Below are 49,640 nucleotides of genomic sequence, written 5' to 3'. Positions count from 1 at the left end.
AGTCTGTGCGGTATATTACTAATTGCAGCTTTATATACCGGATATCAATTTCGGCTTCGTAAGATTCATGAACGTAACCGCGCCCTTGAAAACCGCATTGCTGAGCGTACTCAGGAATTGCAGGAAAAAAACGAACAGCTTCGCGAATTGAATCAATTGAAAGACGAGTTTCTGAATATTGCAGCGCACGACCTCCGCAATCCGCTCAATTCGATTTTATGTACCAGCAAAGTCATTTTGGACGAAACCAAAAACCAAAATTACAAAGCTGACGAATATTTAGCGGATGATCTGGAACTCATGCACCGGGCATCTGAACACATGTTAATACTGATCAACAACCTGCTGGACATCGCCAAAATCGAGGCCGGCAAAGTTGAACTTCAGCTTGAAAACCGTGATATCATCAAACTCATTCGGGAACAAATCGAAGAAATACGAACTGTTGCCAAACAAAAAGAAATTAAAATTGAATTTAAACCAAGTTACAGCGAATTGCTTGTCAAAATTGATAAAGAAAAAATGTGGCAAGCCGTCAGCAACTTATTAAGCAACGCTGTAAAATTCACCGATCGTGGTGGTCAAGTTCAGATATCAGTTTTCGGCAGCCAAGAAGAAATTCAAATATCGGTTGAAGACAGCGGCCGTGGTATTCCAAACGAAAAGATCGATCAGGTATTCAATAAATTCAGCGACCTGAGCCGTGTCGGTACGAACGGCGAACGCGGCACGGGCTTAGGAATGGCGATTACAAAAAAAATTATCGAATTACACGGCGGGCGCATCTGGGTCGAAAGTGAAAATGGAAAAGGCACTCGCTTTACTTTCACGTTACATTCACAGGAAAATCATGCCTCTTAAAACAATCAGTAAACAACTGCTCAGTAAAATCCCTCAATTTGATCCTGAACACAAGACCAAAGTATTATGCGTGGATGATGAACCATCGATTTTAAGCGTTATTCAACGCGGATTAAGCGACGATTATGAAATTTTTACTGCGCCCGGCGGTACGGAAGGATTAAAAATTCTGGAAGCTCATCGGGATATTATTGTGATCCTGTCCGATCAAAAAATGCAGGATATGAACGGCACCGATTTTCTTGAGAAGTCTCAAAAAATCGTTCCCGATGCTATCCGGATCATGGTTAGCGCGTATTCGGATGTTAGCGTGATGATGGATGCCATCAACAAAGGTTTTATTTATAAATTTATCCTGAAACCTTTCGATCTTGAAACGTTGCGGATCAATATCAAACGGGCCGCCGAGCATTATTTTCATAAAAAAGCATTTGAAATTGCTTACCAGGAACTCGAAAAAGCCCAGAACCAATTGATACAGGCTGAGAAAATGACGACGTTGGGAAAACTCATGAGCGCCGTCGGCCATGAACTGGGTAATCCGATTTCGAACATGCATCAGGCTTCAATCCTGGCCAAACATGAGTGGGCTCTTTTAAAAGTTTTGTTTGATCGCACGTTGAAGGCCGGTTCTTTCGAAGATTTGCAACGTATAACAGAATGGATTCATCAAAATAATCTTGAATTTTCGATCACGGAATTTGAATCCATTTTAAATACTATTCACAATGCTTCAGATCTGGCCCGTGATATTATTCAGGATATCAGAGGATTTTCAAGGCTGGATGATGCAGAGTGGACAAGCGTCAATATAATTGATCAGATCGAACGCGCTATTAATCTGCTCAAAAATAAATATAAATACGCCGTTCATTTCCATCGCGATTATCAGCCTGTTGCAACCATCAAAGGTTTGGCGGGACCGTTGACACAAGTAATGCTCAACCTGATTTACAATGCCGCTCAATCGATAAAAGACCAAGGCAATATTTGGATCAAAACATGGAATGAAAACGGTTCAGTCAAGATTTCCATCAAAGACGACGGAAGCGGAATTTCCGCTGAAAATCTGCCACGGATTTTTGAGAGCGGTTTTACGACCAAGAGCGAAGAAGAAGGCACCGGGTTGGGATTAACGATTAGTTATGGCATTATCGAAAAGCATAGTGGAACGATCGACGTATGGAGCGTGATCGGTAAAGGCTCGGAGTTCGTAATTACGATACCAAAAGAAAAATAAAAATTTTCCCGGACGCTTATTCTTTTTCTATTTTCTGCCTCAGAAAAGTCGTCATGACGTGATCTAAAATCATCTGAATATCTTCGACTGGTCCGTATTCGCCTTTTCCAGTAACAATATGCAAAACTACTTTCGATTGTTCCTTCATTTTGCCTCCGTCGAAGCCAATTAGTCCAACAGTGATTGCTCCTACCGAATTGGCATATTCGAATGCCTTAACTACATTCGGTGAGTTACCACTGGCTGAAATTCCAATGACGATATCTCCCGATTGCAAAAGGTTTTCCAATTGCGCAACAAAAATATTGTCGTATCCTATATCATTGCCCAGCGCGGTTAGCGTCGCTACGTTGTCGGTTAAACTCACAGCTCGGATAAATTTTTTGCCTTTAACTTTGGTTCCGTTGCACAAATCATTGGCCCAATGTGATGAACATGCAGCGCTACCGCCATTGCCAATTAAATAAACCGTGCGGCCGTCATTCCGAGCCTGATATAATAAATCAATGATTTCAGCAATTTTATTCGCATCTAAATGAGATAATAATTCGGACAAATATTTCAAATACCGCCGTACATAATCTACGGCGGTGTTTGATTCGGCAAAATTTTTCTGTAGCTGGTTCATTCAACTCCTATTTAATGAATAACATTTTTTTGCTAAAAACCCGTTTGTCGACTTGTAATCGATAAAAATAAATGCCCGAACTTACCGTCTTGCCGGTGTGATCCTGTCCGCTCCATTTAATTGCCTTAAAACCCGGTTCCTGAATGGAATTGACCAACGTCACAACTTCCTGCCCTAACGCATTAAATATCGCAAGCTTAATTTTAGCCCGCGTAATTAATTCATATTTAATCGTTGTTTCAGGATTAAAGGGATTAGGATAATTTTGATGCAAGAAAACCTGAGTTGGAATTTTTGGATGTTCCGGATCAACTGGCATTGCATCAACCATTATGGTATTGCCATTAGAAGCGGTATATAAGCCTTGTCCGCTTGTATTACCGGCAACGATATTTGAAACAACCGGGCTTCCCCCTGTTTCATAATAAATCGTTGCTACCGGATGATAACCTGGAGCAATTGTTTCATCATTTAATGAATATACTAAAACACGTGTGCTATTAAACGCCAACTGCATTGTTGAAGCTGAAACGCCGAGCTTGACAGAGACGATCGTTGCGTTATGAATATCAAATTGAATACCTCCTAAATCAACCGTGCTGCCGGAATAAATCACCATTGAATCAATCGACGACGCAGAGAAGTAAGTTTTAAGTAATCCGCCTTCTCCAAGGCTCCATTCAATAATCGTATTCAGATCGAAAAGATTGACTTCACCGTCACCATCATGCTCAGGATAAACGTCTGCAATTTTTTCTTTATTTTCCAATGAAGGCTGCGTGAATACCGGCAGCCCGACGATAATTCGGGCTGTTTCTTGTACGTCCAATACATTCACGGATTGATCTAAGTTAACATCCCCTCGGATAGCGGTTATAACTTTTCCCGGTACAACATAAACGGATGCAGGTTGATTATTTGTTCCGCTTGCCAAAATATTGTCGATCAATACATCAACAGTATCAAAAAGTTGTGATGCAGCATTTACAGAATAATAAAGCCTGCCAATTACGCCATCTCCGGATTCAATAGTTTTTTGACTTGATGAAAATACAATTGCTTTTTGGATGTCCTTGTTAAAAAGGATCTCCATTTCACCGGCACGATTAAGCAATTTGATCGAATCGATTTTCACAACATTGGGATCACTCATTAAGTTAAATTGCAGACCGCTTACTAATTTCGAATTCTCAAGGCTCATTTCCAACACTCCGGTTTGCCCGGGAAATGTAAAATTTTGATTGAGCGCCAGCGTCACTTCCTCTGTTACTTCCTGGATGGTCAGAAATTGATCAACTGCGACGTTAGTTCTCTTGGTGACAATTCCGGACGGCCATTCAATAATCAAAGAATCGACAACGATCGCATCGCCAAGACCGAAATTACCACTCAAATTATTTTGGCTGCGGTTGCCTGACAACACTTGAAGTTCTTGTAGTTGCCATTTTTGAATCCCATTGATGGTCGCTTTGACTCTTAGTTTAGCGCCTATAGCGGATTTATTAGATATTACTCCGACACATTTTATTTGCAGCCAATGATTAGAATTCCCTGAATTTTGAAATAGAGAATTTGCAACATTGCCGATATTACTCAAGAATATATCAGCGTCCCCATCATCATCGTAGTCACCCCAAATACATCCATATGTTGAATAAATCTCTGTCGTAAGTGGTGAATCCGATATTTGTGTAAACGTATCGTTTCCGTCATTTCTATACAAATAATTGGCATTGGCGCTGTTGCCTCCTCCGGACAAAAATACATCCAAATCCCCGTCGTTATCAAAATCAGCCCATGCCGCACCTGCATAAGCTCCGTGTTCAGTAACAAGCGCCAAGCTTGTAATTTTTGTAAATGTACCATTTCCATTATTACGGTACAAACAATTTGCACTTAAATGATTGACAACAAATAAATCCAAAAAACCGTCGTTATTGTAATCGATCCAGTTACAACTCTCAGAATTATCTGAATCCGTCACAATGGCACCCGTAGTAATTCTCGTAAAAGAACCGTTACCGTTGTTATGAAACAGAAAGTTACTCCCATACCAATTTGTAACATATAAATCGTCATTACCGTCATTATCATAGTCTCCCCAACAGCCAAAACGTGAATTGCCGACAGTGGTCACAATATCTCCGGAAGTTACCTTCACAAAAGCTCCGTTACCCTGATTCTGATATAACGCATTAGCCTGTCCGTATTGATTGGCAACGAAAAGATCTAAATCGCCATCATTGTCATAATCGGACCAACTTCCGGCAACTGCATTCATTATATCATTTACAACCGGTCCTTCAGTTATTTTTGTAAAATTCGAATTACCGTCATTACGGTATAAAAAATTCTTTTGATTATAATTAGCAACAAACAAATCAAAATCACCGTCATTGTCATAGTCAGCCCATGAACCGGCTTGCGATTTTCCCCCATCATTGACGATTATTTTGTCAGTAATTTTAAAAAATATTCCGCCACCGTCATTGCGATACATGCGATTGTTTTCGGATGAACCTTCCGTTCCGCAGGCAACAAATAAATCCAGGTCGCCGTCATTGTCAAAATCACACCACGATGCGCCGAGTGAGCTTCCGCTGTCGGCAGCTATAATTCCTTCAACTTTTATGAATTGGCTACCGACTGCTTGTTTGAATTTCTGTGAATAACCAATATTTTGAAAAAATAATATTGAAAAAAGAATGTACAGAAACGTACATGTCGCTGGTAAATACCGTTCCACTTTCATATGCCCTCCCGTTTCAGAGTTAATGACCTACGTAAATGATTTTACTGCCTTGCGGCTCAAAAGAAAATATTACCTCTTGCAAAAAACCCAATGCCTGGCGAAGTTCTTTTTGCTTGTTAGGTTCTGCAAAAAGCAAAATAAACCCGCCTCCACCTGCGCCTAAAAGCTTGCCGCCCAATGCTCCATTCTGCAATGCTAATGCATAAATTTTGTCGACATCAACATTGCTTATGGTTTCCGTCAAACTACGCTTCAATTGCCACGAAGCATCAAGCAGCTTTCCGATTTCACTAATATCTCGATCCGAGGTTAAAATCGAGCTTATTTCAAAAGCATAATCCCGCATTTGTTTTAAAAAATTAAATTTATTTACAGTTTGTTTTTTTTGTTCGTTTAAAATAGATGAGGCCGCTCTGGTCTGCCCTGTATAAAACATCAGTAAATGGGAATTAAATATTTGTTTCCTATCCGTTGAACAAATTACAGGGTCGACAAAAACAGTTTCATCTGAATTAAAGCGAATATTCTGTAATCCACCGAAAGCGGCAATGTATTGATCTTGTTTTCCAATCGGTTCGCGAAGAACTTCAATCTCAAGCTCACAAGCTTCTTTTGCCAGACGTTCGGCTGATATAAATTCACCTTTATACGCGTATAAAGCATGTAATAATCCTACTGTAAAACTGCTGGACGACCCAAGACCAGCTTGAGATGGAATATCGGCGACCGATACAATTTCCAATGCCTCCTTTAATCCTACTTTTTTCAACGCTTCGCGAACGATCGGATGATGAATCTGTTCCACTGAATCAACAATTTCGGTCTTGGAGTAACTCACTCGAATTGTGTGGTCAAACCGCTTGTTGACGGTTATATACATATATTTATTAATGGCCGTGCTGGTTACAGCCCCAAAATCATGCTGATAAAATTCCCGCAAGTCCGTTCCCCCACCTGAAAAACTAATTCTAAAAGGAGTCCTTGAAATAATCATTACATTATCGGATGGTTAGTGATATAATTTTCAAAAACACTTAATCGTTGTATGTTACCAATATCATAAAAACGCTGATTGGTGATATACGCAAAGAGTTTACGCTGTTCAACCAAGCTTGGAAAAATCTCCTCTTCCAATGATTTTTTTTTCTTATCCGGAATTAAGTCACAGACATTCTTATTAAAAATAGAAATACCGGCATCTACATAATTCAGATCATGGTCGTTTGAATTCTTTTTATACTTCAAAATAGTGTCCTGTGCATCAACAGCAATGTTACTTGTTACGTCCGTATTTTCTCGATTGTCATATACAACAACCATCCCTGCCATGCTTGAGTAATTGAAACTATTCTCAAGATTTTTCAGATCAATAGGTAGGAAGGAATCCCCATAAATCAGCATAAATACTTCTTGTAGTAATGATTGAGCGCCTTTTAATGCCCCACCAGTCCCCAGTGGCTCATTTTCAATGGAATAGGAAATATTCAATCCAAGATCGTCTCCATCTTTAAAATAGTCTTGGATATAGTGCCCCAAATACCCAATCAGAATTAATACATCGGTATAACCGAATTTTTGAAGGTATTTTAATTGATAGTATAAATAAGGCTTTCCACCCACCACAACCATTGGTTTAGGAATTTCATAAGTAAGAGGCCTTAAACGGGTACCCATTCCTCCGGCCATAATTACAATCTGCATCTGTAATCTCACAATTGCATTAATAAATCCTTTACTGCCACTCGAACCGCTTCGTCAGATGAATATTGTGCTCGCCACCCAAGTTTAGCCAATTTATCAGGAGAAAGTCTCACTTGCGGAACGTCACCCTGCCATCCGCGTTCACCGCCGGTATATCTTACATTGACATTCTTCAGCCCCATTTCTTCAATTACAGTTTTAGCAATAGTCGTAACATCGGTTGCGCCATCACATGCCAAATGAAAATAATTAATGTATTCTTTAGAATTGCGATGTCCATATAACATACCGCTGACGCATTCTGAAACATGCAAATACGGCTTGGCCTGTTTACCATCACCCAATACTTCAAGTTCGGTTGGATTAGTACGAAGTTTTTTAATGAAATCAACAAGCGCTCCATGAGTTCCGTTTCGTCCAACTATATTTCCAAATCTGAATATCCATGCTTTCATTCCATAATTATGGCAAAAAGCGCTGAGCATTCCTTCGCATGCCAATTTACTGGCCCCGTATAAAGATATTGGAAACAGTGGGCCGTCGTCTTCATAGCTCGGTAGTTTCTTAGCCTCACCATAGACCGCTGAAGTCGAAGCAAAAATAATTTGAGATATAGTATTCAGGCGCATCGTTTCCAGCACATTGTAGGTGGCCAATGTTCCTTGTTTCAGATCAACGTCAGTGTATTTTGCGCCAAAACTTATATCAGAATTAGCCGCCAAATGAAAAACTGTTTCATGTCCCTTAATCGCTTTTTGCAATTGATCGCTGTCAAGCAAATCAGCCTTGATGAAGCAGAACTGCCGGCTGCCAAAAAACTCTTTGATGAATTCTTCTTTGCCCAGGCTTAAATTATCATACACCGTTACACTATGGCCGTCACTGAGTAAATTTTTTACTAAATTACTACCGATAAAGCCTGCACCACCTGTTATAAAAAATTTTTTCATTTCAAAAATTTAGAATATTGAGTAATGACTTCGATTATTTTATTAGTATGTTTATCAATATTAAAATCGTTCACGATCTTTGTACGAGCATTCTGACTCATTCGTTCTCTTTCATCTGTATGACGGATCAGATATTCTATTCTGTTAGCCAAGGTTTCTGAATCACGCTCATGTACTAAATACCCGTTGACTCCATCATCGATAACTTCAGGAATACCGCCCGTATAAGTTGAGATTGCCGGTAAACCGCACGCCATACATTCTTTGAATACTTGAGGAATGCCTTCCCGGAGTCCATTGCTGGATGCAATGACGGATGGCAAAACAAAAACTGAACTTAAATTAAATGCTTCGGGAATATCTTCACGGGCAATTCTTCCCATAAAAACAACTACGTTATCAAGTTTATTGTTCTTTACAATTTCTTTTAATCGGTTGACTTCAGGGCCAGTTCCGTACATGTGCAGAATAAATTCTAAACCACGGCTTTTAAGAATTTTACAGGCTTCAAATAAATACCTCAACCCTTTGTGCTCGACTAATAATGCAAGAGACATGATTACAAAAACATCCTTACGAGGCTTATTGGAAGGCGAGAAAAAATTTATGTCCGTACCGGTATGATTAACAATAATTTTGTCACGAATGGCTTCACCATAACAATCAATCAAGAATTCTTTATTGTATTTCGAGATCGAAAAAATTTTGTTTGCCGTAAATAATTTTTCTTTCCGAAAATTATTTTTTAAAAAAATGTCGGCGGCATGAACGGTCAAATAGTATTCAACTTCAGAAATCTTTGAAAAATAAAAAACATAAGTGGCGGCATAACTTGCAAAATGGCAGTGAACTGTTTTCAAACCTTTGGATTTCAGAAAAAAAGCAAGTTGTGGAAAAAAGAAAAAAACCTTCCAATCTCTGAACTTAAATTCCCGGGGAGCACCCATCCCTAGCGTTCTAAATACAAGAAAACAAAACAGCGCACACATTTTGTGTGGAAGTACTAACCAGAAATAAAGATGATTAGCGATTACTTTGGGATTGATTAAAGATTCATGCAAAAAAGTAGTCTCTTCTGCAATGAGCATTAAGTCTTCGCCCAAAAAATCTTTTGAAAGATTTGAAGCTTTTCGAGGGCGAATGCAAACTGGAATAACTTTTACACCTTTTTTCTGGAGATGATAAATCTCTTCCATCATCCAAACATATAAATCTTCAAAAAGATATACTACGGTCATGCTCGAGATACTTTGTTTAACTTGTATGAGTATATTTTCCTAAGGATAGGCCCTTTCAACGCCCACCATAACTTTCTCGCAATGAAATGGAGAACTCCTTCCTGCACGGGAATATTTATTCTGGGTTTTGATACTTTAAGAATCAATTCATCATAATCTTCCTTCTGGAAAATATCATTTGTAACATATCGTTGAATGTATAACCCGGCCTGTCGACATAAAGCGGCAAAATCATCAATGGTAACTTCTTCATCAACAATTTGTAAAGCATCCGGTTGGTGTTCTCGCAAATATGCCAATGATCGTGGATTTGGAATATTAATTATGATCACGGTTGAGGAATGACAATGACTCCGAACAATATTAAAAAGATGGGTATGATGTTCTTTCGGAATGTGCTCCATGAAATCGAATAGAGTAATCACATCAAATACTTTATTCAGATTGAGCGTTAAAACATCTTGCGCTAAAAAATTACCACCTTTGACAACCGCCTTCGCAAAACGAATATTATTCTCGGATAAATCAATACCAGTCACTTTCGCGCCACATTCAAGAATTTTTTTAGACGTAATTCCCGTTCCGCAGCCAAGCTCAAGAACTTCCATACCCGGACGTACAAATTCTCTAATAAGCTTGTGGATATGAATATAACGGCGATTATATGTCAATCGATCATAGAGAATATGTGATTCTGTAAATTGTTCGTAAAAGTCTTTGACTTTACTTTCAGTTCTGTGCTCGGCCATAAAAAAGCTAGGTTTTGATATTCAATATGGTGGTTTTACAGAAATTTAAAATATCGTGGATTCTTGAAATAATACCTAAAAAGCTAAAACGAATGAGTTTATGAATAACGACTACATGAATAAATGTGGCAACAATTGTAGAGAACAAAACAGCCAACGCAGCGCCTTTGGCTTGATAACTTGGTATCAATATAAAATAGAACAGCAAAGACAAGCCAATATATGCACTATTGATCATTAGTGCAATCTTCATTTTGTCAATTCCAACATAGTAACTCCCTGCAACCGACGTCCAAGGAACTATCAGCGCATGAAAACTGAAAATGTATAAAATAGAAATGCCTTCTTGATATTTCAGTCCAAACATTATCCCAAAAAGAACATCCGCAAAGAATAAATAAATGAAAAAAACCGGCAGCAAGGCAATTGAAGAAAAGCAAACAGCTTTTTCAAATACTTGCCTCAAAGTGATATAGTCCAGCTGAGTATGAAGTTTTGAAACGGTAGGAATTAACAATCCTTGTACAATTTGTGCAAAAACATCAAAAACACGATAAAATATCCTCGCGACATTATAGATATTGACTTGAAATGGTGTTGAAAAAAACGCAATTAAGTAATTATCTAAATATCCAAAAATAAAAAATGAACTGGTATTCGCAGTACCATAAGTCCCAAATGAGAGCATTTGTCTCCATTGGTCGACAGACTGGCGTAAACTAAATTTAAACGTATTCCATCCGTATACAACGCTCACAATTGTAGCAACGATAGACGATAAACCGATATTCATAAATACATCTTCCGCATTATACTCATATGAAACAAAAATCCATAAAAAAAGCCAGCTCAATGATATGACGGAAAATACTAAGTTAGTTAAGAAAATCTCTTTCAGGCGGTAAGTGGATTGAAATATATATTGGAAAATAAGCCTCAATGAAAAAGCGAGAAAAAACCATGGAATATACCATACTCGTTTTCCTAATCCGTCCAATTTAAACCACTGATCAATCCACGGCGTAGATGCCAGGCACATTATCGTTAATAGCAATGCGGCCAGCGAATACATAATAATACCAATCGAAATAAAAGAAGCGACATCTTTATTCCCTGCAGCATACTTCATCATCGGCTGTAAGGCAAAACTGCTGCATAAAGCAACAAGAAACATAAATAATGATTGATACACCAATACATAATAGGTGTATTCGGCTGTCGGCAAATGGCGGATCAGGATTAGATTAAATAATAAACCATACAGCGCAAACAGTCCTCTGTCGAGGGTTAGCCAAATACTTTTATCGATATGCGCACTGAATTTCATATAAACGTTTCATTTTAAAAAGCGCGTGAAAATAATCATTCAGGCGACAAAATGCATTAAAAAAAGATTGTCATGTTGTCCTTGTATCCTTCCTTGATGCTTACATTTTTTTGCCGTATCATTACACAGTAGTTTTTTGAATTACCATTTCCTTTCTTTGAACCAAACCTTTCGAAACGACGTTGACGTGATGTTGCAGCGTCCGGCTTTATCCCGGCCGCAACGTGTTTGTGTAATTCTGGCAGCCGCCAATGCATTGTTGCGGGATTACGAAACCAATGAATGTATTGCATTAGGAATCGCCGAGTCTGTTCCGGTACTTCAATTAAAGGAAGTTATTCTTCAAAATTATTTGTTTTGCGGATTTCCCAATGCCATTGAAGGTTTGCTGGTATTGCAAAAACAAGCCCATCTTCATGGAATATCCAACGAAGATTTTCAAGATCACCGTAGTAACGATGCAATTCAAAATGACGGTGAACGCCTTTGCAAAGAGGTTTACAGAAAAAATTTCGATAAACTAATGAGCAACATGCAATCGCTCAGCATGGACCTGCATCAATGGATGATTCGCGAAGGTTACGGAAAAGTCCTGAGCCGTCCGGTGTTGTCGGCCCTTGATCGTGAATTATGCATCGTATCGACGTTGGCTGTACTTGGGCGCACACGGCAACTGATCTCGCATCTGAAAGGCGCTTTTCATCTCGGAGCCGGCATTGAAGCAATTCGTGAAACCATTTTTTCGTTACGCTTATTCATCTCTCAAGAACATATCGACCATGCGATGAGCCTCATGAAAGATACTCTGGAATAAAATGGAACCGATCGTTCAACAATATCCTTCTCTCAATCCGCATCCCTCACTGGTCGGTCGAACTATTCTTGTTGTCGACGACGATGCGGTAGTCCTTAACACGATCAAAATGATGCTTCAATCGGCGGATATCAATTGCATATTGGCGACCGACGGGCAAGAAGCTTTGGCAGCAGTTATTCAACAAAAACCGGATGTGATTCTTCTTGATTACATGATGCCTGGAATCAACGGCGCGGAAGTATACAAAAAGCTCCTTACCGATGGATCGTATATTTCCGTTCGCGATACGCCGGTTATTATGCTGACGGCTAAAACAGACAACTACAAAGAGCAGCAGGAATTGCTCAAAATGGGGCTCAGCGCATATCTGCTCAAACCGTTCGGGCATAAGGAACTGATCAATGTCATTATCAACGTTCTGACGCTCAACGATGTCAAAATAGAAAATCAAAAGCTCCAGGTACAACTTCAGGATATTAAAAATTATCTTCAATCCGTTTTCGACAGCATTACCGATCCGATCAGTGTTCAAAATGTTCACTTCCAGATTCAACGATTTAATCACGCGGCCGCGCGAGCCTTTCCATCTTTGACCACCGGAATTAAAAGTTTTGAATCGGAATCGCCAGTACCGTTACATTGCCATCAATTATTTTTTAATCATGAAAAAATCTGTGACAATTGCCCGGCATCGGAAACGCTTGCAACCGGTCAATCCAAACTAGCAGAAATCCAGCATGACAACCGGTTTTACCAAATCAGCACATATCCTGTTCACGACCGTCAAGGCCGGGTTATTTCTTTCGTGGAATCCATCAAGGATATTACCGAAAAGAAAATGCTGGAGAATCAATTAATTGAATCGTCGAAACTGGCCAGCATCGGCACTCTTGCAGCAGGTGTGGCTCATGAAATCAATAATCCTTTATGCATTATCCTTGGATTCACTCAGTCATTGCTGACTGAAATCGGTACCCACGATCCCGTCCGGAAGGAATTGGAAATCATTGAACATGAGACGGCACGTTGCGGCAAAGTGGTTCAGGATTTACTCGCATACGCCCGACCCGGTGAACTCGTTCGCTCCTTAACCAGTGTAATCGAACTGATGCAAGGCAGTATCGGGCTGATCCGCCATTTACTCAAAAAAAATAAAATTGTGCTGACGGAATCTTATGAATCTAATATTCCGGACTCGTGGATGGATGCTCCGAAAATGCGTCAGGTTTTTATCAATATGCTCCTCAATGCCATACAAGCGATGCCTGACGGCGGCACTATTGACGTAACTATAAATTACGACTCCGACAATATTAATATCCGGTTTACTGATACCGGCGCCGGAATTCCCGGTGAAAAAATTCCGTTCATTTTCGATCCGTTTTTCACAACCAAAAAGGGACAAGGTTCTGGCTTAGGTCTTTCGATCTGTAAAGCGATTATTCATGAACACCAGGGGACAATCAGTGTTCAAAGCCACCTTGGCAAAGGAACACAGTTTTTGATAATATTACCGGTATTGCAAAACTAAGAGGTAACATTGACTGCTAAAATTCTGGTCGTTGACGACGAAAAAAATATTCTCGCATTATTTAAAAAAATTATTACGCCTTCGGCATTAAATGACGCGCATTATGACGGATCCGTCGAAGTACTCACGGCGATGAACGGTGAAATGGCGTGGGAAATGATCCAGGCTCAGGATTTCGATCTTATCATTTCCGATCTGGCCATGGGAGATATGAACGGAATTGAATTACTTAGGCAAGCTAAATCGGTAAAACCCGAAACGCCTTTTATGATACTGACGGGCGTCGGCACAATCGAAGATGCAGTCAAAGCGATTAAATTAGGCGCTTATGATTATATTACGAAACCTTTTCAACGCGATGAATTACTGATCACTTTACGTAAAGCGCTTGAATACCATCGGCTCAATTCTGAAGTCAAAGCGCTGCGTGAAAAACTCAGCGAAAAAGACGGTGTCGGTTTTAATCGTATCATCGGTAAAAGCAAAAGTATTACTAAGATTTTTGATTTGATCCGCGTCGTTGCGAAAAGCGATTCGACCGTATTGGTTGAAGGCGAGAGCGGCACCGGAAAAGAACTCATCGCAAAGGCAATTCATCAGGAAAGTTCACGGCGGAGCCAGCCGTTTATCGCAATCAATTGCGGTGCGATTCCGGAAACCCTGCTTGAAAGCGAATTATTCGGTCACGTCCGAGGCGCATTCACCGGTGCGATCAGCGATAAAAAAGGAATCTTTAAGGAAGCGGATAACGGAACTTTATTTTTAGATGAAATCGGTGACGTAAGTTTGCCCATTCAAGCTAAATTGCTTAGAGCATTGCAGGAACGAGAAATCCGCCCTGTCGGCAGTAATACCGGCGTACATTTCAATGTTCGCATTATCGCGGCAACAAACAAACCCATCCAGCAGATGATTACTGAAAATCTATTTCGTGAAGATTTGTATTATCGTCTTGCGGTCATTACGCTGAATGTTCCGCCCTTGCGCGACCGGAAAGAGGATATTCCTCTTTTAGTCAATTATTTTTTAGATAAATATAATCGTCTCAACGATAAACATATTCACAGCGTAAATGAAACTGCGATGGCTCAATTGCTCGAACACGATTGGCCGGGCAATATTCGTGAACTCGAAAATGTGATTGAACGTTCGGTTGTTATTTCGTCTGGCAACGCGATCGATCCCAATACACTCCCAAAAAATATCGTCAAGATCGGACGCGTCAGCCGGCAGGAAGTTGGTTTTCATCAATCGGAAAACCGGAGCTGGGATCAGTCTCTTAAACAAACCGAACTTATTCACGACCTATTGAAGCAAAACCATACTCTGAAAGACATTGTTGAATTGGCCGTTTGCGATATCGAAAAAATCGCCATTATCAAAGCATTGTCCGATGTGACCGGCAATCGCGCCGAGGCTGCACGTAAGTTGGGAATAAGCCGCCCTGCTTTATATAAAAAAATGAAAGAGTATAATATCGATTAAGGCTATACAATGATCATTGGAATTGGAACAGACATTATTGAAATCGAACGGATCGCGAAAAGCCATCGCCAATATGGTGATAAATTTCTTACGAGAATTTTCACTCAGGAAGAAATCCGGTACGCGATGGCTAAAAAAAATCCGTACCCGTCGTTAGCGGTACGATTTGCGGCAAAAGAAGCATTAATTAAGGCTACTCGTGAAGGAAAATTCCACAATTTCGATTGGTTAGAAGCGGCGATCGATACGCAAACCAACGGTGTTCCGCATTTTCGTTTCCAAAACACTCTCGCCCGTTTTCTTGAAAAAGCTACTGTTCACGTATCACTCTCTCATTCACAACATTATGCAACGGCAACCGTCGTTATTGAAAAGCCCTGATCAACTCTATTTAAGTAGAAATGCAGTAGCAATACCGAGATAAATCATAATCCCCAAGGTATCGTTTGTCATTGTTACAAACGGACCTGCGGCTAACGCCGGATCGACTTGCATGCGCTTGAGTAACAGTGGAAATAACGTCCCATTGAACGCCGCAAAAAAAATCACGCAAATCAATGCAATGCCGACAACCAGCGCAATATGAAAATCACCAATCCAAATGGAAACGACTCCGGCAAGTAACGCTCCGAGGATTAGCCCGTTAATTGATGCGACTCGGATTTCTTTGAGCAACTGGCGTTGTAAGTCGAGAAGTCCGATTTCTCCGGTCGCCAATCCACGGATAACAATAGACGAACACTGGATGGCAATATTACCTGCCATCGCCATAATGATCGGCACAAAAAACGCCAGCGCTAAAATCTGGTTGAGCGAACTTTCAAAACGGCTTAGCACGAAAGCTGCGACTAATTCTCCCGCTAATGCCGTCATGAGCCAAGGCAGGCGCGAGCGCGATATACGGAACGTCGACGTTTCCGTAACTTCTTCATCGACGGATCCTGCCATTTTGGACACGTCTTCCGACGCTTCCTGTTCAATAACGTCTACAATGTCGTCAATCGTAATTCTTCCAACTAACTTACCTGATAACGTCACAACCGGCAAAGTAACCAGGTCATATTTTTTGAATAATTTGGCAACTTCTTCCTGATCCAAATCGGTTTTGGCAAAAATTACATCCGGATTCATCACTTCCGAAACTAATTTGTTGGGCGCGACGACGAGGAGTGTTTCCGTTGAAACAGTACCTACCAGATTTCCATGCGTATTAACGACATAAATATCGTAAATCTTCTGAACTTCGGTAGATTTTTGACGGATTTCTTCGATCGCTTCGGCAATGGTCTCGGTATCATATACGTCGACAAATTCTAACTGCATCAGACCGCCGGCCGAATCCTCGTCGTATTTAAGAAGTTGCTGAACTTCCTGCGACTCTTCGTAGTCCAACTGACTTAAAACGATCTGCTGGGTCTCACCGTCCAGTTCTTGAACAATATTCGCCGCATCATCCGATTGCATTTCCTCGATGATGTCTGAAATTTGTTCTTCATCAAGATTCTCTAAAATATCTTCGCGCGAAGCCTGGTCGAGTTCAAGAATTACCTGCGAGGCTTTTTCCGTACCCAGAATCTGGAAAACGTAGTTACGTTCCTCTTCATCGAGGTGATCGAGAATCTCGGAAATATCCACCGGATGCAGATCTTCAAGGATATTTTTCAACAAATACTCGGCTTTCGAATCGACGAGATCCTTGATATCGCTGATAAATTCCTTGTCAATTTCGATTTCAGATTTAGATCGCACGTCTGGTTCCTTAAGAAGCGATGGTATTACTCAATTCTACAAATTCACGAACGGATAATGTTTCAGGGCGCCGTTCGAAATCAAAGTGAATCGCCTTATTCTGAATTAACTCAGCCAGAGAATTACGCATCATTTTTCTGCGTTGATTGAAACTCTGCCGGACTACAGTCCTGAAAATTTCGTAGTTGGAAACCTCAACGACAAACGGCCTGAACTTCATTTGGACAATGGACGAATAGACTTTAGGCCTCGGAAAAAACGCCGTTGGCGGTACGTCAAATAATTTTTTACAATCAGCATGGAACTGGCAAAAGACTGATAAAATCCCATAAACTTTGGACGACGGCGCGGCAACAATTCTTTGCGCCACTTCCTTCTGAATCATCATCGTAAACGTTTCAATATGATCGCGTTTATCGATTATTTTAAAAATAATAGGACTGGTAATGTGATACGGAAGATTACCAATGACTTTGAAATTCGGTGCATCGATTCGATCCCAATCGAACTCCAGGACATTATCTTGAATCAACCGGAACGTTTCTTTCGATCCGAATTTTTCATTCAAAGTCGGGATGAGTTGCGTATCATATTCGATTCCATACAATCGGCTGGCTTTTTCAATCAGCATTTCAGTCAACGCACCTTGTCCGCAACCTATTTCTACTACCGTATCTCCTGCATGAATTCCAGACGATGTTACAATTTTTTTGACAATATTTTTATCAATCAAAAAATTCTGGCTCAAGCGTTTTTTGGGAAGCGAAGGTGCTGCCACAGTGTAAAATTTTATGTCATTGAAGGATCGTAAAGCGCCGCTCAAGGTAAAAAATTGGCAAAGGATATTCAAGCCAATTTTGGCATAATGGCGGCCTACGATCCGCAATCCAAATCTTTTCTGTTGTGTTTTAACTACGCAAAAAAAGCTTGCCATTGAGCAAGTTGACTCCTATATTTCGAACGTTCGTTCGAATTTACCAGAACCACAATTTTTATGTTTAATGCTTTAGACCATAGCGCAGAAAACAACGTTGCCACTGACCGATATCATCTCAAATTGAGAGATCTGCTGGAGCAATGTGCAGCGCTTTTCGCCAAGAATGGCTATCACAATACATCTATTCGCGACATTGCCCGGGAAATGAATACCAGCCTTGCCGGCTTGTATTATTATTTCAAAACCAAAGAAGAACTGCTCTTTTTGATTTCACGGTATTCGTTTGATACGGTCATGGGTTCGCTTGCCGAAAAACTTGAACACGAAGCAAGTTCCAGAGAAAAGCTGAAAATCCTCGTACAAAATCATTTGCAATATTTTGTTACGCACCTGGATGCCATGAAAGTGCTGGCGCATGAATCCGATTCGCTTACCGGCGAATACTACATTCTGATCAACGACAAAAAACGGCAATACTTAGATATTCTTGAAAGATTATTACTCGACATTCAGCGGGAAGAATACAATCAGAAAAATCTGAAACTCAATCAACCTATCAAAATCGCAGCATTGTCACTTTTTGGTATGATGAACTGGACGTATACATGGTACAATCCTGACAAACGCGAACACAGTCCGGCTAATATTGCCAAAATATCTGAACAAATGGTTGAGATATTTTTAAACGGTTTTGTCAATGTTTGAAGTATTACTATATCACTAAAACCAAAGGAAGCAGCTATGTTAAAAGCTCAGGTCTCGACGTTTGACGACTGGGTGGACTTATTCCAAGAATGGAAAAAGGATATCGGGTTCGACGAAAAAACTTTCAAGCGTTTTCTTCCTACCTACCTGCTGGAACCGAAATACGAGCATTGCAAATACAATGAAATCCAATTTGGCGACTTTCGCGGTGATAGAAAATGGGAGCGTGTTTTGGATATTCCCAATCAAAATATCCGCGACGCTTTGCAACAGTTGATCGTATTTCAGGGCGATACGGAATTTGCCTCCGTCGAGCAACAGCGTTATCTCGTCGACCGTGCTCCGAGCGATTACGACACTTACGCCCTCATGCGGATCAATGCTGAAGAAATGCGTCATGGCTGGCAGATGAGCCATATCCTTGTAACACATTTCGGTGAAGGCGGACGAAAAGAAGCCATGAAACTGCTTGATCGTCGCGCCTATGAACAAAAACGCCTGCTTGGCTCCTTCAATGAAGTGATGGACAATTGGCTCGATATGTATACGTATACCGAATTCATTGATCGCGATGGAAAATTCCAGCTCAAAATGCTAAGCCATTCTGCATTTATGCCGCTGGCCATGAGCATGGGACCCATGCTCAAGGAAGAAGCCTTCCATTTGGGGACAGGCAATAATGGATTGAAACGTATTTTGAAGGCCGGAAAAATTCCTGTCGAAATCATTCAAAAATATTTCAATAAATGGGTACCGACCGCGTACGATCTTTTCGGCAATGACGGCTCTTCCAATGCGCATTGGGCTTACGTCTGGGGACTCAAAGGTCGGTTCAATGAAGACGAAACGGATGAAGAAGCGAAGAAAGAAGAATTAAATCAGATGGCACGCAGCCTCTATATTGCCGAGATTGCCAAACTCATCGAGGACATGAACATGTTGATCCCCAGAGACCAACAAAAACTGATCGTGCCTGATGTGAAATTTAACCGGAGTATCGGTCTGTATGCTCATCAGCCATACAGCGTAGATGGCAAAATGCTGACGCCGGAACAATGCGAGAAACACAAAGCGGAAGTTCTTCCGTCACAAAAAGACAAAGATTTCCTGAAAGATATTTTCAAGGAAAATGACTGGATTGAATTTAAGCCGCTTAAACAAATGGATTAATGACTGAAAAGCCCGGTTAAAAGCCGGGCTTTTTTGTTTGATTCCTCCCTCGTTTCCATCATAATTAACATTTTTTCCACTTTTTAACTTGAAATATGATCAGAGGCACCTTATATTGATTTAGTGCTCTTCTTTTGGTTCCCCATTAATTACTTATATTAATATAAACAAAGACTTAATTGCACTAAATATGAGGTGTGAATGGTCCTTGTTACGAAACTAATTTACTTTTTTAACCCCTTCATAGTTCTCCTTGCTTTTTTTATCAGCGGGAGTAGTGTCGCTCAGTTGAAGTTGGAACTGAATTTTGGCGACACGGATAACTATTCTTTTTACAAAGATGATTCGTCAGGGGAATGGATCCAGGAAGTAATCAGCAAAGATTATTTACAGAAAGGTAATTTTGAAATTGCCCGGTTTATGAAACCAAGCCCGGCAGGTGGTAATTACCTTTTACTTGATGGCATCGGTCATTTCTTAAAATTGCCCGCTAACGCCGACATTAATCTTAACGGTCACGTTGCTTATACGGTGTCGATGTGGTTGTATCTTTATTCAACCAATGTGAATGGCGAAATTATTAACGCCGACAACGGATTTGTATCTGGCTACAGATTTTTCATCGAAAATAATATTCCAAAACTTGAAATCCGCGAGGGTCACAGCGAAATATTTTCATCCGATACAACTTTGGACGCGAGCCGCTGGGTTCACCTTGGCGCATACTGCGATGGGGCGCATGACAGTATTACTTTTTATGTTAATGGACGAATCGTAAAGCAATTACCCTTCACTAAAATCACGCAGGTTAATACAGGCGCTACAAGTTATATCGGCGCTCTGACCAAATCGTCAGTACCCAATTTTCTCAAAGCCAATCTGGATCAAGTGCGCTTTTTTGCCGGAGAGGATACTATCTTCAACTCGGTGCAAAAAATTGCTCAGAGACAAAACAGCCGCAGCAGCAAAAAAGTCAAAACTGTCGGCCCTGAAACGTTTTCGCTCGAACAAAATTATCCTAATCCTTTTAATCTCTCAACAACCATCAAATTTGAATTGCGTCAATCAGGTTTTGTAGAGCTTCGAGTATATGATCTTCTCGGTAATAACATTCGAACTTTATATGAAGGCGAAAAAGAAGTGGGCGTTCACGAATTCACATGGGACGGAATGGACTATAAAAATGCCGTTGTGCCGAGTGGAATTTACTTTGTAAGACTTGCTTTCGATGGATCAGTTTTGACCAAAAAAATGGTGCTGGTCAAGTAGCTTTAACCTCACTCACTTTTAGTAAACTTATATCCCACACCGCGAATTGAATGAATAAATCGGGGTTCTTTCGGATTCGGTTCGAAATAACTGCGTAATTTTACAATAAAATTATCGATCGTACGTGTAGACGGCAACGTTTCATAACCCCAAACTTTAGACAAAATCTCGTCGCGAGTCACAACCTGTCCTTCATTCTCGATCAACAGCTTCATCAACAAACATTCTTTCTTGGTAAGCGGAATTTTCTGTCCATTGGCTGTCGCTTCATAGTTTTCAAAATCGATCGTCGCCAGCCCGAAATGATAGTGATTGGGCAATTCCGCACTCACGATCGGAGTCCGTTGACTGCGGCGAATGAGCGCTTTCACACGGAGTAGAAATTCGTCCAGATTAAATGGTTTACCTAAATAATCGTCTCCACCGATCTGAAAGCCTTCAATCCGATCCCGTTCTTGATTCTTGGCCGTCAGAAATAGAATCGGCGTCTGTACATCTTCCTGACGAATGGTTTTGCATACGTCAAAGCCGCTCAAACGCGGCAACATGACATCCAGCACGATCAAATCAAATTGGTTATCTCCCCACTCTTTAAGAGCTTTTTCTCCGGTTTCGGCCCACACAACATCGTATTCATGTTCAAGGTTGAATACCAACGATTCAGCTATATTTTTTTCATCTTCGACTAACAGGATTTTTTGCAACATATAAAAATTATTCCTTGGTTTCATTAAACAACGGGAAAGTCACAGTAAAAGTTGTACCTTGATTCAATCCATCGCTATGAACGCGGATATCACCTTTATGACGCGTAACAATTTTTTTGACAATAAATAAGCCGATGCCGGTGCCCTTAGTATTGCGGGTCATTTCATTGCCAACACGATAAAATTTCTGAAAAATCCACTCCATTTCTTTTTTTTCAATTCCGACGCCATTATCACGAATTTCAAAAACCGCTTGACGCTGAAGGGTGTATAATTTTATCGAAATTTTTTTGGGAGTCACCGAATATTTGACGGCATTCTCTATCAGGTTATCAAAGACCGAGTAAATAGCATGCTGATCGCCTTTGATTACAACGGAAGAATGAATATCGGTATCAAGTTGCACCGTTTCTTCATTAGCATAATGTTCGATTTTTTTTAGCGATTGCTGAGCAACTTCCGACAAGTCCAACGGTTTCATGACATATTGATAGTCATCGCGATCAAGCCGTGCAGCTTCCAAAACATTTTCAACTAATTTTTCGAGTCGCTCAACGTCGTGGAGAGAATGTATCAAAAAGTTTTTTCGTTTCTCCAGCGGAACCTCGCGTGACGACAATGTTTGAATATACAATTTCAACGAGGCTAGCGGCGATTTGAATTCATGCGTCACGCTCAGAATAAAATTTTTCTGATAGGATTGCAGTAATACCTCTCTCCTGAAAGCGAGAAACATCAGATAAATTCCAACCAGCAAAAGGATGCAGAAAAAAACACCCTCCGAAACAAACATAGCTGTTTTGCGATCTGAACGACTATCTAAATTACTCAGAACATCGGATTTGACTTTAATGTCGACTGGAAGAATCAACCACGGTGAAGGCCCGGATATAAATTGACCGCTAGTGTAATCATGCGTCGGACCGACTAGATAAGTCTCATCGCCCCGGCCCAAAAATTCCTGAATAAGATCCCAGTTTACAACAGTACGATAAACTCTGTCGTCAAAATCTTTATAATAAATTACGCCGTTGGTTACATAAAATGAATTCCATTGGCCATTCAAAAAAATCGGAGGCATGGCCGGAGTACCACTGATTTCTTCAATCGGAACGTGGCGTGCAATGATAGGACTGCCAAAAAAACCATGCCGTATATTTTGAATCACCAAACTGCCGTACGCCTGATTAATTTCCGTCAGCGTCTGACGGCCTCGAATTTGTAATATGTTTTCATGAAGACCGTGCAAGACATTATTCTGCTGAATCTGGAAATACATCCACCAACCGATCTGTGCAGTCAGCAATACAACAATGATACAAAAAATTACAAGCGGTTTTTTTGACGATTGTGCTCCACGCTTGAAAAAATTTTTAATACTCAATCTTGCTCCTATTTTCCGGCTTTCTCAGTCATAAGCGCTTCGTAAGCTTCTTTGATTTCTTTAAACCGATTATCCCCGGCAATGCCCAGTTCATCAGCAACATTCATATCGGGATGATAAATCATACTGAGTTTTCGATAAACCGATTTAATCTGTTCAACGGTCGCATCTTCTTTCACTCCCAAAATTTCATAGAAAGTTTTCTTACGGCCGGATCGTGGCACTGTTTCTTCGGAAGAGCCGATACGTAGAACTTCCTCGATAAAATCTTTGATCTGCACAATTTGCGGTTTCACTTCGTCGATGGTAATTTGGCCATTTTTAAAACCGGTTTTGAGTAATTCCAGCTCGGCTTTGAAATCGATAACGGCCATAATGATATCGGCGCTGGTATTACTGGCCAGTGCCGCGATAGTCAATTCTTCCGATTGTTCAATCAGCTTCAGAACTTCGGATTCACTCTCTTTATGATAATCATCTTTGAACTGACGAATAGAGTTCTGAATATCTTCGGCAATTTCTTTGGCTAGTACAAATTGCTGATGAAGCAACGCATCCTGCGCGCGTTCTAGGTAAAAAGCCAATTCCTTTGCGCCGTCGGCGAACTTTACAAAAATATCACTTTCCCGGAAACTACGCATTTCAGCTTCGGCATTGCTGACCTCAAAGAGAGCATCTTTACGAATTTGTTTATACCGGTCGGCTGCTTCACGGGCGCGGTTGGAAAGCCGGACGGTTTCACTGCAATGACGATCGCACATTTCATAATCTTTATGTTCAAATGACGTTTGTGCTTCTTTAAATTGATCGACGGCCAACTTCATGTCATCAGGCGCATGCTTATCACTTTCAGCTCCACGGGCCAACTCCACGTGTTCCTCCGCATCATCCAGCCACCACTTCGCCTGACGCCGTAATTCGCTGATTTGAATTCGTTTACGCGCCCAAAATCCCAGCCCAAATGTCCCTGCAATAGCCAGCCCAAGCACGCCAAAAAATTTGATTTGATCCAACCGTGACTGTTCGTCGATCCGATCTTTGAGTTCTTTGCCTTCACTGCTCTCGGGATCGTATGTAAACGCCATCCGCAAAAAATTATTTGCCAGATTAATATTATCGTTTTCAAATTCATCCCGGGCCTGGATGATATAATGACCGGCCAATTCGCTCCCGGATTTTTTAAGAAGCGTCTTACCTTCCTGATCATCCTTGTCGATGCTGACAATCTCCTGCGCCGACTGATAAGCAAGATACCAGTTGCCACGGGCAAGTTCTTTCGTCGCCTGCGTTTTTAAATAATCCGTTCGCTGTTTATTCTGACTTTTTACGAAATCATAATCCGCACCAATCGATAATTTTTTTTCGCCGGCAACGTATAATGCCGAACTCGTATCGATTCGAAAATCGTTTTGCAGTTCATTGACAAATTTGGGATCGAAACTCACATCGGTTGAGGAAGGGCTTATGTTGACATAATTATTATCTTTGTTCGACCAAAGATTATTATACGATAATTGAATGTCGCGGGTATTGACTACGCCAATTCCAAATTTATTTTTGACGATGTTATTATTGATCAGCGTCATTGAAGCGGTGTTGCTGATGAAAATACCATAGCCGAACGTATCGTTGCTATCTTTACCGTTTTTCAGGATGGTATTATTTTTTAAAATCGGGCTTGCATTACCGGTAACGTGAATTCCATTTTTGCCATTATCATAGATATAATTACCTGTAATTCTGTTGACAGAATTTTTGTCCAGAATAATTCCATGTCCCGCATTATTCCTGATTATGTTATGTTCAACTGAGGAACTGGCGTAAGCGATGAATTGAATACCGTCTCCTCCGTTATTAAAAATCAGTCCACCTGAAACGGTTCCAGTACTGCGTTTGTCAATTCTGACCCCTGAGACGGAGTTACTGGCAAATGTACATTGACGCATTTGAACGGAACTATTCGATGAAATGTCCGCGCCATAAGTCCCGAAACGGAATGAACATTTTTCAATTGTAAATGTGGAATACCGTGCCGTAAAAACAGGGAGGGCTGTCGGTTTACTAAATTCAAACGATAAGTCAGTCATCAAACCGCCGCTGAGATTATAGGCCTGTAAAACAGGTTGATCCCCATCAGATATGATAATCGTTTTGCCGACGCCTTCTCCGTCAATATTCACAAAGCTTTTCAGCATCAATGCTTCATGGTAAATACCGCTTTTGATCTTGATGCGTGAATTGAATTCGGCAAAATCAATGGCTTCCTGAATTGACGAAAATTGCCCTGAACCGTCCAATGCAACGGTTATGATTTTATCCGAACTTCGTACTGAGCGGGTTTTTCTTTTTTGGCCGAAGAGTGTACCAAAAAAAAAGAGGGAGCATACCATCCAAACCAGTATTGCTCTAAATAAGTAGAAATTTCGTAAATCTAATGGCATGCGATTAATTGGCGGTTCAGTTTTTTAGAATGTAGTTAACGCCGCCTAAATTCACAAACCAATTTTTCCCTATCGACCTAAATTATAACGTCCTTCCAACGGTCCGTTTTCAAGATTCAGCACGCCGCGCGGGCACACGGCTGAACAAATACCGCAACCAACACACGAAGCGCGAATAATATTTTGACCTTTCATGGCATACGCCCGCACATCAATACCCATCTCACAATACGTTGAACAATTACCACAACTGATGCACTGACCGCCATTGGACGTTATTCGAAAACGAGACCAGTATTTTTGTATCAAGCCTAATACGGCGGCCATCGGACATCCGAAACGGCACCACACGCGGCTACCCATCAATGGGTAAAAACCGACTCCGATGACGCCCGAAAATAAAGCTCCGATGTAAAAGCCGTAAGCGCTTGAAAAAGTTTGTGACCATGAACCAAACATCGCACCCTGAGTTACAGAATTAATCCACAGTAATAAAGTCGTTATCACGACAAAAACTAAAATACTGTAGATCAGATACCGTTCAATTTTCCACGACATCAGCGATTTATTGGACAGTTGGCGATACGGATCGCCCAACGTTTCGGCTAATCCTCCGCAGCCGCACACCCATGAACAATACCAACGTTTGCCGAAGAAATAAGTCAGCACTGGCGTTGCAACAAATGACATTATCGCGCCCCAAAATATCATGAACGTGCCCAATCCTCCGGGCTGACTCATAAGCCAGTGAACGTCGTTGGGAAATAAATACGAATATTTCAACGGCCAAAAATACGTAAAATAAAATTCAGGTTGATTAAAAAGCTGCAATAAACCCGGAATCAGAAATGAAAATCCAAGTTGAAAAAACATAACCGAACACGTCCGGATAATTTGGTACCGGCTGTGTCGATTTTTGACGATCATGCGTATTCCCATGACGATAACCGCCAACGTATAATAGAAACCATACAAAAACCATTGATCAGCCGCTTTACCACGTACAATAAAGCTTAACCAATCGGTCGTACGAATCAAATTTTCCAAATATTGTGGAAACCAGTACAGAATGACATAAAATCCCGTAAAAAAAACGGCCGCAGCCCAACCCAACAGTCCGCGCGACGTCGCCGACAAAAAAAATAAACGATTGTGCTTAATCCCTGCCGGCGATTCCTTCAATTGCGGCAAAATAAATACGAGCGCTCCGGCTATAATCAATCCGGCACTCAAAAGAAAAAACATAACCGGATTGGAACGCGAAACCTCCATCAACCCCATCATCATGAATAAAAAACCAACGACGCATAAAACCAAACCGGTTTTCTTGATCGCGGAATAATTGTGATGCGGTAATTCAATCGAAATCGGCTGCATATAAACCTCTATTAAAATTTAATCTCATGCATTTTGGAATAATCCGCGGCGACGTTTAAGAAATACTTTGCGTTCCGGGTGTTTGGAATTGAATAAATCAATCGCTTCCTTCTCAAACTCACTGAAAAATTCAGGATCGAAATTGGCCGCACCCAGATTTTCCAATACATATTCGATGGTACGTTGTTCTTTGATCCACCGTTCACAAATCGCCTGCCTGTAACGGATCCCAAATAAATTAAATCCGATCACCGTCTGACCGGTTTTATGATAAACGATACGGATGCTATGTTTGCCATCCGGATGTTCCCAATACAATGATTCTTCATCTTGCACCGGTACATTACTCACAAAACCGTATGTCTGATATTCAATATCGAAAAATTTAGCAGAATTAAACCATACTCCACGATCATAAGCTGTTCTATTGCCGCACAATGTTTTAGCTAAAACTTCAGCTTGCATGCGTCCGGTATACCATAGTTGCTCAATTTTAGGATGGCGAGGCCTGTTCATTTTGAATTCAGCACAATCGCCCGCCGCATAAACATCCGCAATATTAGTCTCGAGAAATTCATTGACTAGTACGCCTCGATTGATCTCGATTTTAGAATTTTTGGCAACGTCTGTATTTGGGGCAACGCCTGCCGTGAGACCAACGAATTGGCATCCAATCTCCTCGCCTTTATCCGTCACAATGGCACGCACGCGGCCATCATTACCAGCAAGAATTTCTTTTAATTGAGTGCCCAGTCTGAGGTCAATTCCATATTCACCAATATGCCTGCCCACAAGTTTTGCTTCTTCCTGTGGAAGAATGTTATCCCAATAATTAGTTTCGCGAACCAGAAAAGTAACGGGAATATTGCGTGAATGAAGCATTTCGGCCATTTCGATTCCGATCAACCCTCCCCCAACAATCACGGCTTTTGAAATATTGCTCGTATTTTTTTCCATCAATTCAATATCTCTCATCCCGTAAAGCCCTTGCACGCCCGGAAGATCTTGTCCGGGCCATCCGAATTTATTGGTACGTGAACCGGTTGCAATCACGAGTTGTCCGTAGGGCAGCTTTTGACCGTTGTTGAGCACAATCGATTTTGCATCCGTGTCGATCGACATGACCGTTGCACGCAAAAGCTGGATTTTATTTTTCTCCCAGAACCAATCTTCGTACGGTTTAGTGTGCTCAAATTTCATATGACCCATGTAAATATACATGAGCGCCGGGCGTGAATAGAAGAAATCTGTTTCATCTGAAATAACGATAATCGGCCGGTCGCTTTGTTTTCGAACCAACCGCGCCGTCGTAATGCCGGTAATGCCATTACCGATAATGACCAGTGATTCCACATTCTCTCCTCAAATTGTTTAGAAAAGCTTAACGATTAGTCAATGTAAGGAATACAAATTGAAAAATCTAAAATTGTTTCGTACGGAGTAAATTGCCCATTACAACCCGATGCGGTAATTTTTATTCCTTAAAAAAATAGGAAAAATAAAAATCGCGAACTTTCAAGCTCGCGATTTTTTATAAATCAATTGACAGGATGAACATGACGTCGCCGCCGGCGGGACTGATGTTTACGTTCGCTGGGACTTACGTAATTGGCTTTTTCGACATAGGTCTGAATGATCCGCGCTTTGCGGCATTCCGTTTCAAACCGTCGCACCGCCTTCTCGAAGGGTTCACCCTTTCTCACGATAGTCGATAGCATGTCGCACCTCTTTGGTTATGTTAAATTTAACTTTTCCAATAATGTCAGGATTGGATATATCATTAAAACACTTTTCATCGTTTTTTATTCCTACGCAGATGTATGAACAATGTGACGGAATCTTCGTGACATAACAAGGTCATTTCAATGTGAAATTGGAACGCTTGAACGGTGAAATGGTTTAATCGCGACTTATTTCACTTGAATTTTAGGATATTACTCTTTAGATTTTTGCCGCGAAAAAAATTCAGAGGAGCGTGTCGTTATGAAAATTTATCTCGAAGCAGGTTCAGGATTCAAAACGGGTAAAGACGTATACGGCAACGAAATCGTTGGATCGGCGGACAGCGCGGAAACCGTAAAATTTTGCGCGGAATTCCTCGCCGCTCAGTCCGAAATCAGTCAACAAAAAATCGAGATCGTTCAAACTAAAAATGCCATTGCTCTCATCGAAAGCATGCATACAGAAGACCTTCTTATTTCCGTTCATCTGGATTTTTACCGCGACTCGGCAGGCGTAGGGCTCAGAGGATTTTACCGCAGCACGCGTAAACATAATTCGGAAAAATGCAAAGCATTGGCCATAACCGTCACCAAAGGTTTGCGCGATCACATCGACATGTATTATCACGGCGTTTTCAATGAACAGCGTGATAAACATTCCGAACTGGAGCCAGTCGTGGCTACGCAGGCACTGTCGGCATTAATTTCGGTCGGCTTTAAAGAAGAATTCAAAAATAAAGTGACCGAAAGCCAGGTTCATAAGAACATTGCAACCGGAATCGGCAAAGGCATTATTCGTTATCTGAATGCATCGCGATAACATGATTTTCAATTTTAGAATGGGCGTCCTATTGGCGCCCATTTTTTCTTTTCCATCCGTGTTCCCTCTTCTTCCCGCGACAAAATTGCTTGAAATTGTTGAGGTTTGTCGTTATCATAATTTAATTATAATCCCCTCCATGTTATGTTTGAAGAAACTTTCCGAAAGAACGAGAACGCTCAGCTTAAAGAAGCGGAATATTACTTTCACCGCGCTTACGAAGTGCAGATTGGCGGCCGTCTGAATGAGGCCGTTGAGTTATACAAAAAATCCATTTCCCATTTTGCAACGGCTGAAGCGCATACATTCCTGGGATGGGTTTACAGCCTTTTGGGCGATCTGAATTCAGCCATTGCAGAGTGCGAACAAGCGATTGAAATCGATCCGAGTTTCGGTAATCCGTATAATGATATTGGTGCCTATTTGATAGCGATGAAGCAATACGACGAAGCCATCCCTTGGCTTGAAAAGTCGATGGCTGCCGAACGGTATGAAGCACGCCATTATCCGTATTTCAATCTCGGGCGTATTTATGAAGCCCGCGGAGAATGGTTTGAAGCGCTCGAACAATATGAAAAAGCTTTGGCAATTTATCCGGAATATGAATTGGCCAAGGAATCCATTCACCGTATGAAAACCTTGTTGAATCGTAGGAATTAATCTGAAACCTTGCATGAAATGTTTATTCATCGCGATGGCAATTTTCTGCAACGGAAATTGGTCTGCCCTTTCATCACAATCACCGGATGCAATCCGCCTGATTTATCCCCGCGAAAATTTGACCTTGAGCACTTATGATTCAACGATCACCCTCGGCCGGGTTCTTATTCCCAATGCCAAGCTTGAGATCAACGGACAATCAGTCAGACTCAACTCAGACGGCACGTTTATCGGATTTATAGGAATTGATCCGGATCTTGTGGACGATCAACTCAATTTTAAAATGACTTGCCGAATCATATCCGGAGATTCAACGTCTACATTTATTCGCAATGTCAAAATTCCTTTGCCAATGAAGCCTTTGCCTGAAGATTCACTTGTGATTGATACCAATTATCTTTTTCCACAATATTCAGCCAGTCTCCAAAAGGGAGACCACCTCGTATTAAGTGTGCGTGGAACTCCTCAGGCGCAGGCATTTGCCAGCCTGATTGATTCGTCAGGAAAAATGATCGTTGATTCAATCCCGATGACAGAAACCGAAACCGGCTTGATGGACGATTTCGGTAATGCCTTTTTTGGCAAGGGAAAAGCATCCCGACGACAACCTGTCCCGGGCATTTATACGACAACTTTTATTTTCAGAGAAGGAATGAATTTCAGCAATGCACGCCTGCGTTTTACATTGTTGAAAGATGATAGCCGGGTCAACGCATGGGCTAAAGCGTCACTTTCAGTTTTTAAAAATTACAAGATTGTCGAACTCACAGGCGATATCAACAATGCGACAGTTGCACCGAATCGCGCCTATTATTATTTCCTGCCCAAAGGTGTCCGTGCTGCAGTTACAGGAAGGATGGCCGACCAGGTAAAATTGCAACTTTCATCGGAGCATTCGGCATGGCTCCCTTTAGCTAACGTAAAATTTTTAGCGGAAGGAACACCTTTACCGCAAAGTACTATCCCGGTTGTACGCGTCAAAAATGAATCAAACCATACGCAATTTAAAGTTTTCATGTCCGAAAAATTACCGTTTGTCGTTCGTCAGGTTTCTGCCAATGAGCTTCAATTAAGAATTTTTGGCGGAATCAGCGACACGGATTGGATCAGGTTTGAAAATAGCGCAGGAGACATCACGCACGCATATTGGTCTCAACCGGAAAACGGAGTTTACCAACTCAATGTGGTTCTGAAAAATCCGCATTACTGGGGTTATCAAACTTTTTATGACGGAACCAACCTGATCTGGAATATTCGCCATAAACCCAAATCATCGAAGCTAAGCGGCCTTAGAATTTGCGTGGATGCGGGCCATTCGACTGATATCGGTGCGACCGGTCCCAGAGGATTGACCGAACAATATGTTAATCTCCTCGTTGCTCAAAAATTAAAAAATGAATTGGAAAAAGAAGGTGCAATTGTTATCATGACACGTACGGATACCGTCAAGCAGGTAGGGCTGTATGATCGGGTTGCTATTGCGAATGAAAATCACTGCGATCTTTTTGTCAGTATCCATCATAATGCCCAGCCGGACGGCGTCAATCCTTTTGATCCCAATTTCGGCCCGAGCGTTATTTATTATCACCCGCAAAGTAAATTGCTGGCGGAAACTATCCAACAATCGATGATCAAAGAAACCCAATTGCCCGATTTTGGAGTTTTTCAAGGTAATATTGCCGTCTGTCGAAATTCCGAAATGCCAGCTGTTTTGGTTGAATGTGCTTTTCTGACATTACCCGAACAAGAATTGTTGGCGTCGAATGAAAAATTCCAGAAAAAGGTTGTAGCCGCTATCAAAAACGGAATTAAAAATTTTTTAAAAATAACCCAGTAAGCGTATGGAATCTGCCGGAAAAAAAATAATGGTTGTAGACGACAGCGAGCTCAACCGTATGATGATGGAAAGTTTTCTCGATCCGATGGGACATGAAGTAGTTCACGCGAGAAACGGTAAAGAAGCGCTGACGTTGATCGGAAAAATTAAACCCGACCTGATTTTGCTCGACGTAATGATGCCTGAGATGGACGGATTCGAAGTCTGCAAACGTCTTAAAAGCCAGGAAACTACCCGTTATATTCCTGTGATCATGATTACGGCCCTGGATAAAGTCGAAGACAACGTCAAGGGCATTGAATCCGGTGCAGATGATTTCCTGACGCGTCCGTTTGACGCTGTGATTTTGGCCGCACGTATGAAAGCGCTCCTTCAATCCAAAGCTCTGAACGACGAAGTCGACAAACTTGAACAATTGAAAGAAGATATGACGCGCATGATCGTGCATGATCTTCGTACACCTATGACGTCGATCAAAATGTCGCTGGAATTGATTAACGCAAATTTGCCTCAAGATGACAGCAAGTCGATTGATCTTCTGAGAATTGCGTCAGCCGATGTCGAAGAGGCTTTGCTACTGATCAACAATTTGCTGGACATCAGCAAACTGGAATCGCACAAGATGGAATTGCACAAGGAAGATTCATCGATCCTTGATCTTTTGAAAGAAAACATTCAACGCATCAAACCTTTGACGATACACAACAATCTGAACCTTGAAATTGTCTCCAAAAACGATGAAATTTTTTGCGAACTGGATCGCATCCTGATCGGCCGCGTTGTGACGAACTTACTCAGCAATGCTGTCAAATTTGCCGATCCGAACACTACGATTATCGTTGAAGCATCTCAGGACACAACAGGAAAAGTTGATATCGGCGTGATCAATCACGGCAGCAATATTCCAAAAGAATCGCAGGAAGTTATCTTTGAAAAATTCGGACAATCTTCCCATACCAAATCCAAAAACAAACTAGGAACCGGTTTGGGATTAACTTTCTGCAAGCTGGTGATTGAGGCGCATAAGGGCGCCATTCACGTCGTATCGCCGCCCTCGCATTTTCCGACCGGCGCTGCATTTTATTTTTCGCTTCCTTTACGTTGATTAAAATTATGGCCGGCGCTAAACTATCGAAAATCATGGTCCTCCGAAACCGGACGGATTTCGACCGGCTGTTTACGCAAGGCCGGCGGCGTTCCGGGCAATTTGTCCACATTCATTTTTTGCAACTGCCGGAAGGCTCTTCTCCACGAGTAGCATTTATTGTAGGGAAAAAAATTGGACCCGCAGTCACACGTAACTTGTGGAAACGACGCTTCAGAGAAATCTTCAGACTCCATCAAACGTTATTTGCAGGATACGAAGTGCTGATCATTGCTCAAATATCAGTCCTTAAAGCTGATTTTCATTCTGTGTCTGACGACATTCTTGAAACGATTTCAACGATAACCCGGCAAAAACAATCATGAGCGGACAACTGTTCATCGTCGCTACGCCGATCGGCCATCTCGAGGATATTACATTGCGAGCTGTTCGGATTTTAAAAGAGGTCCATCTGATTGCATGTGAAGATACACGTACGACGAAAATCCTTCTTGATCACTATGGTATTCATAATCAATTGACCAGTTTCTTCGAACATAATGAAGCACGGAAAATTCCTGAGATCATTGCTCTGCTCGCAGAAGGAAAAAATGTTGCCGTGGTCTCCGATGCCGGTACGCCTACTATTTCCGATCCTGCGTTTAAATTGGTCCGTGAAGCGCATAAACATCAGATTGCGGTTGTTCCAATTCCGGGCGCCAATGCGGCCATTGCCGCCATATCGGTAGCGGGCCTGCCAACCGACAGCTTCGTATTTGAAGGTTTTTTGCCTCATAAAAAAGGCCGTAAAGCTCGTTGGGAAAAACTTGCGACGGAAGATCGTACCATCATCTTGTATGAATCCCCTTTTCGCGTTATTAAAACACTTGAAGAAATCGAAGCCAATTTGGGAAATCGAATGGTGGTCATAGGACGTGAACTGACCAAAAAATTTGAACAAATTCTCAGCGGTTCCGTATCTGAAATTACCCAGTATTTCAAAAAAAATGCACCCCGAGGTGAATTTGTGATTCTCATAGCAGGCAAGCGATATCATGAAAAACAAACAACCAATGATGAAGAGGAATAACTTCACCGCGTTTAATTTGACTTTTAGAGTGATTTTAAGTACATAAAAGCCGCTTATAAATAACCCTTATCGAAAGGTCTTGCATTGAGTCAACTTATTTTTTTACCGGTTTTAGTATTCGCAGTAGTAATTCATGAATGCGCACACGGTATTGTCGCAAAGTGGTGCGGTGACGACACGGCCGATCGTGAAGGACGTATTACGTTAAATCCGATCAAACATATCGATCTGTGGGGAACGATTATTATCCCAATACTGCTGATCGTCAGCAATGCAGGACTGATGTTCGGCTGGGCTAAGCCTGTCCCTGTCAATCCCAACAATTTTCGTAGTTACAAACGCGATGATATTTACGTTTCTATGGCCGGACCGGCTTCTAATTTTATTATAGCCATTATTTCAGCGCTCTTGATCGCAGCTCTTATGATCGCATTACCTCAATCCGAAAACTCTACAGGGAGCATGAAAAGTTTCAACCAATTTGCCTCCTCTTTACTGGTATATAGTATCCAAATTAATCTCGTTCTTGCCGTGTTTAACTTGCTACCGATACCTCCTTTGGATGGATCACATGTCGTTGCATGTATGTTACCCGATCACCTCGGCGATCAATACCGAAGCCTTGGATTTATGGGAATGTTCATTCTCGTGGCCATGATGGCAACAGGTATCATTGGGCGTGTGATTAATCCGATTCTGAATGAATTATTCGGCCTCATGGCAAGTTTAATTCAAACCTTATCGTAAGGTATGGAACTAACATGGAAAGAAATCACACTGACTTTGCGTCATCCGTTCGTCTTATCCGATTCCGCTATTACTGAAAAAAAAGTTATCCTTGTAGAATGTTCAGCAGAAGGTCTGAAAGGTATTGGTGAAGCCACTCCATCCTCATATTATGGCGAAACACCCCAAACCGTAGTAGCAATTTTAGAAAAAGCTCGCACTGTGTTGCATAACATACAATTCCCATTCCCAGTTGAATCGCTGAACGATCAATTGTTACAGTTATTTCCCAAGGCTGCGTCGGCTCGATCGGCGATCATCATGGCCGTATTGGACTGGATGGGAAAAAAACAAAATATTTCATTGCATAAACTTCTCCAAATTGATGCAACCCGTACTCCAATAACTTCGTTCACCATTGGCATTGATCAGCCGGAAGTTTTGGCCGTTAAAATCTTGGAAGCTGAAGATTTTCCGATTCTGAAAATCAAATTGGGTAAAGGCGATTACGATTACGAAATTCTAAAGACTATTCGTCAGCATACTGACAAAACGCTTCGCGTGGATATTAACGAGGGTTGGAACAAAGACGAAGCAGCAAAAAAAATCGATTGGTTAAGCAAACAAAATGTTGAACTGGTTGAACAACCATTACCGAAAGAAAATTTGGACGATATGATTTGGCTGCATAAACGCACCGCCCTGCCGGTCATTGCGGATGAAAATATTTTAGCCGTCAATGATATCGCATCAGTCGCTGAATGTTTCGACGGCATTAACATCAAACTGGATAAATGCGGTGGTTTGCTTGAAGCATTGAAAATGATCCGAACTGCACGACGCCATAATTTAAAAACTATGATCGGTTGTATGATTCAGACGTCGGTGGGCACAACAGCCATGGCTCATCTGAGCCCGTTGGTCGATTACGCCGATCTTGATGGCCACTGGCTGATCAGCAACGATCCCTACAAAGGCTTTACCGTCAAGCTCGGTCGCATTCAACTGCCTTCATCCCCAGGAATAGGACTCAATTAAATGTTTAAACAACCACACCACAAACGTTTCGATTACCGGCCGATGTATTACAAACCGGAAAAAGATCCGGATACTAAGCGACGTCAACGTATCAAATTTCCTCGGCAAACTAAAGTCACAAATCCATTTAGTCAGACGGTTATCATCGTTATTTTGATCATTATGCTGGCTTTGTACATTCTAAAAAAACTTGCTATCGATAACTAATTTGATTACTTTCTACCGCTTTTTAACAATGCTCTTTTCGATCTATTTCAACCCCGAGTTCCCGTAGGGAGGCAATTCAATGATTCAAATTGGTGAAATTCTTAAAGAAGTTCCCTTTTTCCGTTCACTTGGCCGCGACAGCATCGATTTTATCACTGAAAAACTTAAATTTAAACAATTTAAAACGAACAGCACGATTTGCAAGATTGGCGATCCTGGCGATAAAATGTGGATCGTCCTGAGCGGCAAAGTTGCCGTTTTGGCTGCCAATGGTGAAGTATTGGCCCATATCGCTTCCGGAAACTACTTCGGGGAAATGGCGTTGTTGACCGGAGAACCGCGGTCGGCTACCATCGCTGCAACGGAAGATACAGAAACCTTCGTTCTCGAAAAACAGGATTTTGACGTCATTCTTGAAAAATATCCGTCGATTTCAATCGCCATGAGCAAGATCATGAGCCAGCGTTTACGAGACACCAATGCCGTCATCTCTGAAAAAGCCAAACAGCTGAAATCTACGGGACAACCGGCCGGTCCCAGCGGAAGTCTCCGGGACAAACATATTACCGAAGTTATTGCGTTTTGTGAATCCAACTCCCTTACCGGCACATTGGAGATTGTCAACGGCGCCGATAAAGCCGTAGTGGAGTTTGAAAAAGGTGTTTTGCAAACGGTTAAATTGGGCAACATGAATGATGATGAAGCAATGGACACCATGATGGGATGGGAAGACGGGCAATTTGTCATCAAGCCTAAAATTATTTCATTTGATAACTCAGAGGAACAAAAAACCCACAAAACGACAGGTACCATTCTTGTGATCAACCACAGCATGGTTGTCAGAAAAGTTATTGAAAGAAACCTTGGAAGTCTTGGACATACCGTCAAGAGCGCCGGCGATATTACCGAGGGCATTACGGCGATGAAAGCCATCAAACCGGATGTCATCATTTCGGATTTCAAATATGAAGAATTATCCGGTTACGACTTTTGCATGCAAATTCGAGAAAATTCCGGCTACGAAAGCATACCGTTTATCTTCATTACGGATGCCAGCACCGATGACGATATGGTGAAAAAACTTAAGACAATTCCGCAAGCTTCGCTCGTTGATTCACAAGATGTGTCTGCACTCGCCGATACCGTTGTAAAAATTCTTTCGTAAATAAATTTGAGTCCTAATGAAAAAAGGCCAGCGATAACTGGCCTTTTTTTATTTTCCATATGCAACGTTCTTACTTCATAAATGCGTAGCCCATTAGTTTGTACGTCAATTTCGCGAGAGTAAAATCGGAATGGCTTAACTGTTTGACTGGCGCCAACTCGACAACATCAAAGCCGATAACTTTTCGTCGTTCGAAAACCTGCCGCAAAAACTTCACAGTTTCATACCAGAACAACCCTCCCGGTTCAGGCGTTCCGGTTGCCGGAATAATACTCGGATCGAACCCGTCGCAATCGATCGTTACATAAACATTTTCTTTTAATTTTGAAATTGCAGTTTCCATCCAATCCGTTGCCTGAAGATCTTTTGCGTAAAAAGTATTGATTCGGTTATTAACGATGAGATCACGTTCTTCCGAACATTGAGCGCGGATTCCCACCTGTACTATATTTTGATTGAATTCCCAGATACGGCGCATGACACAAGCGTGACTCCATGGCGAGCCTTCATAAGTGTCGCGCAGGTCTGAGTGAGCATCAATCTGCAATACAGAAAAATTATCCCCTAATTTTTTATAGAAAGATTTCACAATAGGAGAAGAAACAGTATGTTCGCCGCCCAAACAAACCGGGAATTTTTCATCCTCCAATATTTTATCCACTGATTTTTCAATTAACGCCATTGCCGGAGCGCCTTTTTTCTTACCAAAGTTGATAGGCTTTAAAGTAGCAATGCCAAACTTTTTAAACGATTCCTGATCAAGTTCTTCATCGTAATATTCAACGATTTGCGATGCTTTAATAATTGCTTTCGGTCCAAGTTTTGTACCGTGACCATAACTGGTTGTTGCTTCGTATGGAATTGGCAACACCGCAATCTTCGAAGTTTTGTAATCACTGTACTGTTTTTCAATGCCTAAAAAATTATTCGGAACATTCGTCATGATCGTAATTCCTTTTAGTTTTTAACTATAACTATACAGACCATAAGTATTTATCAAAAAATTCATCTGGAAAATCGATTAAATAGGAATCGCGCGAAGGCATCCGGATCAATTCCCTTTCATCCTGTATAACGGATACTACCAATTGCAATTGTTGTCTGCGGTTTATTTCCAATGATCTCAAATTGATAGCGCATTCAAATAAATTACCAAAAAAATACTCGCATTGAATAGGCGACTCAATATGTTTAGAATAAAAGATAACTTTATGCAAAGTTTGAAAGGTCAAGCCTAACGCAAGCTTTTCCGATCGTTTAAATTTTTCTATTTTTTTCCCTACAAAATCGATACGGATAAATAATTTTTCTTCATTGAAACCGTAATAAATCATCTCAATCCAGTCATTGATAATGCTCATTGTATCGCCGTCAAGCTTAGCGCTGAATTGTCCAGCAGCCTGCCATTCGAAAAAATGACTTTCCCGGCCGTCTATTTTTGGATATAACGGGGCCGTCGGTTTTCGTTGAGCCGGTATCTCGCCAATAGTTTTCATGATCGGCATATTTAAATATTCGGGAACATCGTCGCCGATCAGCTTATAAACTTGCATTAAATGGTATCGGAATAATACGTCAAATTCGTTTTTGTTGTGAGCGTGATGGTCGTCACCAAACCACCAAAACCAATCACTTCCTTCGGCAATATAAATTTCTTCCCACGCTAATTTAACATTCTCCGATGACATACGTGACTGGCTTTTGATCAAATGCTCCCGAGCTACGTGAAGATATTTCCACGCAAGGTTTTTTTCCGCATGACCGCCAATCCAAATCCTGAAATTATGGCTAATCCATGAACCCGGAAATAATCTCTTAATGATAGCCAGAGTATCTTGTTGTTTTAAAAATTCACTGATCGTACATGTCTCAATGGTTTTACTTTTCGATAGAGTTGTATACAATTGTTTTAGAAACTTTCGTCCGTTCTCCGGATAATATTCCCAACAGTTTTCTCCGTCCAGAATTACACTGACCATATAATTTTCGGGGCTTTTCCCGGATTCGATCAAAGACGCCCTTATATGTTCAATAGTATCGATAAATTCTTTAACGGAGTCTTTGGGCGGCATGCCGGCATATCTGAAACCTATTGAATCAGATAACGCGTGATCCCGAAAAACTATTTTGATTTCATTATTTCCGGTTTGAAAACGATACGGCCTGTATTTATTTTTTTCATCAACTTCCGAATGATACAGAATTTCTTCATCCGTTGCGATCCACCGTATGCCTGACCTTGCGATCAGCCCAAGCGCTTCTTCGCTGACGCTGCCTTCGGAAGGCCACATTCCTTCCGGAGCGTCACCCACAACGCGCCGAAAATAATCGACCGCCGTTTGAAGTTGAGTCGAGGCATCCTCGGGAGATTTAAAATGGACTTCGGGCCTGATCAAGTTTGGATCACATTCTTGAGCGATAGCTGAATCACAAAGAACAGGTAAAATGCAATGATAAAACGGACTGACTGACAATTCAATTTGCTTTTTCTCATACAATCGGCGATACATAGGAATCACTTCGCGCATGATCATATAATGTCCCTCAATCAGCGCACGTTTGTCTTCATCAGAAAAGTGTTCGCCTTTGGCCAACAACTCTTTGAATGGTGTTTGCTCTTGCCAGAAAGGACCGACCCAACATAAATTATACCAAACCTGAAGATCAAGCCAATCTTGTTCGGAGTAGCGGACTTTGGATTGCTTTTTTTTCCAAAGTTCATGGTAGCGGGAATGAGGTTTGATCAAACGGTCATAATTAGCCATAAAAAAGAGATCCAATACGCGATCTTTTTCCGGTTCCGTAAGTTCATTGGGCGTTTTAAAAGTCAGCAACAGAATGTTATCAACTGCACGTTGATTCACATAATCTTCTAATTGAATCAACAATGACGGAACCAAATTAAAATTTTGTTTGATGACGGGAAAATCTTCTAAATAACGAGGAATATCATAATAATCTTTAACGGCATGAAGCCGCACCCATGGCATCTGGTAGACCGTTTTGCCGTCACTCGTTTGAACTTTGTAAAACGGCTGATGCTGATGCCACAAGAAAGCCAGACGTATTTTTTGATCGGAATGCACGCTCATTTGAATGTAACCAAGTGACGCAGACCGTGTTTGAATTGGGCATGAAAATCACGTACAAGGTGGTCGCGAATAACCCGGGGTCTCAGATCAATGGACGACAATTTATCCAGTGGCACATAATGAATGATCAGATCCTCGTGATCGGGATTGACGATACATTCGTCCGGTTTAAGAAATCGTTTAACCGTCGTTTTGAAATACCATCCGTATTCGTGTTTATATTTTCGGTCTTGTTTAAAAACGTTTTCTACAAAATAGATTAAAGATCCAACTTTAACTTTTTGCCCGAGCTCTTCTTTCATTTCACGTAAAAGGGCTTTCTCCAGTGTCTCGCCGTTTTCGACTTTACCGCCGGGTAAAAATGTATAACCGTCAATCCATGAATTTACCAACAAATGGCCGTTATGAATAATAACTGCCCGAACAACCGGCTCGAATGCTCTTTTCTTTTTCATATTGTAAAGTAATAAAATAAAAAAAGGATTACCAAATACATTATGCATTCAGTAATCCATGATTATTACAAATTTAACTGTCTATGCGCCCAGTTCGTCCAAAGCAAGTTTAGCATCACGGCTATAGACCGTTTCAGGCAATTCCTTTATGATTTTATCGAACCATTGTTTTGCAATATCGATTTTGCCCAGAGCTTTATAGCATCGGGCCGCATCCATCATATATTCACCACGAAGATAAAAATCCGGATATTTATTAGCAACTTTTTCGTATTGTTGCGCCGCTTCCTCATATTTATTCTGGCCTTCATAGCAGGCTGCAATACCGGCCATTGATGAAATTACAAGAAGCGAATTATCGCCGTAGTCGTCGATGTATTGATTGAAATAATTCAACGCAAAATCAAATTGATCAGTATTGTAATAAGAACTTGCCAGATAAAAAGTACCCAGACCACCGCCTTGAGTACCTTCAAAATCAGTACAATATTTTTCTAACCTGCGAATGGCTTCTTTATAATCTCCTGAATAAAAAATCTGCTCGGCCGTCACCAATTTATTTACCGATTCGGCATCCACTTCTTTTTGATACTTTACATAAAAATAAATGATGGCAATAACCGCTATCACGCCAATAGCAACATAAGACAATTTCTGGCTATGTACTTGCGCCATATCGGTTACCAAAGCGACTTTCTCCAAAAGCGGGTCTTTATGCAGTTCTTTACGTGTAAGCTTTTTTCTTGGGGTTAACATGGAAGTTTAAAACTCCTTTTCTGAATCTTTAGTCATCAGTGCCCTTGGCGCGACTTGAACGCACGACCAACGGTTTAGGAAACCGCTGCTCTATCCAACTGAGCTACAAGGGCAACAGAATGTATGAAGTTACAAAAACGTGCCCAATATACTTTCTTGAGCCTCAAAAGGCAAGAAAAATAGCGGTTACTTGCTTACGATCACTTTGGCGTGGCGGATGACTTTCTCGTTTAAATAATATCCTTTTTCATGTTCATCGAGAATCGTGTTAGGCTCCTTATCAGGGGCATCAACTTGCATCAATGCATCATGAAGATGAACATCCATGGTTTTGCCAATGGATTCCATCGCTTTCAGTCCTTTTGACTCGAGAACCTTCATCAGCTTTTTATAAATAAATTCAAAGCCTTGCACGTGTTGTTGAATCTTTTGATCGTTAATTTCAAGACTTTGAGCCGCTTTAATGGCTCTTTCCATATCGTCGATTACCGGCAAAATTTCGATCATGAGCCGTTCATTGGCAAATGCCACTACTTGAGCGTTTTCCTTTTGCTGACGTTTCTTAAAATTATCAAACTCCGCGACAGTTCGAAGATATTGTTCTTTCCAGACTTCTGCATCATCCCTGACCAATTCGTTTTCAGGAGTTTCTTCGGCTTTTTCTCCAGAAGATTCTTCCAATGTTTCGTCTAGGTTCTCTTCTTCCATTTTTTCTTCATGAATTGCATTGCTCTCTTCGCTCATTCGAACTCCTGTTATTGAATTTTTTATATGAATTTTATTTTAATTTTCGTTAAACATTTTTTCGAGCGCTTTGGCGGTATATTGCACCAGAGGAATTATTTTACCGTATGGCATTCGTTTGGGGCCGATCACACCGACAGTACCCGTCACATCACCCAATTTATAGTTAGCCGTTACGACGCTGCAGCCGTTGATTATTTTTGCATGATTTTCTGTACCGATCGTGACCAGAGTGCCTTCTTGATGCTCGCGGGCATTCAGAACTTCAATAAATCCGCTTTTATCTTCCAAGAGTTCGATCAGGGACAACACCTCGCCCTGATTTGTAAAATCAGGTTTGCTCAGAATATTATTCGTTCCGGCATAATTGAATACATTCGTTTTGTCAAAATCAAAAAGCCGATCCGCTGATTGTATGAGTAATTGCACCAATCCTCGTTGATTATGATCAAAACGTCTTTCCGTGTCTTTTATTCTTTCCGCGATCGTTGATCGGATTTTAGCAACGGACAAGCCGCTCAATCGTTCGTTCAAAATTTGGCTAATACTTAAAAGGTCGTTCCACGATACGTGCGACCGAATGTCCATTACGACGGTTTTTACAAAACCGGTTTTTAAACGTAATTCTATCAGAACACGATCCTCGGCAATTCTGATCAAATCCAGACGATCAAATACACACAAGTTAAAACGAGGAGATAAAATAATTCCCAATTCATTTGAAATTTTAGCCAAAGCTCGCGAGCAATGATACAAAATCTCATCCATACCTTCAGATATTCTGGAAATATCATTGGCTATTTCCTGAATCGCTAAAGTAATGATGGATTTCTCGTCTTCAGTCAGTTTTTCTATCTCAAGCATGTTGTCGACATACGTACGATAACCTTTATCGGTTGGAATACGGCCGGCTGATTTGTAAGGGTGATTAAGATAGCCTTGTTCTTCCAAATCGGCCATCGTATTCCTGATGGTAGCTGCACTCCATTCGACTGGTAATTTTTTTGATAAAAACCTCGAACCGACCGGATTACCGGTATCAATGAATTGATGAACGGCATATTTCAAAATGAGCCGTTCACGCTCTGATGCAAGCATTGGAACTCCTTGTGAAACCTCTAAAATCAAGCGTTTAGCGCATTTTAGCTTAAGAGCGATCTAAATTAATCATTTGAAGGGTGTTTGTCAAGAGTTTACACCACGCTGAGTGTGCAACCTTTTTGACGGAATAACGTTCAACACATCAAAGCAGGATTACCAAAGGAGAATATTCTATGGAATCGCACGAACCTCAAAACGACGTTAAAAGACTTTACAAATCCCGTCATGACAAAATCATTGATGGCGTTTGCGCAGGCGTAGCCGAATATTTCGGTTTGAATACGGCGTTAGTCCGTGTGCTTTGGACTATATCGATTTTTTTTGGTGGCGCGGGTATCGTGGCATATATAACGGCTATGGTTTTGGTTCCGGTTAATCCTGTTCATCTATCGACAACATCATTAACACCCGACGAACAAGTCAAAATCAATGCTACCAAAAATTTTAACCACGGTTTGTTCTGGGGTTCGATTCTAATCCTTATAGGCGCCATTATTTTTCTTGACGATCTGGATATGTTTGAATTTCGTTGGTTCTGGCGGCATTTTATGTGGGATTGGTTCTTACCGGGCATGTTTATTCTCGGCGGTATAATCCTGATAGCCAGAGGTACCAGAAAAAATCCGACTGAAACCGAAAATAAAGGTCATACTGATTTTTCCAATTTCAGGCGTAGTTCAAAACAGAAAAAGATATTTGGAATTTGTGCCGGGTTGGCAACCAGGCTGCACATCGATGTTTCCATCATTAGAATTTTATGGGTTATTATTACTTTTATCACGCCACCAATAGGTGTCGTTATTTATTTACTGATTGCATTCCTGACTCCGGATGAAGACAATCAGAATATTTTCAGCTCGAAAACGGTCAAAAAAGAATCTTAATCCTCAGAAGGATTTATTTTATGAACGAAACACAAACGTCTGCACAAAATGAATATACCGTGCATCCGGTATATGAGACACGTCCTCGTAAATACTTAACTATGGGAATGCTGCTGATTGCAGTCGGTGCGATGTGGCTCTTATGGAACCTGCATCTGATCAATTGGCATTGGATTGAGCGGTATGGCTTCGTTGTCATCGGAGCCGGTTTATTGATTCAAACGATCATCCGAAAGAAAAATAATATTTTTTGGGGTACTTTTCTGTTGTTGATCGGCGGATTTCATTTGTATTTGGATTATTCGACGGCGTTGTCGATGAATAAATTATGGCCAGTCTATTTTCTTAGCGCCGGACTGGCGCTCATTATCAATTATGTATTGAACGTACGCCGTTGGATGTCGTTAGTCACGGGCATATTATTGGCTGGATTCGGGGCATTACAATTGGCGAGAGAATTGATGATAATTCCTTACGATTTTATTTTCTTAGCAAAAGTATATTGGCCGTTGACTTTTGTCCTTGCTGGTATTATTATCCTGTGCGTCACGTTACTCAAACACAGGAACCAATAACAGTTTAATGGAACTAACAGGAAAACAGAAAAGTTTTTTGCGCTCACTCGGACAGACAATCAAACCTACTATCATGATCGGCAAAATGGGTGTTACTGACAACACACTTTTGTCAATACGAAATGGGTTTAATACAAAAGAACTTCTGAAAATAAAAGTGCAGGACGGTTGTGAGGACACTGAAGAAGTAGTTTCTGAAAAAGTAGAGGAAGGAACCGGCTCGACGACCGTTCAAATCGTAGGCCATACAATTTTATTATTCAAACGCGATCACAAAAATCCAAAAATCGAACTCCCTTAGCCTTCTAACAATTTCTCTTCGTCAACAATAATTTGCAAAGCATCGTGGGCATTTTTGCAGTCGATGATTTTTTTCCTGAAAGCGGCTTGATTGAGAAGCCGGGAAATACGCGACAACATCTTAATATGAATGCTTGACGATTTTTCCGGGCCAACCAGCATGAATACGATGCGCACAGGTTTGCCATCCAAGGCATCGAAATTAACATCCTGTGATGTAATTCCCAAAGCAACAATCAGATCCTGAACGCCTTGCGACTTTCCATGGGGAATGGCAACGCTATTACCAATACCGGTGCTCATCATTTGTTCCCGTTCCAGAACGGCTTGAACAACTTTTTCCTTATCCAACACTTTCCCTGAGTGAGACAAAACCTCAATCATTTCGGCAATAATATCTTTTTTATCAAATTTTTCGAGAGGAATTTTGATTAATTGCTCGGTAAGTATTTCGCTTAATTTCATAGCACCCTTTCGGAGAAAAAATCAAATTAGGCTAAAGTTATTGGGCATCAAAATGACTAATGTTTTTGAATGTAAGAACGCGATCAAGAATCTGCTTTTCCGTTAAATTACGCAAAGCATTGATACTAAAATCCTGTACGCAAAACGACGCCATCGCACTGCCGTACACTACAGCACGACGAAGATTGGCTTCCGTTACATCGTTGCATTTGGCAAGATATCCGACGAAGCCCCCGGCAAACGTATCGCCTGCACCTGTTGGGTCAAAAACTTCTTCAAGCGGGTAAGCCGGAACGAAAAATTCATTGTCTTTTGTGAGCAGGGCGGCTCCATGTTCACCTTTTTTGATGACAACCACTTTGGGGCCCATTCCAAAAATGATTTTGGCCGCACGCATCAAGTTGGGATGATTGGCCAACTGCCGCGCTTCCGAATCATTGAGAACAAAAATATCAACGCGTTCAAGCGTTTTACGCAGCGCCTTCTGACTTCCCTCGATCCAAAAATTCATGGTATCTAACACGACTAATTTCGGCGATTTTACCTGCTCCAAAACGTCGTACTGGAGTTCAGGAGCAATGTTGCCCAAAAAAACAAATTCGGCATTTTTGTACGTATCGGGAATGATCGGTTTGAAATCCTGAAAAACATTCAGGTGCGTATAAATGGTATCACGTTGATTCAAATCATAATTGTAGCGTCCGGCCCATTTAAAGGTTTCACCTTTTACAACTTGCAAACCGGTAAAATCGACGTTTCGTTTTTTTAAAAATTCAATTTCGTGCATCGGATAATCTTCACCTACAACTCCTACCAGATTGACCGGAGCAAAATAACTGGCCGATGCACTAAAAAATGTGGCCGAACCCCCAACCGCGTTTTCAGCTTTACCGTAAGGCGTTTCAACAGAATCCAACGCCACCGAACCAACTACAAGAATTCCCAAAGTGACACTCCTGTTTCTAAAAATGGGCAAAAATATAGATAAAGCAGCATGTAAAGTCAACGGCTTTAATCTGCTGTTTCTGATTCAATTTCACGGGACATCCGCACTGGTTGCGAAATTCCGAGCAACTTTAAGCCATTAGCCAATACTGTTTTGGTTACACGGCATAGAACCAGCCGTGCTTTCGTTAATTCGGAATCATTCGTAACGACCCGCAGGCGATCGTCTTTTTTTCCGGCTGTTTGATAGCGGTGATAAAGCGCCGCTAATTCTTCAAGATATGTTGTAATCGGATGCGCTTCAAACGTATCTAACAAGCGACGTGTCAATTCCGGATATTCCGTAAGTTTCTGAACAATATCCCGCTCGATTTCATCTATCAATAAAGATAAATTTACATCTGAATTTTGATCAATTAAAACACCCCTCTCGGCTGCTTTTGCTTCAATGGAGCATATCCTCGCATGAGCATTTTGTACATAATAGACAGGGTTTTCCATCGTTTCTTTTTGAGCTAATTCCAGATCGAAATTAAGATGTGAATGATGACTGCGCATAATCAGAAAATAACGGAAAACATCCGAACCCAGCAAATCAACCAATTCATCAATGGTAATGAAATTGGCTTTGCGCTTCGACATTTTTAAAATTTCGCCTTCTTTGGATAAAGTGACAAATTGGTGAACAATAACATGAACACGTTCTGTCGGATATCCCAGCGCTTTAAGCGCAGCCAATACGTCTGGATATTCGGCAATATGATCAGCACCAAAAATATCGATCATCAAATCGAAATTGCGTTCAAATTTGTTGATATGGTAAGCCATGTCCGGCAATCGATACGTGGGTTCCCCTGTCGCTTTGATAATGACTTTATCATTTTCAGCTTTTTGGCCTTGATCGTATTTAAATTCTGATGTCTTGATCCATAGAGCATTTTCTTTTTCATAAGCCAGTTGCCGGTCTTTAAATGTTTGAACTAAAGACTCGATTTTACCGTTTTGATAGAGCGAATCTTCATTGAAATAAACGTCAAACTCCAGATCAATCCGTTTCAGCACTTGTCGGATATTCGCAAATAAGATATCTTCGGCGACCTTTTTAAAAGGCAAATAATCTTTGTCTCTCCACGAATCTCCGTGTTCATCAAGAATTTGTTTTGCGATATCGATTATATAAAGTCCTTCATAATGTTTTTCAGGAAATGTGATAGTTTCGCCTAATAGCTCCAAGTAGCGTAACCGCACAGATTCGCCCAGCCGCTTCATCTGCATACCGGCATTATTAAAATAATATTCGCGCGTTACGTTATAACCGCCATTTTCCATAATGCGGCTAATGACATCCCCTAGAACAGCTTGCCGGCCATGCCCGATACTTAGTGGACCGGTCGGATTCGCGCTGACGAACTCTACATTAACTCTCTTTCCATTACCTGCTGTATGACTGCCGTAACGCTCTCCTTGCTCAAGAATGACTTTGATTTCAGAGAACAAATAATTTTTTCCGAAGAAAAAATTAATAAAGCCGCTGCCCGCAATCTCAGCTTTTTCAATTAAAGAAGAATCCAATGTCAGTCTGTCCACAATATCCTGTGCAACCGCTTTGGGGTTTTTACGCTCAATCTTTGCCAAAACCATCGCAATGTTGGTCGAAACGTCGCCAAATTTTTTATCTTTGGTTCTCGTAAAAACAATATCTCCGGTATACTGAATTCCCATGGATGACAGAGTTTTCCGGATCATTGATTCGAGCTGTGCTTTCATTATACTCCAAAATTATTGAACAACTTTATTTTTCAGACATGCTTCGATAAACATGTCGATATCTCCATCCATCACCGCTTGTGTATTACTGGTTTCCACGTCAGTTCTATGATCTTTAACGAGATTGTACGGATGGAAAACGTACGAACGAATTTGATTGCCCCATGCAATATCGGATTTAGTACTCTCAATTTTATCTAATTTTTCTCGTTCAGCTTTTTTTTGCAATTGATATAGTTTTGAAATCAGTAGTTTCATAGCCAACTCGCGGTTTTTGAATTGCGAACGTTCACTCTGGCAGGCCACCACAATTCCGGTAGGAATATGAGTTAAGCGTACAGCCGTTTCAACCTTGTTCACATTCTGTCCGCCTTTTCCACCTGAACGGTACGTATCCATTTTTATATCAGCAGGGTTAACCTCAATTTTGGTTTCTGATTGCTCCATTTCTGGCATAGCAAAAACGGATGCGAACGACGTGTGACGCCGTGCATTGGAGTCAAAAGGTGAAATACGGACTAATCTATGAACACCGCTTTCAGTTTTGAGCATACCATACGCATACTCACCTCGAATTTCAAGCGTAACACTTTTAATACCGGCGCCATCGCCGTCCTGAATATCCAAAATTTCGATCCCGTATCCGTGATTGACAGACCACCGCTGATACATACGCATCAGCATTTCCGCCCAGTCTTGCGATTCAGTTCCACCGGCTCCAGGATGAATAGTAAGGATTGCTGTTTTTAAATCTTCTGGATTAGTAAAAAGTGCCCGCATTTCAAGTCGAGATAGCTCCGCATACACCGATTGTACGTCTGACGCAATGGATGACAACGTCAGCTCATCTTTTTCGTTTTTTGCCATCTCAAATAATTCATTGGCATCGCGAACTTGAGTTGCTAATCGTGTCCAACTGTCAACCCAGTTTTTTTCGACGGATAATTCCTGCATGATCTGTTGTGCACGTTGATTATCATTCCAGAAATCAGGCGCCGATGACTCATGTTCAAGCCTGGCTATCTTAGTTTGCCGGTTATCGACGTCAAAGATACCTCCGCATTTCATTGACTTTTGATTGTGCGGACTCAAGCAATGATTCTAATTCAGACATCGAAATCATAAAAATTCCTTACGAAAAATTAATGTTTTTTTCAAAAAACCGACGCAAAGTATCAAAAATAAGATGA

48 protein-coding genes and 1 tRNA gene are annotated in these 49,640 nt (G+C 41.2%); 22 read left to right on the top strand and 27 right to left on the bottom strand.

The genetic code is table 11. The features are described 5' to 3' along the window. Positions 1-861 (top strand): HAMP domain-containing histidine kinase (locus tag K1X84_07970; protein MBX7151561.1); only part of this gene is annotated, 861 nt, incomplete at its 5' end. Beyond that, entirely contained in the window at positions 851-2,101 is a 1,251-nt protein-coding gene (locus tag K1X84_07965; protein ID MBX7151560.1) for a response regulator, read from the top strand. The genes K1X84_07970 and K1X84_07965, both read left to right, overlap by 11 nt. Positions 2,102-2,117: 16 nt before the next feature. Here the strand turns inward: K1X84_07965 and K1X84_07960 are convergent, their stop codons facing one another. The 8 genes from K1X84_07960 to K1X84_07925 are packed head-to-tail and all read right to left on the bottom strand — an operon-like array spanning position 2,118 to position 11,446. After that, entirely contained in the window at positions 2,118-2,729 is a 612-nt protein-coding gene (locus K1X84_07960) for an SIS domain-containing protein (GenBank protein ID MBX7151559.1), read from the bottom strand. A 7-nt stretch (positions 2,730-2,736) separates the two neighbouring features. Continuing rightward, positions 2,737-5,481, bottom strand: coding sequence for an FG-GAP-like repeat-containing protein (locus K1X84_07955; GenBank protein MBX7151558.1), 2,745 nt, complete (start codon positions 5,479-5,481; stop codon positions 2,737-2,739). A 19-nt stretch (positions 5,482-5,500) separates the two neighbouring features. Continuing rightward, on the bottom strand, positions 5,501-6,475 hold the full coding sequence (locus tag K1X84_07950; GenBank protein MBX7151557.1) for a GHMP kinase: 975 nt from the start codon (positions 6,473-6,475) through the stop codon (positions 5,501-5,503). After that, positions 6,475-7,167, bottom strand: a complete 693-nt coding sequence (locus K1X84_07945) for a hypothetical protein (GenBank protein MBX7151556.1) — start codon at positions 7,165-7,167, stop codon at positions 6,475-6,477. Before K1X84_07945 ends, K1X84_07950 begins: the two co-directional genes overlap by 1 nt. 23 nt (positions 7,168-7,190) lie before the next feature. Continuing rightward, positions 7,191-8,132: an SDR family NAD(P)-dependent oxidoreductase gene (locus K1X84_07940; GenBank protein MBX7151555.1), complete on the bottom strand. Its 942-nt coding sequence runs from the start codon at positions 8,130-8,132 to the stop codon at positions 7,191-7,193. Beyond that, entirely contained in the window at positions 8,129-9,370 is a 1,242-nt protein-coding gene (locus K1X84_07935; GenBank protein ID MBX7151554.1) for a glycosyltransferase, read from the bottom strand. Before K1X84_07935 ends, K1X84_07940 begins: the two co-directional genes overlap by 4 nt. Then, positions 9,367-10,119 (bottom strand): class I SAM-dependent methyltransferase, encoded by a 753-nt coding sequence (locus tag K1X84_07930; protein MBX7151553.1) that lies wholly within the window; start codon positions 10,117-10,119, stop codon positions 9,367-9,369. The genes K1X84_07935 and K1X84_07930 overlap by 4 nt, the downstream gene beginning before the upstream one ends. Before the next feature lie 7 nt (positions 10,120-10,126). Then, entirely contained in the window at positions 10,127-11,446 is a 1,320-nt protein-coding gene (locus tag K1X84_07925; protein MBX7151552.1) for an oligosaccharide flippase family protein, read from the bottom strand. 136 nt (positions 11,447-11,582) lie between these two features. Between K1X84_07925 and K1X84_07920 the strand changes: the two genes are divergently transcribed. Genes K1X84_07920 through acpS form a run of 4 tightly spaced genes read left to right on the top strand, consistent with a single transcriptional unit; the run spans position 11,583 to position 15,660 of the window. Continuing rightward, the gene (locus tag K1X84_07920) at positions 11,583-12,260 is read left to right on the top strand and encodes a carboxymuconolactone decarboxylase family protein (GenBank protein MBX7151551.1); all 678 of its coding nucleotides are present in this window, start codon (positions 11,583-11,585) and stop codon (positions 12,258-12,260) included. A gap of 1 nt (position 12,261) precedes the next feature. Next, positions 12,262-13,794 carry a response regulator gene (locus K1X84_07915; GenBank protein ID MBX7151550.1) on the top strand — a complete coding sequence of 511 codons (1,533 nt, stop codon included), beginning with the start codon at positions 12,262-12,264 and terminating at the stop codon, positions 13,792-13,794. A gap of 9 nt (positions 13,795-13,803) precedes the next feature. After that, complete coding sequence (locus tag K1X84_07910) at positions 13,804-15,279, top strand: sigma-54 dependent transcriptional regulator (protein MBX7151549.1); 1,476 nt, start codon at positions 13,804-13,806, stop codon at positions 15,277-15,279. Positions 15,280-15,288: 9 nt separating this feature from the next. Beyond that, a complete protein-coding gene (acpS, locus tag K1X84_07905) occupies positions 15,289-15,660 on the top strand; it encodes a holo-ACP synthase (protein MBX7151548.1) in 372 nt (123 codons plus the stop codon). A 6-nt stretch (positions 15,661-15,666) separates the two neighbouring features. Here the strand turns inward: acpS and mgtE are convergent, their stop codons facing one another. Next, positions 15,667-17,028, bottom strand: a complete 1,362-nt coding sequence (gene mgtE, locus K1X84_07900; protein MBX7151547.1) for a magnesium transporter — start codon at positions 17,026-17,028, stop codon at positions 15,667-15,669. Positions 17,029-17,038: 10 nt separating this feature from the next. Continuing rightward, the gene (rsmA, locus tag K1X84_07895; protein MBX7151546.1) at positions 17,039-17,962 is read right to left on the bottom strand and encodes a 16S rRNA (adenine(1518)-N(6)/adenine(1519)-N(6))-dimethyltransferase RsmA; all 924 of its coding nucleotides are present in this window, start codon (positions 17,960-17,962) and stop codon (positions 17,039-17,041) included. 60 nt (positions 17,963-18,022) lie between these two features. Here rsmA and K1X84_07890 point away from each other — a divergent pair, with 60 nt between their 5' ends. The 3 genes from K1X84_07890 to K1X84_07880 all read left to right on the top strand — a co-directional run bounded on the left by K1X84_07890 (position 18,023) and on the right by K1X84_07880 (position 21,109). Further along, the gene (locus K1X84_07890) at positions 18,023-18,670 is read left to right on the top strand and encodes a TetR/AcrR family transcriptional regulator (protein ID MBX7151545.1); all 648 of its coding nucleotides are present in this window, start codon (positions 18,023-18,025) and stop codon (positions 18,668-18,670) included. A gap of 36 nt (positions 18,671-18,706) precedes the next feature. Beyond that, positions 18,707-19,840, top strand: coding sequence for a phenylacetate-CoA oxygenase subunit PaaI (locus tag K1X84_07885; GenBank protein ID MBX7151544.1), 1,134 nt, complete (start codon positions 18,707-18,709; stop codon positions 19,838-19,840). 288 nt (positions 19,841-20,128) lie between these two features. Continuing rightward, complete coding sequence (locus tag K1X84_07880; protein ID MBX7151543.1) at positions 20,129-21,109, top strand: T9SS type A sorting domain-containing protein; 981 nt, start codon at positions 20,129-20,131, stop codon at positions 21,107-21,109. Between the two features lie 8 nt (positions 21,110-21,117). Here K1X84_07880 and K1X84_07875 read toward each other — a convergent pair whose 3' ends face one another. The 6 genes from K1X84_07875 to rpsU form a co-directional block, all read right to left on the bottom strand. Continuing rightward, on the bottom strand, positions 21,118-21,816 hold the full coding sequence (locus K1X84_07875; GenBank protein ID MBX7151542.1) for a response regulator transcription factor: 699 nt from the start codon (positions 21,814-21,816) through the stop codon (positions 21,118-21,120). A gap of 7 nt (positions 21,817-21,823) precedes the next feature. Continuing rightward, positions 21,824-23,200 carry a HAMP domain-containing histidine kinase gene (locus K1X84_07870; protein MBX7151541.1) on the bottom strand — a complete coding sequence of 459 codons (1,377 nt, stop codon included), beginning with the start codon at positions 23,198-23,200 and terminating at the stop codon, positions 21,824-21,826. 8 nt (positions 23,201-23,208) lie between these two features. Continuing rightward, the gene (locus tag K1X84_07865) at positions 23,209-25,590 is read right to left on the bottom strand and encodes a right-handed parallel beta-helix repeat-containing protein (GenBank protein MBX7151540.1); all 2,382 of its coding nucleotides are present in this window, start codon (positions 25,588-25,590) and stop codon (positions 23,209-23,211) included. A 120-nt stretch (positions 25,591-25,710) separates the two neighbouring features. Next, entirely contained in the window at positions 25,711-27,018 is a 1,308-nt protein-coding gene (locus K1X84_07860) for a 4Fe-4S binding protein (protein ID MBX7151539.1), read from the bottom strand. Between the two features lie 24 nt (positions 27,019-27,042). After that, positions 27,043-28,371, bottom strand: a complete 1,329-nt coding sequence (locus K1X84_07855) for an FAD-dependent oxidoreductase (protein ID MBX7151538.1) — start codon at positions 28,369-28,371, stop codon at positions 27,043-27,045. Positions 28,372-28,556: 185 nt separating this feature from the next. Next, positions 28,557-28,736 (bottom strand): 30S ribosomal protein S21, encoded by a 180-nt coding sequence (gene rpsU / locus K1X84_07850; protein ID MBX7151537.1) that lies wholly within the window; start codon positions 28,734-28,736, stop codon positions 28,557-28,559. A gap of 265 nt (positions 28,737-29,001) precedes the next feature. Here rpsU and K1X84_07845 point away from each other — a divergent pair, with 265 nt between their 5' ends. The 10 genes from K1X84_07845 (at position 29,002) to K1X84_07800 (ending at position 37,366) form a co-directional block, all read left to right on the top strand. Beyond that, positions 29,002-29,559 (top strand): N-acetylmuramoyl-L-alanine amidase, encoded by a 558-nt coding sequence (locus K1X84_07845; GenBank protein MBX7151536.1) that lies wholly within the window; start codon positions 29,002-29,004, stop codon positions 29,557-29,559. 144 nt (positions 29,560-29,703) lie between these two features. Next, positions 29,704-30,219, top strand: a complete 516-nt coding sequence (locus K1X84_07840; protein MBX7151535.1) for a tetratricopeptide repeat protein — start codon at positions 29,704-29,706, stop codon at positions 30,217-30,219. Positions 30,220-30,232: 13 nt separating this feature from the next. Beyond that, positions 30,233-32,056: an N-acetylmuramoyl-L-alanine amidase gene (locus K1X84_07835; GenBank protein ID MBX7151534.1), complete on the top strand. Its 1,824-nt coding sequence runs from the start codon at positions 30,233-30,235 to the stop codon at positions 32,054-32,056. A 4-nt stretch (positions 32,057-32,060) separates the two neighbouring features. After that, positions 32,061-33,161 (top strand): response regulator, encoded by a 1,101-nt coding sequence (locus tag K1X84_07830; GenBank protein ID MBX7151533.1) that lies wholly within the window; start codon positions 32,061-32,063, stop codon positions 33,159-33,161. An 8-nt stretch (positions 33,162-33,169) separates the two neighbouring features. Continuing rightward, positions 33,170-33,526 carry a ribonuclease P protein component gene (gene rnpA / locus K1X84_07825; protein ID MBX7151532.1) on the top strand — a complete coding sequence of 119 codons (357 nt, stop codon included), beginning with the start codon at positions 33,170-33,172 and terminating at the stop codon, positions 33,524-33,526. Beyond that, complete coding sequence (rsmI, locus tag K1X84_07820) at positions 33,523-34,230, top strand: 16S rRNA (cytidine(1402)-2'-O)-methyltransferase (protein MBX7151531.1); 708 nt, start codon at positions 33,523-33,525, stop codon at positions 34,228-34,230. The genes rnpA and rsmI overlap by 4 nt, the downstream gene beginning before the upstream one ends. A gap of 84 nt (positions 34,231-34,314) precedes the next feature. Continuing rightward, positions 34,315-34,977 (top strand): site-2 protease family protein, encoded by a 663-nt coding sequence (locus K1X84_07815; protein MBX7151530.1) that lies wholly within the window; start codon positions 34,315-34,317, stop codon positions 34,975-34,977. A gap of 3 nt (positions 34,978-34,980) precedes the next feature. Continuing rightward, positions 34,981-35,994, top strand: coding sequence for a dipeptide epimerase (locus tag K1X84_07810; GenBank protein MBX7151529.1), 1,014 nt, complete (start codon positions 34,981-34,983; stop codon positions 35,992-35,994). Further along, positions 35,995-36,201 carry a hypothetical protein gene (locus tag K1X84_07805; GenBank protein MBX7151528.1) on the top strand — a complete coding sequence of 69 codons (207 nt, stop codon included), beginning with the start codon at positions 35,995-35,997 and terminating at the stop codon, positions 36,199-36,201. Positions 36,202-36,280: 79 nt separating this feature from the next. Continuing rightward, positions 36,281-37,366 carry a cyclic nucleotide-binding domain-containing protein gene (locus tag K1X84_07800; GenBank protein MBX7151527.1) on the top strand — a complete coding sequence of 362 codons (1,086 nt, stop codon included), beginning with the start codon at positions 36,281-36,283 and terminating at the stop codon, positions 37,364-37,366. A 70-nt stretch (positions 37,367-37,436) separates the two neighbouring features. Here the strand turns inward: K1X84_07800 and speB are convergent, their stop codons facing one another. The 7 genes from speB to hrcA all read right to left on the bottom strand — a co-directional run bounded on the left by speB (position 37,437) and on the right by hrcA (position 43,511). Beyond that, a complete protein-coding gene (gene speB, locus K1X84_07795) occupies positions 37,437-38,309 on the bottom strand; it encodes an agmatinase (protein MBX7151526.1) in 873 nt (290 codons plus the stop codon). Positions 38,310-38,340: 31 nt separating this feature from the next. Further along, positions 38,341-40,458 (bottom strand): glycoside hydrolase, encoded by a 2,118-nt coding sequence (locus tag K1X84_07790; GenBank protein MBX7151525.1) that lies wholly within the window; start codon positions 40,456-40,458, stop codon positions 38,341-38,343. Further along, complete coding sequence (locus K1X84_07785) at positions 40,455-40,961, bottom strand: NUDIX domain-containing protein (protein MBX7151524.1); 507 nt, start codon at positions 40,959-40,961, stop codon at positions 40,455-40,457. The genes K1X84_07790 and K1X84_07785 overlap by 4 nt, the downstream gene beginning before the upstream one ends. Before the next feature lie 33 nt (positions 40,962-40,994). Further along, the gene (locus K1X84_07780; protein ID MBX7151523.1) at positions 40,995-41,669 is read right to left on the bottom strand and encodes a tetratricopeptide repeat protein; all 675 of its coding nucleotides are present in this window, start codon (positions 41,667-41,669) and stop codon (positions 40,995-40,997) included. Between the two features lie 39 nt (positions 41,670-41,708). Next, a tRNA-Arg gene (locus K1X84_07775) sits at positions 41,709-41,782 on the bottom strand. 73 nt (positions 41,783-41,855) lie between these two features. After that, a complete protein-coding gene (locus tag K1X84_07770; GenBank protein MBX7151522.1) occupies positions 41,856-42,413 on the bottom strand; it encodes a nucleotide exchange factor GrpE in 558 nt (185 codons plus the stop codon). 39 nt (positions 42,414-42,452) lie between these two features. Continuing rightward, on the bottom strand, positions 42,453-43,511 hold the full coding sequence (gene hrcA / locus K1X84_07765; GenBank protein ID MBX7151521.1) for a heat-inducible transcriptional repressor HrcA: 1,059 nt from the start codon (positions 43,509-43,511) through the stop codon (positions 42,453-42,455). 176 nt (positions 43,512-43,687) lie between these two features. Here hrcA and K1X84_07760 point away from each other — a divergent pair, with 176 nt between their 5' ends. Genes K1X84_07760 through yhbY form a run of 3 tightly spaced genes read left to right on the top strand, consistent with a single transcriptional unit; the run spans position 43,688 to position 45,274 of the window. Then, positions 43,688-44,398 (top strand): PspC domain-containing protein, encoded by a 711-nt coding sequence (locus K1X84_07760; GenBank protein MBX7151520.1) that lies wholly within the window; start codon positions 43,688-43,690, stop codon positions 44,396-44,398. 20 nt (positions 44,399-44,418) lie between these two features. After that, the gene (locus K1X84_07755; protein ID MBX7151519.1) at positions 44,419-44,973 is read left to right on the top strand and encodes a hypothetical protein; all 555 of its coding nucleotides are present in this window, start codon (positions 44,419-44,421) and stop codon (positions 44,971-44,973) included. A 7-nt stretch (positions 44,974-44,980) separates the two neighbouring features. Then, a complete protein-coding gene (gene yhbY / locus K1X84_07750; GenBank protein MBX7151518.1) occupies positions 44,981-45,274 on the top strand; it encodes a ribosome assembly RNA-binding protein YhbY in 294 nt (97 codons plus the stop codon). On the opposite strand, the gene K1X84_07745 is transcribed toward yhbY, so the two are convergent. From K1X84_07745 to prfB, 4 genes are all read right to left on the bottom strand, one after another. After that, on the bottom strand, positions 45,271-45,738 hold the full coding sequence (locus K1X84_07745; GenBank protein ID MBX7151517.1) for a PTS sugar transporter subunit IIA: 468 nt from the start codon (positions 45,736-45,738) through the stop codon (positions 45,271-45,273). The genes yhbY and K1X84_07745 overlap by 4 nt on opposite strands. A 37-nt stretch (positions 45,739-45,775) precedes the next feature. Beyond that, complete coding sequence (locus K1X84_07740; GenBank protein MBX7151516.1) at positions 45,776-46,684, bottom strand: bifunctional hydroxymethylpyrimidine kinase/phosphomethylpyrimidine kinase; 909 nt, start codon at positions 46,682-46,684, stop codon at positions 45,776-45,778. A gap of 65 nt (positions 46,685-46,749) precedes the next feature. Beyond that, positions 46,750-48,450, bottom strand: a complete 1,701-nt coding sequence (gene argS, locus K1X84_07735; protein MBX7151515.1) for an arginine--tRNA ligase — start codon at positions 48,448-48,450, stop codon at positions 46,750-46,752. 12 nt (positions 48,451-48,462) lie between these two features. Then, positions 48,463-49,573, bottom strand: a protein-coding gene (gene prfB, locus K1X84_07730) for a peptide chain release factor 2 (GenBank protein ID MBX7151514.1) whose coding sequence is annotated in 2 segments (ribosomal slippage) — positions 48,463-49,506 and positions 49,508-49,573 — 1,110 coding nt in all. Because the reading frame shifts where the segments join, the coding sequence is not laid out codon by codon here. Positions 49,574-49,640: the final 67 nt, after the last annotated feature.

This window comes from bacterium (genome assembly GCA_019695335.1).
GTDB lineage: Bacteria > CLD3 > CLD3 > SB21 > SB21 > JABWBZ01.
This window is presented reverse-complemented; position numbering and strand designations above follow the sequence as displayed.

Coding starts and splice junctions, on each gene's coding strand:
- K1X84_07965 (MBX7151560.1), top strand. CDS start 851: ATGCCTCTTAAAACAATCAGTAAACAACTGCTCAGTAAAATCCCTCAA.
- K1X84_07960 (MBX7151559.1), bottom strand. CDS start 2,729: ATGAACCAGCTACAGAAAAATTTTGCCGAATCAAACACCGCCGTAGAT.
- K1X84_07955 (MBX7151558.1), bottom strand. CDS start 5,481: ATGAAAGTGGAACGGTATTTACCAGCGACATGTACGTTTCTGTACATT.
- K1X84_07950 (MBX7151557.1), bottom strand. CDS start 6,475: ATGATTATTTCAAGGACTCCTTTTAGAATTAGTTTTTCAGGTGGGGGA.
- K1X84_07945 (MBX7151556.1), bottom strand. CDS start 7,167: ATGGCCGGAGGAATGGGTACCCGTTTAAGGCCTCTTACTTATGAAATT.
- K1X84_07940 (MBX7151555.1), bottom strand. CDS start 8,132: ATGAAAAAATTTTTTATAACAGGTGGTGCAGGCTTTATCGGTAGTAAT.
- K1X84_07935 (MBX7151554.1), bottom strand. CDS start 9,370: ATGACCGTAGTATATCTTTTTGAAGATTTATATGTTTGGATGATGGAA.
- K1X84_07930 (MBX7151553.1), bottom strand. CDS start 10,119: ATGGCCGAGCACAGAACTGAAAGTAAAGTCAAAGACTTTTACGAACAA.
- K1X84_07925 (MBX7151552.1), bottom strand. CDS start 11,446: ATGAAATTCAGTGCGCATATCGATAAAAGTATTTGGCTAACCCTCGAC.
- K1X84_07915 (MBX7151550.1), top strand. CDS start 12,262: ATGGAACCGATCGTTCAACAATATCCTTCTCTCAATCCGCATCCCTCA.
- acpS (MBX7151548.1), top strand. CDS start 15,289: ATGATCATTGGAATTGGAACAGACATTATTGAAATCGAACGGATCGCG.
- rsmA (MBX7151546.1), bottom strand. CDS start 17,962: ATGGCAAGCTTTTTTTGCGTAGTTAAAACACAACAGAAAAGATTTGGA.
- K1X84_07890 (MBX7151545.1), top strand. CDS start 18,023: ATGTTTAATGCTTTAGACCATAGCGCAGAAAACAACGTTGCCACTGAC.
- K1X84_07885 (MBX7151544.1), top strand. CDS start 18,707: ATGTTAAAAGCTCAGGTCTCGACGTTTGACGACTGGGTGGACTTATTC.
- K1X84_07875 (MBX7151542.1), bottom strand. CDS start 21,816: ATGTTGCAAAAAATCCTGTTAGTCGAAGATGAAAAAAATATAGCTGAA.
- K1X84_07865 (MBX7151540.1), bottom strand. CDS start 25,590: ATGGTATGCTCCCTCTTTTTTTTTGGTACACTCTTCGGCCAAAAAAGA.
- K1X84_07860 (MBX7151539.1), bottom strand. CDS start 27,018: ATGCAGCCGATTTCGATTGAATTACCGCATCACAATTATTCCGCGATC.
- rpsU (MBX7151537.1), bottom strand. CDS start 28,736: ATGCTATCGACTATCGTGAGAAAGGGTGAACCCTTCGAGAAGGCGGTG.
- K1X84_07845 (MBX7151536.1), top strand. CDS start 29,002: ATGAAAATTTATCTCGAAGCAGGTTCAGGATTCAAAACGGGTAAAGAC.
- K1X84_07840 (MBX7151535.1), top strand. CDS start 29,704: ATGTTTGAAGAAACTTTCCGAAAGAACGAGAACGCTCAGCTTAAAGAA.
- K1X84_07835 (MBX7151534.1), top strand. CDS start 30,233: ATGAAATGTTTATTCATCGCGATGGCAATTTTCTGCAACGGAAATTGG.
- K1X84_07830 (MBX7151533.1), top strand. CDS start 32,061: ATGGAATCTGCCGGAAAAAAAATAATGGTTGTAGACGACAGCGAGCTC.
- rnpA (MBX7151532.1), top strand. CDS start 33,170: ATGGCCGGCGCTAAACTATCGAAAATCATGGTCCTCCGAAACCGGACG.
- rsmI (MBX7151531.1), top strand. CDS start 33,523: ATGAGCGGACAACTGTTCATCGTCGCTACGCCGATCGGCCATCTCGAG.
- K1X84_07810 (MBX7151529.1), top strand. CDS start 34,981: ATGGAACTAACATGGAAAGAAATCACACTGACTTTGCGTCATCCGTTC.
- K1X84_07805 (MBX7151528.1), top strand. CDS start 35,995: ATGTTTAAACAACCACACCACAAACGTTTCGATTACCGGCCGATGTAT.
- K1X84_07800 (MBX7151527.1), top strand. CDS start 36,281: ATGATTCAAATTGGTGAAATTCTTAAAGAAGTTCCCTTTTTCCGTTCA.
- speB (MBX7151526.1), bottom strand. CDS start 38,309: ATGACGAATGTTCCGAATAATTTTTTAGGCATTGAAAAACAGTACAGT.
- K1X84_07790 (MBX7151525.1), bottom strand. CDS start 40,458: ATGAGCGTGCATTCCGATCAAAAAATACGTCTGGCTTTCTTGTGGCAT.
- K1X84_07785 (MBX7151524.1), bottom strand. CDS start 40,961: ATGCATAATGTATTTGGTAATCCTTTTTTTATTTTATTACTTTACAAT.
- K1X84_07780 (MBX7151523.1), bottom strand. CDS start 41,669: ATGTTAACCCCAAGAAAAAAGCTTACACGTAAAGAACTGCATAAAGAC.
- K1X84_07770 (MBX7151522.1), bottom strand. CDS start 42,413: ATGAGCGAAGAGAGCAATGCAATTCATGAAGAAAAAATGGAAGAAGAG.
- hrcA (MBX7151521.1), bottom strand. CDS start 43,511: ATGCTTGCATCAGAGCGTGAACGGCTCATTTTGAAATATGCCGTTCAT.
- K1X84_07760 (MBX7151520.1), top strand. CDS start 43,688: ATGGAATCGCACGAACCTCAAAACGACGTTAAAAGACTTTACAAATCC.
- K1X84_07755 (MBX7151519.1), top strand. CDS start 44,419: ATGAACGAAACACAAACGTCTGCACAAAATGAATATACCGTGCATCCG.
- yhbY (MBX7151518.1), top strand. CDS start 44,981: ATGGAACTAACAGGAAAACAGAAAAGTTTTTTGCGCTCACTCGGACAG.
- K1X84_07745 (MBX7151517.1), bottom strand. CDS start 45,738: ATGAAATTAAGCGAAATACTTACCGAGCAATTAATCAAAATTCCTCTC.
- argS (MBX7151515.1), bottom strand. CDS start 48,450: ATGAAAGCACAGCTCGAATCAATGATCCGGAAAACTCTGTCATCCATG.